General features: G+C 30.4%; 58 protein-coding genes and 1 other RNA gene (2 of these 59 only partly in view). 56 read left to right on the top strand and 3 right to left on the bottom strand.

Features of this window, described 5'->3' with window-relative positions; translation table 11 throughout:
- The 3 genes from CLHOM_RS03355 to CLHOM_RS03345 form a co-directional block, all read left to right on the top strand.
- Positions 1 to 412, top strand: partial view of a HEAT repeat domain-containing protein gene (locus tag CLHOM_RS03355; RefSeq protein WP_052220273.1) — the 3' portion only. Its footprint begins 257 nt before the window's first position; 412 of the gene's 669 nt are visible here — the last part of the coding sequence; its start codon lies beyond the left edge, outside the window; its stop codon occupies positions 410 to 412.
- Positions 413 to 434: 22 nt separating this feature from the next.
- Positions 435 to 1,079, top strand: a complete 645-nt coding sequence (locus CLHOM_RS03350; protein WP_052220272.1) for a YigZ family protein — start codon at positions 435 to 437, stop codon at positions 1,077 to 1,079.
- A 106-nt stretch (positions 1,080 to 1,185) separates the two neighbouring features.
- Positions 1,186 to 1,926, top strand: a complete 741-nt coding sequence (locus CLHOM_RS03345) for a YebC/PmpR family DNA-binding transcriptional regulator (RefSeq protein WP_052220271.1) — start codon at positions 1,186 to 1,188, stop codon at positions 1,924 to 1,926.
- A gap of 101 nt (positions 1,927 to 2,027) precedes the next feature.
- On the opposite strand, the gene CLHOM_RS03340 is transcribed toward CLHOM_RS03345, so the two are convergent.
- The gene (locus CLHOM_RS03340) at positions 2,028 to 2,300 is read right to left on the bottom strand and encodes a DUF4190 domain-containing protein (RefSeq protein ID WP_052220270.1); all 273 of its coding nucleotides are present in this window, start codon (positions 2,298 to 2,300) and stop codon (positions 2,028 to 2,030) included.
- 139 nt (positions 2,301 to 2,439) lie between these two features.
- Here CLHOM_RS03340 and CLHOM_RS03335 point away from each other — a divergent pair, with 139 nt between their 5' ends.
- The 21 genes from CLHOM_RS03335 (at position 2,440) to CLHOM_RS03240 (ending at position 21,811) form a co-directional block, all read left to right on the top strand.
- Entirely contained in the window at positions 2,440 to 3,291 is an 852-nt protein-coding gene (locus CLHOM_RS03335; protein ID WP_052220269.1) for a ferritin-like domain-containing protein, read from the top strand.
- A 63-nt stretch (positions 3,292 to 3,354) separates the two neighbouring features.
- Positions 3,355 to 3,981, top strand: coding sequence for a hypothetical protein (locus tag CLHOM_RS03330; RefSeq protein ID WP_052220268.1), 627 nt, complete (start codon positions 3,355 to 3,357; stop codon positions 3,979 to 3,981).
- 255 nt (positions 3,982 to 4,236) lie between these two features.
- On the top strand, positions 4,237 to 4,836 hold the full coding sequence (gene ruvA / locus CLHOM_RS03325; RefSeq protein ID WP_052220267.1) for a Holliday junction branch migration protein RuvA: 600 nt from the start codon (positions 4,237 to 4,239) through the stop codon (positions 4,834 to 4,836).
- 12 nt (positions 4,837 to 4,848) lie between these two features.
- Complete coding sequence (gene ruvB / locus CLHOM_RS03320; protein ID WP_052220266.1) at positions 4,849 to 5,862, top strand: Holliday junction branch migration DNA helicase RuvB; 1,014 nt, start codon at positions 4,849 to 4,851, stop codon at positions 5,860 to 5,862.
- 15 nt (positions 5,863 to 5,877) lie between these two features.
- A complete protein-coding gene (gene queA / locus CLHOM_RS03315) occupies positions 5,878 to 6,903 on the top strand; it encodes a tRNA preQ1(34) S-adenosylmethionine ribosyltransferase-isomerase QueA (RefSeq protein ID WP_052220265.1) in 1,026 nt (341 codons plus the stop codon).
- Between the two features lie 63 nt (positions 6,904 to 6,966).
- The gene (tgt, locus tag CLHOM_RS03310) at positions 6,967 to 8,097 is read left to right on the top strand and encodes a tRNA guanosine(34) transglycosylase Tgt (RefSeq protein WP_052220264.1); all 1,131 of its coding nucleotides are present in this window, start codon (positions 6,967 to 6,969) and stop codon (positions 8,095 to 8,097) included.
- 18 nt (positions 8,098 to 8,115) lie between these two features.
- Positions 8,116 to 8,415: a preprotein translocase subunit YajC gene (yajC, locus tag CLHOM_RS03305; RefSeq protein WP_052220263.1), complete on the top strand. Its 300-nt coding sequence runs from the start codon at positions 8,116 to 8,118 to the stop codon at positions 8,413 to 8,415.
- Positions 8,416 to 8,474: 59 nt separating this feature from the next.
- Positions 8,475 to 8,843, top strand: a complete 369-nt coding sequence (locus tag CLHOM_RS03300; protein ID WP_052220262.1) for a TIGR04086 family membrane protein — start codon at positions 8,475 to 8,477, stop codon at positions 8,841 to 8,843.
- A 74-nt stretch (positions 8,844 to 8,917) separates the two neighbouring features.
- Positions 8,918 to 9,055 carry a six-cysteine ranthipeptide SCIFF gene (scfA, locus tag CLHOM_RS03295; RefSeq protein ID WP_052220261.1) on the top strand — a complete coding sequence of 46 codons (138 nt, stop codon included), beginning with the start codon at positions 8,918 to 8,920 and terminating at the stop codon, positions 9,053 to 9,055.
- Positions 9,056 to 9,118: 63 nt separating this feature from the next.
- The gene (gene scfB / locus CLHOM_RS03290) at positions 9,119 to 10,495 is read left to right on the top strand and encodes a thioether cross-link-forming SCIFF peptide maturase (RefSeq protein WP_052220260.1); all 1,377 of its coding nucleotides are present in this window, start codon (positions 9,119 to 9,121) and stop codon (positions 10,493 to 10,495) included.
- A gap of 82 nt (positions 10,496 to 10,577) precedes the next feature.
- Entirely contained in the window at positions 10,578 to 11,840 is a 1,263-nt protein-coding gene (secD, locus tag CLHOM_RS03285; RefSeq protein WP_052220259.1) for a protein translocase subunit SecD, read from the top strand.
- 4 nt (positions 11,841 to 11,844) lie between these two features.
- Positions 11,845 to 12,714 (top strand): protein translocase subunit SecF, encoded by an 870-nt coding sequence (gene secF, locus CLHOM_RS03280; RefSeq protein WP_052220258.1) that lies wholly within the window; start codon positions 11,845 to 11,847, stop codon positions 12,712 to 12,714.
- A 202-nt stretch (positions 12,715 to 12,916) separates the two neighbouring features.
- Entirely contained in the window at positions 12,917 to 13,771 is an 855-nt protein-coding gene (locus CLHOM_RS03275; protein WP_052220257.1) for a DHH family phosphoesterase, read from the top strand.
- 31 nt (positions 13,772 to 13,802) lie between these two features.
- Positions 13,803 to 14,321 (top strand): adenine phosphoribosyltransferase, encoded by a 519-nt coding sequence (locus tag CLHOM_RS03270; protein ID WP_052220256.1) that lies wholly within the window; start codon positions 13,803 to 13,805, stop codon positions 14,319 to 14,321.
- Between the two features lie 110 nt (positions 14,322 to 14,431).
- Positions 14,432 to 16,612 (top strand): RelA/SpoT family protein, encoded by a 2,181-nt coding sequence (locus CLHOM_RS03265; RefSeq protein WP_052220255.1) that lies wholly within the window; start codon positions 14,432 to 14,434, stop codon positions 16,610 to 16,612.
- A 52-nt stretch (positions 16,613 to 16,664) separates the two neighbouring features.
- Positions 16,665 to 17,114, top strand: coding sequence for a D-aminoacyl-tRNA deacylase (gene dtd, locus CLHOM_RS03260; RefSeq protein WP_052220254.1), 450 nt, complete (start codon positions 16,665 to 16,667; stop codon positions 17,112 to 17,114).
- An 18-nt stretch (positions 17,115 to 17,132) separates the two neighbouring features.
- Positions 17,133 to 17,738 carry an MBL fold metallo-hydrolase gene (locus tag CLHOM_RS03255; RefSeq protein WP_052220253.1) on the top strand — a complete coding sequence of 202 codons (606 nt, stop codon included), beginning with the start codon at positions 17,133 to 17,135 and terminating at the stop codon, positions 17,736 to 17,738.
- 75 nt (positions 17,739 to 17,813) lie between these two features.
- Positions 17,814 to 19,235 carry a coproporphyrinogen III oxidase gene (locus CLHOM_RS03250; protein WP_052220252.1) on the top strand — a complete coding sequence of 474 codons (1,422 nt, stop codon included), beginning with the start codon at positions 17,814 to 17,816 and terminating at the stop codon, positions 19,233 to 19,235.
- A gap of 19 nt (positions 19,236 to 19,254) precedes the next feature.
- Positions 19,255 to 21,033: an aspartate--tRNA ligase gene (gene aspS / locus CLHOM_RS03245; protein WP_052220251.1), complete on the top strand. Its 1,779-nt coding sequence runs from the start codon at positions 19,255 to 19,257 to the stop codon at positions 21,031 to 21,033.
- Positions 21,034 to 21,094: 61 nt separating this feature from the next.
- Positions 21,095 to 21,280, top strand: a non-coding RNA gene (gene ssrS, locus CLHOM_RS17795) — 6S RNA.
- Positions 21,281 to 21,541: 261 nt separating this feature from the next.
- Complete coding sequence (locus tag CLHOM_RS03240; protein WP_052220250.1) at positions 21,542 to 21,811, top strand: metal-sensitive transcriptional regulator; 270 nt, start codon at positions 21,542 to 21,544, stop codon at positions 21,809 to 21,811.
- Between the two features lie 19 nt (positions 21,812 to 21,830).
- Here CLHOM_RS03240 and CLHOM_RS03235 read toward each other — a convergent pair whose 3' ends face one another.
- Entirely contained in the window at positions 21,831 to 22,271 is a 441-nt protein-coding gene (locus CLHOM_RS03235) for a threonine/serine exporter family protein (protein ID WP_052220249.1), read from the bottom strand.
- A 13-nt stretch (positions 22,272 to 22,284) separates the two neighbouring features.
- Positions 22,285 to 23,043: a threonine/serine exporter family protein gene (locus CLHOM_RS03230; RefSeq protein WP_052220248.1), complete on the bottom strand. Its 759-nt coding sequence runs from the start codon at positions 23,041 to 23,043 to the stop codon at positions 22,285 to 22,287.
- 205 nt (positions 23,044 to 23,248) lie between these two features.
- Between CLHOM_RS03230 and glyA the strand changes: the two genes are divergently transcribed.
- From glyA to CLHOM_RS18115, 32 genes are all read left to right on the top strand, one after another.
- Complete coding sequence (gene glyA, locus CLHOM_RS03225) at positions 23,249 to 24,484, top strand: serine hydroxymethyltransferase (protein WP_052220247.1); 1,236 nt, start codon at positions 23,249 to 23,251, stop codon at positions 24,482 to 24,484.
- Between the two features lie 240 nt (positions 24,485 to 24,724).
- A complete protein-coding gene (gene nifJ / locus CLHOM_RS03220; RefSeq protein WP_052220246.1) occupies positions 24,725 to 28,237 on the top strand; it encodes a pyruvate:ferredoxin (flavodoxin) oxidoreductase in 3,513 nt (1,170 codons plus the stop codon).
- A 192-nt stretch (positions 28,238 to 28,429) separates the two neighbouring features.
- Positions 28,430 to 28,765 (top strand): DUF1292 domain-containing protein, encoded by a 336-nt coding sequence (locus CLHOM_RS03215; RefSeq protein ID WP_052220245.1) that lies wholly within the window; start codon positions 28,430 to 28,432, stop codon positions 28,763 to 28,765.
- Between the two features lie 68 nt (positions 28,766 to 28,833).
- Positions 28,834 to 29,475 carry an HAD-IB family hydrolase gene (locus CLHOM_RS03210; protein WP_052220244.1) on the top strand — a complete coding sequence of 214 codons (642 nt, stop codon included), beginning with the start codon at positions 28,834 to 28,836 and terminating at the stop codon, positions 29,473 to 29,475.
- Between the two features lie 11 nt (positions 29,476 to 29,486).
- Complete coding sequence (locus CLHOM_RS03205; protein ID WP_052220243.1) at positions 29,487 to 30,317, top strand: aminotransferase class IV; 831 nt, start codon at positions 29,487 to 29,489, stop codon at positions 30,315 to 30,317.
- Between the two features lie 90 nt (positions 30,318 to 30,407).
- On the top strand, positions 30,408 to 32,342 hold the full coding sequence (locus tag CLHOM_RS03200) for a flagellar assembly protein A (protein ID WP_052220242.1): 1,935 nt from the start codon (positions 30,408 to 30,410) through the stop codon (positions 32,340 to 32,342).
- Between the two features lie 24 nt (positions 32,343 to 32,366).
- Positions 32,367 to 32,819 (top strand): chemotaxis protein CheW, encoded by a 453-nt coding sequence (locus CLHOM_RS03195; protein WP_052220241.1) that lies wholly within the window; start codon positions 32,367 to 32,369, stop codon positions 32,817 to 32,819.
- A 10-nt stretch (positions 32,820 to 32,829) separates the two neighbouring features.
- Positions 32,830 to 33,318: a chemotaxis protein CheD gene (locus tag CLHOM_RS03190; RefSeq protein ID WP_052220240.1), complete on the top strand. Its 489-nt coding sequence runs from the start codon at positions 32,830 to 32,832 to the stop codon at positions 33,316 to 33,318.
- A 15-nt stretch (positions 33,319 to 33,333) separates the two neighbouring features.
- Complete coding sequence (locus CLHOM_RS03185) at positions 33,334 to 34,401, top strand: protein-glutamate methylesterase/protein-glutamine glutaminase (RefSeq protein WP_052220239.1); 1,068 nt, start codon at positions 33,334 to 33,336, stop codon at positions 34,399 to 34,401.
- A gap of 3 nt (positions 34,402 to 34,404) precedes the next feature.
- A complete protein-coding gene (locus tag CLHOM_RS03180; RefSeq protein ID WP_052220238.1) occupies positions 34,405 to 35,172 on the top strand; it encodes a CheR family methyltransferase in 768 nt (255 codons plus the stop codon).
- Between the two features lie 12 nt (positions 35,173 to 35,184).
- Positions 35,185 to 37,275 carry a chemotaxis protein CheA gene (locus tag CLHOM_RS03175; protein WP_052220237.1) on the top strand — a complete coding sequence of 697 codons (2,091 nt, stop codon included), beginning with the start codon at positions 35,185 to 35,187 and terminating at the stop codon, positions 37,273 to 37,275.
- Positions 37,276 to 37,288: 13 nt separating this feature from the next.
- Positions 37,289 to 37,891, top strand: coding sequence for a chemotaxis protein CheC (locus CLHOM_RS03170; protein WP_052220236.1), 603 nt, complete (start codon positions 37,289 to 37,291; stop codon positions 37,889 to 37,891).
- A gap of 16 nt (positions 37,892 to 37,907) precedes the next feature.
- On the top strand, positions 37,908 to 38,267 hold the full coding sequence (locus CLHOM_RS03165; protein ID WP_052220235.1) for a response regulator: 360 nt from the start codon (positions 37,908 to 37,910) through the stop codon (positions 38,265 to 38,267).
- A gap of 19 nt (positions 38,268 to 38,286) precedes the next feature.
- Positions 38,287 to 38,688, top strand: coding sequence for a chemotaxis protein CheW (locus tag CLHOM_RS03160; protein ID WP_052220234.1), 402 nt, complete (start codon positions 38,287 to 38,289; stop codon positions 38,686 to 38,688).
- Positions 38,689 to 38,709: 21 nt separating this feature from the next.
- On the top strand, positions 38,710 to 39,705 hold the full coding sequence (gene fliM / locus CLHOM_RS03155) for a flagellar motor switch protein FliM (protein ID WP_052220233.1): 996 nt from the start codon (positions 38,710 to 38,712) through the stop codon (positions 39,703 to 39,705).
- Positions 39,698 to 40,921: a flagellar motor switch phosphatase FliY gene (gene fliY / locus CLHOM_RS03150; RefSeq protein WP_242846729.1), complete on the top strand. Its 1,224-nt coding sequence runs from the start codon at positions 39,698 to 39,700 to the stop codon at positions 40,919 to 40,921. Before fliM ends, fliY begins: the two co-directional genes overlap by 8 nt.
- Positions 40,922 to 41,167: 246 nt before the next feature.
- Positions 41,168 to 41,443, top strand: coding sequence for a flagellar biosynthesis anti-sigma factor FlgM (locus CLHOM_RS03145; RefSeq protein ID WP_052220231.1), 276 nt, complete (start codon positions 41,168 to 41,170; stop codon positions 41,441 to 41,443).
- Positions 41,444 to 41,477: 34 nt separating this feature from the next.
- Positions 41,478 to 41,915 (top strand): flagellar protein FlgN, encoded by a 438-nt coding sequence (locus CLHOM_RS03140; RefSeq protein ID WP_052220230.1) that lies wholly within the window; start codon positions 41,478 to 41,480, stop codon positions 41,913 to 41,915.
- A 106-nt stretch (positions 41,916 to 42,021) separates the two neighbouring features.
- A complete protein-coding gene (gene flgK / locus CLHOM_RS03135) occupies positions 42,022 to 43,944 on the top strand; it encodes a flagellar hook-associated protein FlgK (protein WP_052220229.1) in 1,923 nt (640 codons plus the stop codon).
- Between the two features lie 81 nt (positions 43,945 to 44,025).
- Positions 44,026 to 44,379 (top strand): four helix bundle protein, encoded by a 354-nt coding sequence (locus CLHOM_RS03130; protein ID WP_052220228.1) that lies wholly within the window; start codon positions 44,026 to 44,028, stop codon positions 44,377 to 44,379.
- 169 nt (positions 44,380 to 44,548) lie between these two features.
- The gene (gene flgL / locus CLHOM_RS18650) at positions 44,549 to 46,189 is read left to right on the top strand and encodes a flagellar hook-associated protein FlgL (protein ID WP_242846728.1); all 1,641 of its coding nucleotides are present in this window, start codon (positions 44,549 to 44,551) and stop codon (positions 46,187 to 46,189) included.
- A 127-nt stretch (positions 46,190 to 46,316) separates the two neighbouring features.
- Positions 46,317 to 46,748 carry a flagellar assembly protein FliW gene (fliW, locus tag CLHOM_RS03120; protein WP_052220227.1) on the top strand — a complete coding sequence of 144 codons (432 nt, stop codon included), beginning with the start codon at positions 46,317 to 46,319 and terminating at the stop codon, positions 46,746 to 46,748.
- Positions 46,748 to 46,963: a carbon storage regulator CsrA gene (gene csrA / locus CLHOM_RS03115; RefSeq protein WP_052220226.1), complete on the top strand. Its 216-nt coding sequence runs from the start codon at positions 46,748 to 46,750 to the stop codon at positions 46,961 to 46,963. Before fliW ends, csrA begins: the two co-directional genes overlap by 1 nt.
- 75 nt (positions 46,964 to 47,038) lie before the next feature.
- Positions 47,039 to 47,437, top strand: a complete 399-nt coding sequence (locus CLHOM_RS03110) for a flagellar protein FlaG (RefSeq protein WP_052220225.1) — start codon at positions 47,039 to 47,041, stop codon at positions 47,435 to 47,437.
- A 90-nt stretch (positions 47,438 to 47,527) separates the two neighbouring features.
- Complete coding sequence (locus CLHOM_RS03105) at positions 47,528 to 47,812, top strand: hypothetical protein (protein WP_052220224.1); 285 nt, start codon at positions 47,528 to 47,530, stop codon at positions 47,810 to 47,812.
- Between the two features lie 134 nt (positions 47,813 to 47,946).
- On the top strand, positions 47,947 to 48,363 hold the full coding sequence (fliS, locus tag CLHOM_RS03100; RefSeq protein WP_052220223.1) for a flagellar export chaperone FliS: 417 nt from the start codon (positions 47,947 to 47,949) through the stop codon (positions 48,361 to 48,363).
- Between the two features lie 11 nt (positions 48,364 to 48,374).
- On the top strand, positions 48,375 to 50,942 hold the full coding sequence (gene fliD / locus CLHOM_RS03095) for a flagellar filament capping protein FliD (protein ID WP_052220222.1): 2,568 nt from the start codon (positions 48,375 to 48,377) through the stop codon (positions 50,940 to 50,942).
- A gap of 17 nt (positions 50,943 to 50,959) precedes the next feature.
- Entirely contained in the window at positions 50,960 to 51,298 is a 339-nt protein-coding gene (locus CLHOM_RS03090) for a flagellar protein FliT (protein WP_052220221.1), read from the top strand.
- Positions 51,299 to 51,483: 185 nt separating this feature from the next.
- Complete coding sequence (locus tag CLHOM_RS03085) at positions 51,484 to 53,205, top strand: flagellin N-terminal helical domain-containing protein (protein ID WP_052220220.1); 1,722 nt, start codon at positions 51,484 to 51,486, stop codon at positions 53,203 to 53,205.
- A gap of 132 nt (positions 53,206 to 53,337) precedes the next feature.
- A complete protein-coding gene (locus tag CLHOM_RS03080; protein WP_052220219.1) occupies positions 53,338 to 55,446 on the top strand; it encodes a tetratricopeptide repeat-containing glycosyltransferase family 2 protein in 2,109 nt (702 codons plus the stop codon).
- A gap of 587 nt (positions 55,447 to 56,033) precedes the next feature.
- Entirely contained in the window at positions 56,034 to 57,596 is a 1,563-nt protein-coding gene (locus tag CLHOM_RS03075) for a glycosyltransferase family protein (RefSeq protein WP_052220218.1), read from the top strand.
- 44 nt (positions 57,597 to 57,640) lie between these two features.
- Positions 57,641 to 57,671, top strand: the beginning of a protein-coding gene (locus tag CLHOM_RS18115; protein ID WP_161803193.1) for a hypothetical protein. The gene runs 173 nt beyond the window's last position; the window shows 31 of its 204 coding nt (coding positions 1-31); the start codon lies at positions 57,641 to 57,643; its stop codon lies off the right edge, out of view.

Genomic DNA, 57,671 nt, shown 5'->3' with positions numbered 1-57,671 from the left:
TTCATTTAATGAAGAAAACAAAAATAAATTATTGGATTTTATAATAAATAGTTATCTTAAAATGAACTCAAAGCATAAAGAAATAGCAGTATGGATATTGGGAGAACTTAAAGATGCTAAGGGTTTGGGAATTCTAGTAAAAGCTTCTGTAAATAATATTGTTAACGTTAGGAGAATGGCTATTTCTGCTATGGGTAAACTTGAAAATCAAAGCTGTGAAATGCCATTAATTAGAGCACTAGAGGATAGTAACCCTCAGGTTATTACTTATGCAATTAAGGCTTTGCAAAAATTAAATAGTGTAAAAGCAAAAGAGAAAATAATGTCATTAAAAAACAGTACAGATAAAAGTTATATAATGAAAGCAGCTGATGAATATCTTTGCAGTTTAGAAGATAAAGATAAACTTTAAATATTGGAAGGATTGAAGAGTATTGAGTTATTTTACTATAAGAAATGAAGGGCAAAATGAATTTGAAGAGAAAAAGTCAATTTTCATAGGCTATGCTAAAAGAGTTGAGAATGAAGAAGAAGCAAAAGCATATGTTGACTTAATAAAAAGCAAACATAAGGATGCTACTCATAATGTTTATGCTTATATTGTTGGAGAGAATGCGCTAATACAAAGATACAGCGATGATGGAGAGCCTCAAGGTACAGCAGGGATTCCAGTATTAGAAGTGATTAAAAAAAATGGTATAACTAATGTAGCGGTGGTTGTAACAAGATACTTTGGTGGGACTTTATTAGGGGCTGGCGGACTTGTAAGAGCTTACTCCAAAGGCGCATCAATTGCAATAGAAAATGCAGTTATTGTTGAAAAAGTTTTAGGGCATAATTTAGATATTAGCATTGATTATGATTTATTAGGCAAGGTTCAATATACCTGTGCTCAAAATCATTGGCATATTGAAAATATAGAATATACCGATGTGGTAGCTCTTCGTATATTAACTGAAGAACATAAAGCTGAAATAATAATGAATAAAATTACAGAATTGACCTCTGGTAAAAGCACTTATAAGCTTGGAGAAAAGGGTTTTTATTTTAAGCAAGGGGAAAGATTGTATTCAGAATAAATATTTGAAATAAATTAATTCTATATGATATAATATAAAACGATTTAAACTGAAAATAAATTCAATAACATTAAACATACATATTATTAGGTAGGGGGAAATATAGATGTCAGGACATTCAAAGTGGCACAATATTCAAGCTAAAAAAGGAAAAAATGATGCGAAAAAAGGTAAGATATTTACTAAAATCGGTAGAGAACTTATTTTAGCTGCAAGAGATGGTGGTTCAAATCCAGATACAAATTCAAAATTAAAAGATGTAATCGCTAAAGCAAAAGCAGCAAATATGCCTGGTGATACTATTGAAAGAGCAATTAAAAAAGGTTCTGGTGAACTTGAAGGAATAACTTACGAAGAAATAATATATGAAGGATATGCTCCAGGTGGAGTTGCAGTTATGGTAAAATTCTTAACTGACAATAGAAACAGAAGCGCAGCAAGTGCAAGGCATATATTTGATAAATATGGCGGAAACCTTGGAGCCAGCGGATGTGTTTCTTATATGTTCCAAAGGAAAGGTCAAATAGTAATTGAAAGAACAGATGATATAGATGAAGATGAATTAATGATGCAGGCTTTAGAAGCAGGGGCTGAAGATTTTAATGCTGAAGAAGAAGCTTTTGAAATTTTAACAGATCCATTAGACTTTTCAACTATTCGTGAAGAACTTGAAAAGCTAGGGTACTCTTTCTTAGAAGCAGATGTTACTATGATTCCAGATGTTATGGCATCAGTAGATATGGAAACAGCACCACAAACACAAAAGCTATTAGATATGATTGAGGATGACGATGATGTTCAAGACGTTTATCACAATGCAGAATTCCCTGACGAATGGGAAGGTTAAGAATTAAATAGTCAATATAAAGAAAGCTGCTACTAAATGATTTAATCATTCAGTAGCAGCTTCTATTTTTAAAAAACTATAAAATATCTATTTTTCATAGGTTAAGTTAATGAGCCTAAAATTGCACCGCATGCAGCAAGGGTTACAATAAAAATACCTATAGTAATAATACCTAAAATCATACCAGCTTTAGCCATGCCTAAGCCAGAAAGCTCATTATTTGAGTTATTAATTTTATTTTTGCTCATAACCCCAAAGACTATTGCAAGTATTCCGCATACAATACCAACGAAGTTTAGCCCAGGTATAAAAGTAAGTACTATTCCAACGATACCTAGGATCATTGAAGTAATAGATAAACCATCATTTTTCATTAATATGCCTCCTTGAGAATAATAAAGTTGTGTTCCTTTAATGTATATTTATAATTATTAATTTTATGACAAGAAGTGTTACACCTTAAACTTCAAAATCATAGTATGTATAGTACTAAAGTTTAGGAGGTAAAACTTAATGGCATATGTTAGAAATAGCATGGAACAATTTAATATGAATAATATGAATAACATGGGAAGCATGGTTAACATGCAAAATGATCTTATGGAATCACTTGCACTTGTAGAAAAGGCTGTTCAAGGAGAAAGAGAAGATGAATTATTTTATGATTATTTAATTAGCCAGGCTCCAACACAAGAGGAAAAGGATATTATTATATCCATAAGAGATGATGAAAGAAAACATAACAGAATGTTCAGGAAAATATTTAAGGATTTTACTCAAAGAGATGTAAAGGAAGATATGAATGAACAATTTGAAAAACCTGTTTCCTATATTGATGGTGTAAAAAAGGCACTAATGGGTGAGTTAAGAGCTGTAGAAACCTATAGAAAAATTAGACAAGGGATTCCATACACTTACTATAGAGATATGTTATTTGAAATTATAACTGATGAAATCAAGCATTCTATAAAATACAACTATATTCTTAATTTAAATTTAATGAGAAAAAGAGATAAAATTAGTGGAAAAGAAGTAAAAGAAAAGGTATCTAGAAGTGTAGAGAAGATTGGAAGTACCATTGGTGAAAAAAGCAACTATGCATTTGAAAAAGCTAAGGATAAATTTATTGAAGAAAGAATTTTAGAAGATATATTGATCCCAGGTATTGTACAAGGTGTAAAGAATGTTTATTTTGCTGATAAAAAAGAAGCTGATATGAGAAAAGAAGATAATTTTAAACAAGATATTGGAGTAAGATACGTGTCGGGGCTTGTGGAAAATCTATTAAGAAAAGTAAATGAAAAAGTAGATGTTGAAGAATTTTTCAATCATTATGTAATTCCAGAAATATTTAAGGACAAATAAATATTCCTAAATAATGAATAAAATATCTAAAAATTGCCATAATATCAGAAAAGGAGTGATATTATGGTAGTAAAGAAATTCTTATTAATATTAATATTAACTTTGTGTTTTACTGCAGGGTTTTTTATAGGAAAAAGTTATACAGAAGATAGTTCAATAAAAAATAAAAATAGCGATCAAGACCTAACGGTGGATGTTGGTGGTTTTGGAATAGGTAATAAAAATGCTATGGATAAAATTGGAAAAGAGGGATTCGAAGTTATATTTCAAATAAAATCTGGAGACAAGTATCTAGTAGAAAGAATTAAAACTGTAGAAGAAGAAAACTTATTAGGAAAAAAGGGTTCAGAAATTCAAGAAATATATAAGCAAGATGGATATTATTTAAAAGATATTAGTGACAGTTCAATAATATTAGAAAGAAGCCCTATAAAGTATTTAGCTAATATGTACGTGCTAGTTGCTATTAATAATGAAATTGTAATTGCTAAAAGCAATGATAAAGGAAGTATCTTTGATGACAAAGGTAATATTATTAGCAAAGAGGGAACTGGTACAAAAGTGACTAACTTAAAGCCGCAGGATATAAAGAAAATCATTACTGGTGATACTTCTATGCAATTTGAAAGTATTGAAAAATTAAATGATGGTATTAGAGATTTTGATATAAAATATGAAATGCTTGAGTAAGATGCATTTCATATTTTAATTTTATTATGGAATATTGCAGAACATAAGAATTTTACGACGTAAGATTCTTAGTAACCAGTAACCAATTCCCAGTAACCAGTTTTATTAATCCTACTGGCAACTGGTTACTGGTTACTTAAGAAAAATGCATCGCATTTTTCTTATATTATTTATTAAGAACTGTTTTCTTGATAAATTAAAGTTTAAATGATAAAGTATTATATGAAATAAATACAATACTTGGAGGACTTTATTTTGTTTGAGTATATAAAAGGTATTTATATTGGATTAAGCAAAGACTATATAATAGTAGAAAACAATAATATAGGTTACAAAATATTTACCTCTGGGAGTACAATGGCAAAGATGCCCAATGTTAATGAAGAGGTCAAATTGTATCTTGAGCAAGTAGTTAGGGAAGATTTTAATGGACTATATGGATTTTTGACTGAAGAGGAAAGAGAAATGTTTAATTTGTTAATGACAATAAACGGAGTAGGAAGAAAAGCGGCCTTATCCTTATTGTCCATTAGCAATGTAAATAAACTAAAATTATCAATAGTAACCAGCGACTATAATATGCTTATGAAAGCACCAGGAATAGGTAAAAAAATAGCACAGAGAATAATATTAGAGCTAGCAGATAAGGTTGGCAAGACAAGAGAAGATAATAAAGATATGAATTTAAATAATGAAGAGTCTAATGATAGTGGTAACAATTATGTTGAAGCTATGTCTGCCTTACTTGCATTAGGTTTTTCAGAAAAAGAAGCAGAAGGAGCTTTGAAATCTGTTGATCTTAAAGCTAATTTGGAAATAATTATAAAGAACTGTTTGAAGCATTTAATGAATTAGGGGGGATTTTCTATGGAAGACCGACTAATTTCTCCTTCTTACAGAAGTGAAGATGTAGAAATAGAATATTCACTAAGACCTAAATGCTTAAGTGAGTACATTGGTCAAAAGAAGGTTAAAGAAAAATTGGATATATTCATAAAGGCTGCCCAAAAGAGAAAAGAAGCCTTAGACCATGTTTTGCTGTATGGGCCTCCTGGCCTTGGGAAAACTACATTAGCAAATATAATAGCAAGAGAAATGGGCGGAAGTTTAAAGGTCACCTCAGGACCCGCTATAGAAAGAGCCGGGGATTTAGCAGCGATACTAACAACTTTAAATGACTATGATGTATTGTTTATCGATGAAATTCACAGACTAAATAGAACTGTTGAGGAAATATTATATCCTGCTATGGAGGATAATGCATTAGATATTGTTATTGGGAAAGGTGCTGCAGCTAAGTCAATTAGATTAGATTTACCGCGATTTACTCTAATTGGTGCAACAACCAGAGTGGGTTTATTAACTTCTCCACTACGAGATAGGTTTGGAGTACTTAGCTCAATGGAATTTTACAATGAGGAAGAATTAAAAGAGATAATAATAAGATCCTCAAAAATTTTAGGAGTTCCTATAGAAATGGAAGCTGCCATGGAGGTGGCTAGAAGATCAAGAGGAACTCCAAGAATAGCAAATAGAATATTAAAAAGAGTAAGAGATTACTGTGAAGTTAAGGGAAATGGGATAATAAACCTTCAAATTTCTAAAGCTGCCCTAGAACTTCTAGAAATTGATGATGAAGGCTTTGATAGAATAGATAATAAAATATTAGAAGCAATAATTGACAATTTTGATGGTGGTCCTGTAGGACTTGAGACTCTTTCCTATTTTATTGGTGAAGAATTAGATACAATTCAAGATGTTTATGAACCTTATTTACTTCAAAAGGGATTCATTATAAGGATGCCTAGAGGAAGAAAGGCTACTGAGAAAGCTTATAAACATCTAAGAAGAAACTACATAGAACAGACAAAGTTATCTTAAGAGGGGTTGGACATAGTGAAAGTAACGGATTTTGATTTTTATTTACCAGAAGAGTTGATTGCACAACATCCTTTAGAAAAAAGAGATGAGTCAAGGCTAATGGTAATAAGCAAAGATACAGGGAAGATAGAACACAAGAGATTCAAAAATATAATTGAATACTTAAATGACGGAGACTGTTTAGTATTAAATAATACAAGGGTGCTTCCTGCAAGATTAATTGGAGAAAAGGAAAATACTGGTGGAAAGATGGAGTTTCTACTATTAAAAAGGATTGATAAAGATACTTGGGAAACCCTAGTTAAGCCTGGGAAAAGAGCTAAGGTTGGTTCAAAGTTTATCTTCGGGAATGGAGAGCTTAAGGCTAAGGTAAAAGATATTGGAGAAGAAGGAAGCAGAATAGTTCAGTTCCAATATGAAGGGATTTTTGAAGAGGTGCTCGATAAGCTAGGACAGATGCCATTACCACCGTATATTAGAGAAAGACTTGAAGATAAGGAGAGGTATCAGACAGTTTATTCAAAAGAAAATGGTTCTGCAGCAGCTCCAACAGCAGGACTTCACTTTACTGAAGAATTATTAAAGAAAATTAAGGATAAAGGAGTAAAAATCGCTTTTGTTACGTTGCATGTAGGACTTGGAACCTTCAGACCAGTGAAGGTTGAAAATATTGAAGAGCATCCAATGCATTCTGAATATTATACAATATTAAAAGAAGATGTGGAGTTAATAAATAAAACCAAAAGAAACGGCGGAAGAATAATAGCCGTTGGAACAACCTCCTGTAGAACTTTAGAAACTATAAGCACTATTGATGGATCGGTTAGAGAACAATCTGGATGGACTAATATATTTATATATCCTGGATATAAATTTAAAGTAGTGGATGCATTAATTACAAACTTTCATTTACCTCAATCAACTTTATTGATGTTAGTTAGTGCATTTTCAAGTAGAGAGCTAATTTTAAAAGCATACTCAGAAGCAGTAGAAGAAAAATATAGATTTTTTAGCTTCGGAGATGCAATGATAATTAAATAATCTTAATAAGGATTAAAAAAATAATAAAATCTCTGAATTATAAACATGAAAAGGGGAAATAATGTGTTTAAGTTAATAAAAAAGAATGGAAATGCTAGAAGAGGAGAATTTACAACCACACATGGAGTTATTCAGACTCCGGTATTTATGAATGTTGGAACATTAGCTGCTATAAAAGGTGCTGTTTCTTCTATGGATTTATATGAGATTGGTTGTCAAGTAGAATTATCAAATACATATCATTTGCATTTAAGACCAGGAGATGAAATAATAAAAAAACTTGGTGGGTTACATAAATTTATGAACTGGGATAGACCTATACTTACGGATTCAGGTGGATTTCAAGTTTTTTCACTTTCTCAGATGAGAAAAATACAGGAGGAAGGGGTTTATTTTAATTCTCATATTGATGGTAAGAGAATATTTATGGGTCCAGAGGAAAGCATGCAAATTCAAAGTAACCTAGCCTCAACCATAGCCATGGCTTTTGATGAATGTGTTGAAAATCCTTCTCCAAGAAATTATGTAGAAAAATCCGTTGATAGAACTACAAGATGGCTTGAGAGATGTGCAAAGGAAATGGAAAAATTAAATTCTCAATCTGATACAATTAATAAAAGACAGATGCTGTTTGGAATAAATCAAGGTGGGGTATTTGACGACATTAGAATAAAGCATGCAAAGGAAATATCTAAGTTTGATTTAGATGGTTATGCTATTGGTGGTCTTGCAGTTGGAGAAACTCATGAGGAAATGTATAGAATAATTGAAGCGGTAGAACCATACTTGCCTTCAAATAAACCTAGATATCTTATGGGAGTTGGAATACCTAGCAATATACTTGAGGCAGTATCAAGAGGAGTGGATTTTTTTGACTGTGTGCTTCCTGCGCGAAATGGAAGGCATGGTCATGTATTCACTAAATACGGTAAAATAAATCTATTTAATGCTAAGTATGAGCTAGATACAAAGCCCATTGATGAAGACTGTACTTGTCCAGCTTGCCAGCATTATACCAGAGCATACATTAGGCACTTATTTAAGGCTAAGGAAATGTTAGCAATGAGATTATGTGTTTTGCACAATTTACATTTCTATAATAAGCTGATGGAGGAAATTAGAGAGGCCATTGAGGGAGATTACTTTGAAGACTATAAGATGGGACAACTAGAAAATTGGGGAGGAAGAGCTTAGGTTACTGGGAGTGATTAGATGATTCAAGATGGTAATACAGTTGCTGTTGCAATTTCCTTTTTATTTATGCTGCTTTTATTTTATATAGCTATTCTAGTTCCAGAAAAGAAAATGAAAAATAAATTTAATTCTATGCTTTTAAGTTTAAAGGTTAAAGATAATATAATAACTAATGCTGGAATAGTAGGCACAGTATGTGAAATTAAAGAAAAATATATAATAATAGCTACTGGTCCTGATAGAGTGAAAATAGAAATTGATAAAAAAAATATAGCTTCAGTATTAAATAAAGAAATTGAAGATAAAAAAGTAGAATAGTCATTGTAATAAAACGCCTTATAAAAACATATTTATTAATATGTAGGAGGTGTTTTATTTTGGAGAAAAAGAATAATGCATTATATATTGTACAAGGAGTCATAAGAAGCTTTTTTTTAACTCTAGGCTTACTTGTAATATACTCTATAATAACATATTTCACAAAGCCAAATCCTCAAATTGACTCTATATACTTTGTAGTAATTACAGCTCTTAGCGTAATGTATGGAGCTATCTATTCTGTAAAGCATATAAAGTCTAGGGGATGGCTTGTGGGCTTACTATTAGCTATACTATATATTGTAATTATATACTTAATTTCAGTTGTTAATGGTAGAGGGTTTTATATTTCAACCTATGGAATGTTAAGAATAGCCTTGGCCTTATTTGTAGGAACCCTTTCCGGTATGTTAGGAATTAATATGTAAAACTACTTTATTAATTCTAATATTTATGATATAATCTTACAGGATAATTCTATAGTGGGAATGGAGGAACTAAAATGAAACATATTAAAACAATAAACAAGAGCAACATAAAGAACAGTTTAAATAAACCTGGCTGCAAGGAATGTGCAAATTCATGTCAATCAGCATGCAAAACTTCTTGTACAGTAGCAAACTTAGCTTGTGAAAATTAATATTACCAAGTAAGCAGTAACGAGAAGTTACTGCTTTGTATTTATTTAAGGAGGAAAGGAACCTTGTCATTAATTCATAGATTTATACAAGATAACGAACATTATATATTAGATGTAAATACTGGTGCAGTGCACATGGTTGATGAGATAGTTTACGATTTATTAAATGAAAAAGGATTAAAAGGAAAATCAGAACTTATAGAACTTTATAAAGATAAATATTCAAAAGAAGACATTTCGGAAGTGTATGAGGAAATTCAACAATTAGTAGAGGAAGGCTTATTATATTCGAAGGATAATTACGAAGAAATAGCTATTAATGGACAAGATTCTAAAGATTTTATAAAAGCGTTATGTCTAAATATAACTCATGATTGTAATTTAAGATGTAAGTATTGCTTTGCTGATGAGGGAAAATATCACGGAGCCAGAAAAATTATGTCTCTAGAAGTTGCTAAGAAAGCAATAGATTTTGTAATTGAACACAGTGGCCCAAGAAAAAATATAGAAGTTGATTTATTTGGAGGAGAGCCTTTAATTGCTATAAAAGAAGTTAAAGAGATTATTAAATATGCAAGAGAACAGGAAAAAATCCATAATAAAGTAATAAGATTTACCATGACAACTAATGCTACATTACTGAATGAAGAAATTATGGAATATATGGATAAAGAGATGGGTAATATAATTTTAAGTATAGATGGAAGGAAAGATGTAAATGACAGAACTAGAACTAAAGTTGACGGTGGCGGCACATATGAGGGAATACTTCCAAAAATAAAAAAGATGGTTGAAAAAAGAGATAAATCAAAATCATATTATGTTAGAGGCACCTTTACGAGAGCTAATACTGATTTTTATGAAGATATAAAGCATTTAGCAGATCTAGGTTTTAAAGAAATATCTGTAGAGCCAGTAGTATTGCCAGATGAGCATAACCTATCTCTGAGAAGAGAAGACTTACCTACTATTTTTGAAAACTACGATAAATTATATAAGGATATGTTAGAAAGACATTCAAAGGGAAATGAATTTAAATTCTATCATTTTAATATAGATTTGCAAGGAGGACCATGCGTTTATAAGAGAATATCTGGATGTGGAGCTGGACATGAATATATTGCAGTAACACCTGATGGAGATATTTATCCTTGCCATCAATTTGTAGGAAATGAGGATTTTAAAATTGGTACAGTTTTTGATAAAGATGAAGAATTAGATAAATCCATAGGAAGAAAATTTAAGAGTGCACATATTTATAATAAACCTTTATGCAGAGAATGCTGGGCAAGATTTTATTGCAGCGGAGGTTGCCAAGCTAACAATTATAATTTTAACGGAGACATACATGTGCCATATGAAATAGGATGTGAAATGCAGAAGAAAAGAATTGAATGTGCTATTGCTTTAAAGGCAAAACTAATGTCAGAAAAACAATAATTTACCTGTTATTGACTATTATTTTTAAAAGTAATATAATTAATTTGATTATGCATAAAGCGACCAACAAAGGGGGATAAACATGAGAAACTCAAAGTCTAAAAAATCCCAAAAGACTAATAGTACAATATTGTTTTTAGTAGCTGTATTAGCAGTAGGACTACTAGCTTACGCAGGTTTTTTTGGATTTAAAAATGTTTTTGGATACAGAGTAAAACCATTTACTGAAACTATTAATAAAGGATTGGATCTGCAAGGCGGTATTTCTGTTTTAGAAGAAATAAAAGGTAATGTGGATAATGACACTTTAGAAAGAACAATTGAAATGTTGTCTATGAGAGTTAATCCAGAAGGTGTAAAAGAAACAACTGTTCAAAGAGAAGGGAAGAATAGAATAAGAATAGAAATTCCAGGTGAATTTAATTCTAAAAAGGTTTTAGACACTATTGGTAAAACTGGGAAACTTGAATTTAAAGGACCGGATGGAAATGTAATTTTAACAGGAACAGATATAAAGGATGCTTCTGCATATTTAGATGATATGGGAAGTCCTACAATAGGTCTAGAATTAAAAGAAGCAGGTGCTAAAAAATTCGCTGATGCAACTAGTAAATTTTTAAATCAAAGAATTGCTATTTACATGGATGATGAAATGCTTACTAATCCAACGGTATCAGCTGTTATTACAAATGGAAAAGCTACAATTACAGGTAGTGAAACATTAGAAGAAGCAAGTCGCCAAGCAAATATTATAAAATCTGGAGCTCTACCAGTTACTTTAGAAGCAGTAGAATTTAAAACTGTTGGTGCAACATTAGGTTCAAATGCACTGCCATTAAGTATGAAAGCTGGAGCAGTTGGAATTAGCTTAGTTCTATTATTTATGTTAATTTATTATAGAGGACCAGGATTAATGGCTGATATTGCATTAATATTCTATGTGGTATTGGTACTTGGAACTTTTTCAGCAGTTAAAGCAACTTTAACCTTATCAGGTATTGCGGGATTTTTACTAACAGTAGGTATGGCAGTTGATGCAAATGTTTTGATTTTTGAAAGAATAAAAGAAGAATTAAAACTTGGAAAATCCATAAGGAATGCAATAGACGCAGGATTTGGTAAAGCTTTATCTTCGATACTTGATTCTAATATTACAACTATTATTGCTGCTATAATTTTATATAATCTAGGCTCAGGTTCTGTAAAAGGTTTTGCACTTACCCTTATGATAGGTATAGTCTTAAGTATATTTACTGCTTTAACCATCACAAGATTTTTACTTAAGCTAAGCGTTGAAATGGGACTTGTAAATAGTACTTCCCATTTTGGCATAAAAAGGGGGTAAAGTTATGCTAAAGGTTATAGAAAAAACTAAAATTTGGTTTTCCATATCTATAATTATTATATTGATAGGATTATCGTTTTTAGCTACAAAGGGATTAAATTTTGGTATAGATTTTAATGGTGGAACAATAGTAACAGTAGAAATGGGAAAAGATTTTAATCAAAAGCAAAAGGAAGAAGCGGATAAAATAATACATAAATATGATGCAAATGCAACTTCTTATATTGCAAACTCAACTCAGCTAGATATAAAAAGTAATACCCTAAATAGTGACAGCATTAATAAAATCTTTAATGAATTAAAAACTAAATATAAGTTAGAAGATAAATCTTTAATTTCTCAAACCAATGTAGGACCATCAATAGGAAATGAATTGAAGACAAAAGCTGTAAAGGCACTTTTATTTGCAACTATTGCAATGTTAATATACATTGGAATAAGATTTGAAATTAAATTTGGAATAGCTGCAATTCTAGCTTTAATTCATGATATTTTAATAACTTTAAGCGTATATGCTATTTTTAATATTCCTGTAAACTCACCATTTATTGCAGCAATACTTACAATAGTAGGATATTCAATTAATGATACAATAGTAATATTTGATAGAATAAGAGAAAATGCTAAAAAAATGAGAGGTAAAGATGTGGCTGAAATTGCTAATATAAGTGTAAATCAGACTATGTCTAGATCAATAAACACTGTACTTACTACACTATTTACAATAATAGCTGTATATGTGTTTGTGCCAGCAGTAAGGGATTTTACCTTTCCATTAATAATTGGTATTTTATCAGGAGCCTTTTCTTCAATATTCATTGCAAGCCCTATCTGGGTAATTCTTAAAAAAACAAACAAAAAGGTAGCAGCTTAATATAGAAAAAAATCAGAGCCAATGCTCTGATTTTTTTTAAAGTATTTATAACAAAGCATAATTTAACAAAAACACCCTATATTTTTAACATATAGTACTATTTGGTTTAATATATTGTCAAAGGATGAAAAAAAGTATTTGTAATAATTAAGAATTTAAATTATAATATTATTTGCTTCCTATAAAATTTGGGGGATTATATATGATAAATAATTATTCTTATAACATTTTTTCAAATTCAATATATTTATATGATTCTTTTTTATTAGATGGGGTAGGGGAGGCTTTGTATAGGATTACAAAGTCTGTAAATAATAGAGAAAAGATTGTTATCTATGGCTCATATGATGTTGATGGAATAACTAGCGTTTCTTTATTAATGCTTATATTAAAGTATTTAAATGCAGATGTAGAGTACTATATTCCTGATATAATAGAAAATGAAGAAATTTTTAATTCTAGTGTAATTGAAAATCATATTAGATTTTTGGGAGCAGGATTAATTATTACTGTTGGCTGTGGAATCAACTCGTTTCGTGAAGTAGAAATTTGCAGAGACTTAGGTATAGATGTAATAATAACTGACTACCATACACCAAGTGATAAGCTTCCTTCTGCTATAATAATCAATCCTAATCAAAAACAGTGCAAATATCCTTTTAAAGAGTTAAATGCAGTAGGAATTACATATAAGTTAGCATATGCAATTGCAGAGCATTATCATGTGCAATGCATAGAAAAATACCTAGATCTTGTTGCAATCGGAATTGCATCAAGTACTATGCCTTTAGTAGATGAAAATCTAGCAATGCTAGAAAAAGGGATGTATTGCTTATCAATAAGTAATAACTATGGTATTAATGCTATAACTAAGATTAATAAAATTAATCATATGGATTACAATAGTTTAAAAACATTAGCTAGTATTTTAATGCCTAAAATAAATGCTGTTGGTAGAATGGATGATGCTAGAATAGTTGTTGAATTATTAACAACTTCTGATATTGAAAGAGCAGAACAAATAGCTAAATATTTGAAGAAGAATAATGGGAAATAAAACACATATTTTTACTTAGGGGGAATTAAGCTTGGAATTAAAAGAAAGTATAAGAATAATTAAAGACTTTCCAAAGGAAGGCATAAGCTTTAAAGACGTTACAACTTTACTAAAGGATCCAGAGGCTTTTAAAGAGGCAGTGGACGGACTAGTAGACTATTTAAAAGATAAAAATATAGACATTGTTGTTGGGCCAGAAGCTAGAGGATTTATTTTTGGAACACCGGTAGCGTATGCATTAGGAGCAGGATTTGTTCCTGTTAGAAAAAAAGGAAAACTTCCAGGAGAGACTTTGACAGTCGAATATGAATTAGAATATGGTACTGATGTTTTAGAAATACATAAGGATGCTATAAAAGAAGGCCAAAGAGTTGCTGTTATAGATGATTTATTAGCTACTGGAGGTACAATGGAATCTGTAGTTAGGCTTATTGAAAAGTTAGGTGGAGAAGTAGTGAGCATTGATTTCTTAATCGAGTTATCAGAACTAAAAGGAAGAAAAAGGTTATGCAACTATGATGTAATGTCTTTAATAGAATATAACATATAATAACACATATATAAAGGTTTATATTGAAAATTAATATACCATATTATATAATATTTATAAAAATGCTGGCTGGTTCTATGACCAGCTTTTGATTTTAAGGGAGTATTTATATGCTTGATGAATTGTTAGAAAAAATTGATAAAAATTGTACTAATGTAAATAAAGATCTAATAATAAAAGCTTATAATTATGCTTTAAGTGCTCATAAAGAACAAAAAAGAGTATCTGGAGAGCCTTATATTATACATCCAGTAGAGGTCGCTTGTATTTTAGCTGAAATGGGGCTTGATGAAAATACAATTGCAGCTAGCTTGTTACATGATGTGATTGAAGACACAGATAGCACTTATAAAGAAATAGGGCAGGAATTTAATTTTCAAGTTGCAAATTTAGTTGAAGGTGTCACTAAACTTGGAAAGATAAAATATAAAACTAAAGAAGAGCAACAAGCAGAAAATGTTAGAAAAATGCTATTTGCTATGACAAAAGATATAAGAGTGATATTAATTAAGCTTGCAGATAGATTACACAATATGAGAACTTTGAAATACATGAGCGTAGAAAAGCAAAAGGAGAAGTCAAAAGAAACATTAGACATATATGCGCCACTAGCTCATAGATTAGGTATCTCAAAAATTAAATGCGATCTTGAGGATTTAGCTCTAAGATATCTTCACCCTAATGAATACTATGATTTAGTTAGAAAAGTTGCTGAAAAGAGAAACGAAAGACAAGAATACATCAATAATATAATAAAAGAATTAAAGCAAAAGCTAAATGAAACAGGAATTGAAGCTGAAATAGAAGGAAGGCCTAAGCATTTTTACAGTATTTATAGAAAAATGGTTGTTAAAAATAAAACAATAGATCAGATATTCGACTTAACTGCTGTAAGAATACTAGTGAATGATGTAAAAGATTGTTATGCTGCACTTGGAATGGTGCATACTATGTATAAGCCAATTCCAGGGAGATTTAAGGATTATATTGCTATGCCAAAGCCTAATATGTATCAATCTTTGCATTCAACAGTAATTGGTCCACAGGGAAAGCCTTTTGAAATTCAAATAAGAACTTATGAAATGCATGCTACTTCAGAGTACGGTATAGCAGCTCATTGGAAGTACAAGGAAGGTGAGCCTAAAAACGCAGAGAAGGATTTTGAAGCAAAATTAGCTTGGCTTAGAGAAGTATTAGAATGGCAAAGAGAAACTTCTAATCCTGAAGAGTTTATGGAAGATTTTAAAATTGATATGTTTTCGGATGAGGTATTTGTTTTTACACCAAAAGGTGTTGTAATTAATCTTCCTTATGATTCTACGCCAATAGACTTTGCATATAGAATACATACAGATATTGGTCATAAATGTGTTGGAGCAAAAGTTAATGGTAAGATAGTGCCACTTGATTATAAATTAAAGACTGGAGAAATAGTAGAAATTTTAACTTCAGCAGTACCAAAGGGACCTAATATTGCTTGGCTGAACATTACAAAGAGTAATCAAGCAAAATCAAAAATTAAAGCTTGGTTTAAAAAAGAAAAGAGACATGAAAATATTGAAAAAGGTAAGGAAATTGTTGAAAAGGAAAGCAAACGTCAAGGGGTTAATTTTGGAAAGATAGCAAAGGGAGAATATCTAGAGAGTTTATTGAAAAAATATAATTATAACAGCTTAGATGACCTATATGTATCAGTAGGAATCGGTGCATTAAATCCTGCGGCTATTGTAAACAAACTTATTGGTTTATACAAGAGTGAGCAGGAGGAAGAAACTAGCTTAGAAGAATTAAAAGAACAGTTAGAAAAAGCAACAGTTAAGAGAAAAAGTTCTAATTCCCCAGGGGTAAAGGTTAAGGGTATTGATAATGTATTGGTTAGATTTGCTAAATGCTGTAATCCTGTTCCAGGAGATAGTATAATTGGATATATTACGAAAGGAAGAGGAGTTTCAGTTCATAGACAGGACTGTGAGAATGTTAGAGCATTAATAGCTAATGATGGAAGTAGAATTATCGAATCCTCTTGGGAAGATGAGCAAGGAAGAAAAGCAGAGTATATTACTGAAATTGAGGTAAGAGCAGAAGATAGAGATGGACTTTTAGCAGAGCTAATGGAAGCCATAATAGATACTAAAATAGCATTATATGCGGTAAATGCTAAAACCTCAAAAGCTAGTGTAGCAATAATTACAATAAAGCTTAGAATTTCAGATGTAGAAAAGCTAAAAGAAGTTATGAGAAAAATGAGAAAGCTAAAAGGAGTAATAGCAGTATATAGGACTAAAAATTAAAATGTCCTATATACTTCATTTTGATTTTTTGATTTTTTAAGAGGTGCTATTTATGAGAGCAGTTATTCAAAGAGTAAAAACTTCTAGCGTTGTAGTAGATAAGGAAACAGTTGGCTCTATAAACAAGGGGTTTAATGTATTATTAGGAATTTCTAAAGAAGACAGTATGGAAGATGCTATATATCTAAGAGATAAAATCGTAAACTTAAGAGTTTTTGAAGATGAGCAAGGTAAATTAAATAAATCACTTAAAGAAGTAAACGGTGAGTTATTAGTAGTTTCTCAATTTACCTTATATGGAGACTGTAGAAAAGGAAGAAGGCCTAATTTTATGGAGGCCTTAGGGGGAGAGGAAGCAAAAGAACTTTATTTAAAGTTTGTGGAATTGTGTAAAGAAGAAATATCTATTGTTCAAACTGGGGTTTTTGGGGCTCACATGATTGTTGAAATAGAAAATGATGGTCCTGTAACTTTGATTATTGATAGTAAGAAAAATTTTTAAATATGGAGGTATGGGTTTATGAAAATTAAAAAAATGCCTGTGGGAATGTACGCTGCCAATTGTTATATTTTGATTGAAGAAGAATCTAAAGTAGGATGTATAGTGGATCCAGGCGGAGATGCAGATTTTATTATGGGAGAAGTGAAAAAAAGTAATATAGATATAAAGTTTATATTATTGACCCATGGTCATATTGATCATGTAGGGGCAGTTAGTACAATAAAGGATAAATTAAATATACCTGTCTATATTAGTAAAGAAGATAAAGAACTTATGAAGAAAAATCAAATGGTTTTTGGTGAAATGTGGAATGAAACCACAGATGATAAGGAAATAAAGGATGGGTATATATTAGAACTGGGAAATCTCAAAATAAAATGTATAGCTACTCCAGGACATACTCCAGGTGGAATGTGCTTTTTAGTTGAGAATGTAGTATTTACTGGTGACACTTTATTTTATGGTTCTATTGGAAGGACTGATTTTCCGGGAGGAAATCACCGCCAACTAATCAGTAGCATAAAAAATAAACTCATGGTTTTAAAAGATGATATTGTTGTGCTTCCAGGTCATGAAAGGGACAGCATAATTAAATTTGAAAGAGAACATAACCCTTTTTTATAAATCAATCGCTTCCGTTTAGTCGTGACTTCTAAAATAATATAAGCGACTAAGAAGAAAGGGTGTGAATTTTAGTCAATGATAATTATTAAGTTAAATGATTTAAAATACAGGTATGATGTTTATCATATTTTTAAGCTATTTTATGATAATATTGATTTTAAAGAAGAAAGCTATGATTTTATTGTAGACATCTCTCCCAAAGAAATAAAGTTTATAAATGAGGAGAATGAAATTTCCATTTATAAATTTCAAGGTAGATTAAAATTCAAGGAAGAGCTTAGAAATATAATATTTATATATCTAAGTAGTTTAACTCATAAAAAATTACCATGGGGAACTTTAATTGGAATTAGACCAACAAAAAAAGTTCATCAAATGATGGATAAGGGATTAGCTGAAAATGAGATAATTGAGACATTAAATAAAAATTATTTTGTAGCAGGGAATAAAGCTAAGCTGTGCATTCAGGTAGCAAATATGGAAAGAAAGCATGTAAATAAAGATTTGAAAATAATAAGCGTGTATGTTGGAATGCCATTCTGTCCAACTAGATGCCTTTACTGTTCCTTTGCATCAAATCCTATTAATTCCTGTAAAAAGTTAGTAGAACCTTATTTAAAGGCATTAGAATATGAAATTGACAGGATTAGTGAGTTTATAAATAAAAAGAATTTAGAGATTGAGTGTGTTTACTTTGGCGGAGGGACACCAACCTCCATTGAAGATAAGGAATTTGAAAATATTCTTTTTAAGATTTATGAAAGTTTTGTAAAGGGAAGAAATGTTAAAGAATTTAATGTGGAGTGTGGGAGACCTGATAGCATAAACGAAAATAAGCTATCTGCTATGAAAAAATACGAAGTCAATAGAATTAGCATAAATCCTCAAAGTATGAATGATGTTACTCTGAAAGCTATTGGAAGAAGCCACGAAGAAAAGGATATTATTGAAAAATTTAATTTAGCTAGAAGTTTAGGCTTTGACAATATTAATATGGATTTGATTATTGGGCTCCCAAATGAAGGATTGGAAGAAGTTCGTAAAACCTGTGAGGAGATTTTTAAGCTTAACCCAGATAATATTACTGTTCACGGAATGGCTATTAAAAGAGGTTCAATACTGCATGAACAGATTTTATTGGGAAAGATAAAATTAATCGAGCAACTTGAACTGGATTCAATGTATGATGAGACAGTAAAGTTAGCTGAAAAGTTAAGAATGAAACCATACTACATGTATAGACAGAAGAATATGATTGGCAATACAGAGAATGTAGGATATTCCAAACTCTCGAAGGAGGGTTTGTACAATATTCAAATGATTGAAGAAAAACAGACAATTATAGCTCTAGGAGCAGATGCAGTGACAAAAGTTGTATTTCTTGAAACAGATAAAATTGAAAGAGTAGGCAACTTAAAAGATATAAAAGAATATATAAACAGACTAGAGGAAAAGATTGAAGAAAAGCTTAATGTGTTAGAAACATTATATGATTAAAATTAAAGGAGGAATAAAAGTGGGAGAAGCGTTAAATGGTCTTAAAAGGACTATAATGTGCGGTGAGATTAGAGAAAGCCATCTTGGGCAAAAACATGTTGTTATGGGATGGGTTCAAAGAAAGAGAAATCTTGGAGGGCTTGTTTTTTTAGATCTTAGAGATAGAGAGGGAATACTTCAAGTAGTATTTGGTGAAGGTATAAATAAAGCAGCTTTTGAGAAAGCGGATTTAGTAAAGTCAGAGTATTGTGTTGCTGTTGAAGGAGAAGTTGTAAAAAGAGAAGCACCAAATGAGAATATTCCTACAGGTATGATTGAATTGAAAGGTGAAAGCATAAAAATTCTTTCAGAATCAGAAACACCACCAATATACATAAAAGAAAATTTAGATACTGATGAGATGATAAGGTTAAAATACAGATATCTTGATCTTAGAAGACCAGATATGCAAAAGATTTTTAAAATAAGACATAAAACAGCTAAAATTGTAAGGGATTTCTTGGATGAAAATGGATTCTTAGAAATGGAAACACCTATGCTTACTAAGAGTACACCAGAAGGTGCAAGAGACTATGTAGTTCCTAGTAGAAATTATCCAGGGATGTTTTATGCTTTGCCTCAATCACCTCAATTGTTTAAACAGTTATTAATGGTATCTGGTTATGATAAATATTTTCAAATTGTTAAATGTTTTAGAGATGAGGATTTAAGAGCTAATAGGCAGCCAGAATTTACTCAAATAGATATGGAACTTTCCTTTGTAGATATGGAAGATATAATAAGTTTAAATGAAAAACTAATTCAAAAGATATTTAAAGAAGTAAAAAATGTGGGTGTAAAACTTCCTATAAGAAGGATGCCTTATAGTGAAGCTATGAATAAATATGGAAGTGATAAGCCGGATTTAAGATTTGGCATGGAGATTGTTGATATTAGTGACATAGTAAAAGAATGTGATTTTAAAGTATTCAAAGATGCTTTAGAGAATGGTGGAAGCGTAAGAGCTATAAGTGTTCCAAACTCTGCAGATATGGGAAGAAAACAAATAGATAAGCTCACAGACTTTGTAAAAACTTTTAAAGCTAAAGGTTTAGCATGGATAGCTTATAAAGAAGGTGAAATTAAGTCACCTATATCAAAGTTTTTAAAAGAAGAAGAAATAGGTGCAATTATTAATAAAATAGATGCTAAATTTGGAGACTTAATCTTAATAGTTGCAGATAAAAATAGTGTAGTTCTTCAATCTTTAGGAGCTTTAAGACTAGATATGGCTAAAAAACTAGAACTTTTAAAAGATAATAAAGAATTTAACTTTGTTTGGATAACTGAATTCCCATTAGTGTCTTACAATGAAGAAGAAGAAAGATATCAAGCAGAACATCATCCATTTACTGCTCCAATGGATGAAGATATTCCATTCCTTGAAACTGATCCTGGAAGAGTTAGAGCGAAAGCCTATGATATAGTGCTAAATGGAGAAGAACTTGGAGGCGGAAGTATAAGAATCCATGATACTAGTCTTCAAGAAAAAATGTTCCAAGTTCTAGGTTTTACAAAGGAAAGTGCTTGGGAAAGATTTGGATTCTTATTAGATGCGTTTAAATTTGGACCTCCTCCTCATGGTGGATTAGCTTATGGATTTGATAGAATGGTAATGTTTTTAGCTGAAACTGAGAATATTAAAGATGTTATTGCTTTCCCTAAAAATCAAAATGCTTACTGTCCATTAACTGAGGCACCAAATGTTATTGATCAAAAGCAATTAATGGAATTGAACATAAATTTCCAGGAAAAATAATATAAAATTATTTTAAAATCATTATATTTTATTGCAAATGTAGTATAATATATATAAGTAAATATTCCTGCCATATTAGTATAACGAGTACATATTGACCCAACAATTTTTTAAAAGGGAATCTGACTCTTTTTATAAAATGAAGCTTTTTAGGGAAACCTATTAAAGAACGTGAAGTAAAAAGGAGATACCCACCTGTTTAATACAGGTTCAACTATTACTCGTGCTACGGTATGGTGGGATTTCTTTTTTGAAAAACTAATTAGGAATATAAGAAAAATGCGACGCATTTTTCTTTAGTAACCAGTAACCAGTGACCAGTTGCCAGTAGGATTAATAAAACTGGTTACTGGGAATTGGTTACTGGTCACTAAGAATTTTACGTCGTAAAATTCTTATATTACTCATCAAAATAAACAGTTCCTCATTATTGAACATAGAAAAAATAAATGCTATAATAATAAAAATACCGGGGCTGGGTATGATTTTTTTAGATAGGAGTAATGCTATGAGTCAAAGGGATTCAAAGAAAGATATACAAGTAAGACTTAGAAGAATTGAAGGACAGGTAAAAGGGATTGAAAAGATGATGGATAATGATGCCTGCTGCAAAGAAGTGCTTGTGCAAATTGCTGCTGTAAGAGCAGCTATTAATAAAGTGGGGACTTTAATATTAAAAAATTTTGCCCAAGAATGCATGATAAAAGAAGATGCTACTATAGAAGAAGAGGCAAAAATTGATGAACTTTTGTCTACATTAACTATGTTTATGAAATAGGCAATAAAAATATAATTGCCTATTTCTTTTGAGAAGCATTTTTTAATGCAATAATTACTTTGGTAGTGGAAGCTACTAGAACTGTAGCAATTGCAATAGCACCGGCACTACCAATAGTTTCAAGACCTAAGGTTAATGAATTGTTTATATTACCTTGTGTTATTTCATACATAGTGTAGTACATACCTGCACCTGGTACTAAAGGAATTATAGAACAGATCATAATAATAGTAACAGGAGTTTTTAAAATTCTAGCCATTATTTCAGAGTAAATGCTTATAGCTAATGACGCAATAAATAATGAAAGTATTTTAGATGCATTGTAATTTAAACATAGGATATTGATAAACCATCCTAAAGTTCCTCCCAGTGATGCATAAATTATGTTCTTACCCCGTATATTAAAAATATATGAAAAGCCAATACTTGAAAGAAAGGCATATATAGAGTTCATTACCATAGCTGTATACCTCCTAAAATGAAGACCAAAGTTTAATTATTATTCCTGAGCCTACTGCAATGGCAATTGCTATAAAAATTGCTTCAATTGCCCTAGAAATTCCGGATACTAAATCACCGGCAATAGTATCTCTTATAGCATTAGTAATAATTAAACCGGGAACTAAAAGCATAATTGAACCAATGATTATTTTATCTTCATTTTGGCCTATACCTAGCTTAACAAAGACTAATGCGAAAAATGTTGCTAAGGCACCTCCAAGAGAGTTAATAAAAAATTCATTGATTTTTATATTATTTAATGCTAAGGATATAACTTTTATTATTAAACCAATAAATAATGAAACAAAAAAATCCCTATAGGTACCTCCAAATTGTAAAGTGAAGAAACCTGCACATAAGGATGAGGAGATAATAAGAATCTTATCATTGTATCCTTCATCAGCATCTATTTCTGCCAATTTTTTTTCTACAAAATCAATTGTCAGAGAGGAATGAGTAAGCTCTCTTGATAGATTATTTACTTGGGATATTTTGTTTAAATTTACTGTTCGATGTGTAATTCTTTTTACTAAAGTAATTGTTTTATCTTTTTCATCGGTAATAGAAATCATTAAACCAGTTGGAGTAACGAAACTATCGGCTTTTTTTGATTTAAAAGCATAGCAAATTCGGAGCATTGTTTCTTCTACTCGATATGTTTCGCCACCACTTTGAAGAATTATGCGTCCTGCTTCAGCAGCAATATGAAGTATTTTTTCGCTTCTATCCATTGAAAAATCCTTTCTAAATTTAACAAAAAAATTTAACTAAGGATATTATATCATAGTTTTATTAGAAAAATATCTAAACTTAGAAATTGATAAATTACAGTAAAATACGAACTTTATTAAAAAAAAGTATATAAATGTACAGATTTTATTGATATTTTGCAAATAAAACTTTATAATTTAATAAACACACAAAGGAGGGGTTAACTTGAATTTTGATAATCTTAGAAAAAATGATCAGGAATTATTCGAGTTCATGGAATTGGAAAACAATCGTCAAAACAGCAATATTGAATTGATAGCTTCAGAAAATTTCACAAGTATGGCTGTTATGGAAGCAATGGGGTCTCAGCTTACTAATAAGTATGCAGAAGGTTATCCGGGAAAAAGATATTATGGTGGATGCGAACAGGTTGATAAAGTTGAAAACTTAGCAATAGAGAGGCTAAAGAAAATCTTTGGAGCTGAACATGCAAATGTTCAACCTCATGCTGGATCTCAAGCTAATATGGCTGTTTATTTAGCAGTTTTAAAAGCTGGAGACACAATTATGGGAATGGATTTGAGCCATGGTGGACATTTGACTCATGGTAGTCCAGTAAACTTTTCAGGTATACTTTTTAACTTTGTTTCTTATGGGGTTGATAAGGAAACAGAAACAATTAATTATGATGAAGTTAGAAAAATAGCTTTAGAATGTAAACCAAAGATGATTGTTGCAGGTGCAAGTGCTTATCCAAGAGTAATTGATTTTGATAAATTAAGAGCTATTTGTGATGAAGTAGGGGCATATTTAATGGTTGATATAGCGCATATTGCAGGATTAGTAGCAGCTGGAGTACACCCATCACCTGTGCCAGTGGCAGATTTTGTAACTACTACAACTCATAAAACTCTAAGAGGTCCTAGAGGAGGAGCTATTCTATGCAAAGAAAAATACGCTAAGGCTATAGATAAAGCTATTTTCCCAGGAATTCAAGGTGGACCATTATTACATGTTATAGCAGGTAAGGCAGTTTGCTTTGGAGAAGCATTAAAAGATGACTATAAGAATTATATAAATCAGGTGGTAAAAAACGCTAAGGTTCTTGAAGAAGAATTAAAAAAATATAATTTCAGATTAGTTTCTGGAGGAACAGATAATCATCTATTGTTAATAGACTTAACAAATAAAGACATAACAGGAAAAGAAGCTGAGAAACTTCTTGATGAAGTTGGAATTACTGTGAATAAAAACACAATTCCTTTTGAAACAAAAAGTCCTTTTGTAACAAGTGGAATAAGAATAGGTACTCCAGCAGTTACTACTAGAGGCTTCAAAGAAGAAGAAATGAAGAAAATAGCGTACCTAATTAATTATGTAATTGAAAATAGAGATAAGGATTTAACAGCAGCAAAAGAAATGGTAAAAGAAATTTGTGATAGATATCCATTATACGAATAATTGAATAGTTTAAATTATATGAATATTTGTACTATTTTAATTATTTCCATTATATGAATATTTTTAATCGTGGAACATTGAGTGAATATGTTTTCAACTAGTAAAAAGTATGATATAGTAATATAAAATAAATATTATGCATTAATATAAAACCTTTTATGTAGTAATTATTAACACTAAGTTAATTATTGTGGCTTATTACAAAAATAAGTGAAATTTAATAGAAAGAAGGTATTATAAATGGTAAAAATGAAGACAATGGATGGAAATAACGCTGCTGCTTATGTGTCATATGCTTTCACCGACGTTGCAGCGATATATCCAATTACACCTTCATCTACAATGGCAGAATTTACTGACCAATGGAGCGCTGAAGGAAAGAAAAACATGTTTGGACAAACTGTTAAGGTTATGGAAATGCAATCAGAAGCAGGAGCAGCAGGAGCAGTTCATGGTTCACTTCAAAGTGGTGCATTAACTACTACATATACTGCATCTCAAGGCTTATTGCTTATGATTCCTAATATGTATAAAATTGCCGGAGAATTATTACCATCTGTTTTCCATGTTAGTGCAAGAGCGCTAGCTGCACATGCTTTATCAATATTTGGAGATCACCAAGACGTAATGGCTGTTAGACAAACAGGTTTCGCTCTTTTAGCTTCAGGAAGCGTACAAGAATCAATGGATATTGGTGCAGTAGCACACTTAGCTTCAATAAAAGGAAGAGTTCCATTCGTTCATTTCTTTGATGGATTCAGAACTTCACATGAGGTTCAAAAGATAGAATTATTAGATTATGAAGATTTAAAAAAATTAGTAGATATGGATGCAATTAAAGCTTTCAGAGCAAGAGCATTAAATCCTGAACATCCAGTAACTAGAGGTACAGCACAAAATCCTGATATATATTTCCAAGCTAGAGAAGCAGCTAATAAATATTACAATGCACTTCCAGAAATAGTTGAAGAATACATGAAAAAAATAAGCGATTTAACTGGAAGAAACTATGATTTATTTAACTATTATGGGGCAGCAGATGCTGATAGAATAATAGTTGCAATGGGTTCAGTTGGAGAAACTATTGAACAAGCAGTTGACTTCTTAAATGCAAAAGGAGAAAAGGTTGGATTATTAAAAATTCATTTATTCAGACCATTCTCAATAAAGCATTTTATGAAACACATACCTAAAACAGTTAAGAAGATTGCTGTTTTAGACAGAACTAAAGAACCAGGTGCTGTTGGAGATCCACTTTACCTTGATGTTAGAAATGCATTCTTTGATGTAAATGAAAAACCAGTTATAGTTGGAGGAAGATACGGATTAGGTTCTAAGGATACTACGCCTGGACAGATAGTTGCAGTATATGAAAATCTTAAAGCTGATGAACCTAAGGATCACTTCACAATTGGTATCATAGATGACGTAACAAACACTTCTCTTGAAAGTGTTAAAGGAGTGGATGTTACAGCTGAAGGAACAACTGAATGCAAGTTCTGGGGCTTAGGCTCAGACGGTACAGTTGGAGCAAATAAGAGCGCTATTAAAATAATTGGAGATCATACAGACATGTATGCTCAAGCTTATTTTGCATATGATTCTAAAAAATCAGGTGGTATTACAATATCTCACTTAAGATTTGGTAAATCACAAATTAAATCACCTTACCTAATACAATCACCACACTTTGTAGCTTGTCACAATCAATCTTATGTATATAAGTATGATGTATTAGATGGTTTAAGAGATAATGGAACTTTCTTATTAAATTGTATCTGGGATAAAGATCAGTTAGAAGAAAATTTACCAGCTAACATGAAGAGATACATTGCAGAACACAATATTAATTTCTATACTTTAGATGCTGTTAAAATAGCAAAAGAAGTAGGACTTGGTGGAAGAATTAATATGGTAATGCAATCTGCATTCTTTAAACTTGCAAATATAATTCCACTTGAAGATGCAATAAAATACTTAAAAGATGCTGTTGTAAGTTCTTATGGCAAAAAAGGTGAAAAAATAGTAAATATGAATAATGCTGCAATTGATAAGGGTATCGAAGCTCTTGTTAAGATAGAAGTTCCTGATTCTTGGAAGAATGCAGTAGATGCAGAAAAAGCAGCAAAAGAAGTACCAGAATTCATTTCAAACATATTAGAGCCAATGAATAGACAAAAGGGAGATGAGCTTCCAGTTAGTGCTTTCTCAGGAAGAGAAGATGGAACATTCCCTAATGGTACAGCTGCATACGAAAAGAGAGGAATTGCAATCAATATTCCAGAATGGAAAATGGAAAATTGTATTCAATGTAATCAATGTTCATATGTATGTCCACATGCTGTAATAAGACCAGCTTTATTAAATGAAGAAGAATACAATAATAGACCAGAAGGCTTTAAGGCTATAGATATTAAAGGTGTTAAGACAGCTGATAAGTTATATTATGGAATTACTATAAGCGCTTACGATTGTACAGGCTGCGGAAACTGTGCTGATGTATGTCCAGCTCCTGCTAAAGCTTTAGTAATGGAACCTGCTGAAACTCAAATTAAAGAACAAGAGAATTTTGATTATGCAGAAAAATTATCAGCAAAAGAAAATCCAATGAATAAATATACAGTAAAAGGAAGCCAATTTGAAAAACCTCTTCTTGAGTTCCATGGTGCTTGTGCAGGTTGCGGAGAAGCAGCTTATGCTAAGCTTATAACTCAATTATTCGGAGATAGAATGATGATAGCTAATGCTACTGGATGTACTTCCATCTGGGGAGGTTCTGCACCTGCAACTCCTTACACTGTAAACAAAGAGGGTAAAGGTCCAGCTTGGGCTAACTCATTATTCGAAGATAATGCTGAGTATGGTTTAGGTATGGTTCTAGGAACATCTCAAACAAGAGAAAAACTTGCTGATTTAGCTTTAGAAGCTATTGAAAGTGATATTAGTGATGAACTTAAGTCTGCGTTAAAAGAATGGTATGATAATAAAGACTTAGGTGAAGAATCTAAAGCAGCTTCAGCAAAATTAATAAAAGCTATTGAAAATGAAAAAACTTCAAATGCTACAGTAGCTGAAATATATGACAACAAAGATTTCTTAGTAAAGAGATCACAATGGATATTTGGTGGAGACGGTTGGGCATATGATATTGGATATGGCGGACTTGATCACGTTCTAGCATCTGGTGAAGATGTAAATGTATTTGTATTTGACACAGAAGTTTATTCAAATACAGGTGGTCAATCTTCAAAATCTACTCCAACAGCTGCTATCGCAAAATTTGCAGCAGGTGGAAAACATACTAAGAAGAAAGACTTAGGTATGATGGCAATGAGTTATGGATATGTATATGTAGCTCAAATATCTATGGGTGCTGATAAGAATCAAACTTTAAAAGCAATTAAAGAAGCAGAAGCTTATCCAGGTCCATCATTAATCATTGCATACGCTCCATGTATAAACCATGGATTAAAAGTTGGAATGGCTTGTTCTCAGCTTGAAGGTAAGAGAGCTGTTGATGCAGGATATTGGGGTCTTTACAGATTCAATCCACAATTAAAAGAAGAAGGAAAGAATCCTTTTGTATTCGAATCTAAGGAACCAACATTATCATTCAGAGAATTCCTTCTAGGTGAAGTAAGATACTCTTCACTTCTAAAGGCTAGACCTGAAATAGCTGAAGAGTTATTTGCAAAAACTGAAAAGGATGCAAAAGAAAGATTGGAAGGCTACAAGAAATTAGCTGCTCAATAATTTCTTAAATAAAATATTAAAAGGTGTTACAAGACTATTACTAGGTCTTGTAGCACCTTTTTAAATTTTATTTTTATATTTTTATAAAATAACAAAAAAACTCTTTTAATAATTATAAATTAAGGTTAAAATAAGACTATTACTGTTAATAATTAGAGTAATAAATAAATTAGTTACCATAGGAGGTATAAAATGGATAAGGAAAAGTTACATGGCTGTGGCTGTGAAGATGAGGCTTGTGGCTGTAATAGTGTAGAGGATACTTGTGGTTGTGGATGTGATCATGAAGAAGCATTAATGATTGAATTAGAAGATGAGAATGGAAACATCGTTCCATGTGAAGTAATAGATGGATTCGAATATAAAGACAATGAATATGTTCTAGTTCAAAACCCAGAGGATGAATCAGTTTATCTTTTCAAAGTAGTTGGAGAAGGTGAAGATTCAGAGTTAGTTGTACCAGATGATGAAGAATTTGACGAAGTAACAGCTTATTACGATAGTCTAGTAGAAAACGAAGAAGAATAATTATTAAAAAAGCCGTTGCGATAGCATCGGCTTTTTTAATAAAATATTATATACCTAGGAGTGATTCCATGGAAAGGCTAGCAATATTTGATGTAGATTTTACTATTACAAAGCGTGAAACTCTTATTGAATTATTTTTGTTTATGTTGAAAAAAAATCCTAAATTTATAGTTTTTATTCCTAGAATTATAATGACAGGTTTATTATATGGTATTAAAATGTTTGATGAAAAAAAATCTAAAGAAACCTTTATAAAGTTTATATCAGGAATAGATGAAAAAGAAATGAAGCTTATCGTAAAAGATTTTTATGAAAACAGATTAAGTAAAATTTTATATAAGGATGCAATAGATACTATCAAAAAATTAAAAAGTGAAGGATATAAAATATATTTAATTTCTGCCTCACCAGAGATTTATCTTGAAGAGTTCTATAATATTAAAGAAGTGGATATGGTAATAGGTACTAAGATAAAAGTAGAGGGTGGAAAATACAAAAACAGCATAGAAGGAAAAAACAATAAAGGGGAAGAAAAAGTAAAAAGACTTATGGAAGTTTTGAAAAAGCAAAATATTGAAGTTGACTTTAAAAATTCATATATGTTTTCAGACTCTTTAGCAGATTTACCTTTATTTAATTTAGTTGGCAACCCATATTTAATTAATTATAAGAAAAAGCATAAGGATATAAAAATTTTAAACTGGAAATGAGAGATGATCATATGAGTGAATGTTATAGAAATTTATTTATAAAAAATAGTCAAATACTTAACACAGAAGAGTTCAAAGATGAATATTTAAATAAAGGGAAAGCGTTATATGAAGTCATTAGAATAATTGATGGGATTCCTTTGTTTTTGGAAGATCACTTGGATAGGTTATATAATTCAGAAAAAATTACAGGCTTAAAAATATGGTTAAGTAAAGAAGAAATAAAAGATTCAATTGTTAATTTAGCTAGAGTTAATAAAATAAGTGAAGGAAATGTAAAAATAATATTTAATTTCAAAGAAGGAAATAAGAATTTTTTGGCATATTTTATTAAACACTCCTACCCTAGTGAAGAAATGTATAATAAAGGGGTGACCGTAGGTTTATTTTTTGCTGAAAGAGAAAATCCTACAGCTAAGGTTATTAACTTAAGTCTTAGAGAAGCTACAGATAAAGTAATTAAGGAGAAGGGACTATTTGAAGTGATTTTAGTAGATAAAGATGATTTTATTACTGAAGGCAGTAGGTCAAATATTTTTATGGTAATAAAAGATAAGATATACACGTTTCCTAAAGAAAAAGTGTTGCCAGGTATTACAAGAAATTATGTTATAAAAGCATGTTGCAATTTAGGATATGAGGTTATTGAGAAAAAATTAAACTATAAAGAAATTGATTCACTTGATGGTCTGTTTATTTCTGGGACTTCGCCTAAGGTCCTCCCAATAAACAGAGTAGAAAATATAAATTTTAACCCTCAAAATGAAATTATACAAAATATTAGAGTTCAGTATGAAATAATACTTAAAGATTATATTAAAAAAAATAAAGTAAAAAGTTAAAATTACGATAAAATACTTAAATAATTTATGAATAAAATACTAATAATTTATCAAAATATGGTATACTTTTCTTAAGAGGAAAGTTAAGGAGTGAATTCTTTGAGTATTAAAGTATTTACATCGAAAACCTTAGACGAATGTATTGAATTAGCTTCAACTGAACTCATGATTCCGAAAGATCAATTAGTCTATACAATTATTGAAGAAAAAAAGGGCATATTTATAAGAAAAACATCAATTTCAGTTGAAATCAGTGAGATTGAGAAGGAAAATATTAATGGGAGTATTAAAGTTGAAAACTCCAAAATTATTGTTACAAATCCTGAAGCTGGAGGTAAATCGGCTGCAATAATTCCATCAAAAGGGATAAGCATTTTTATTGATGGAGAAGAGATTGTTAGAAGGACAGAAATCTTTGAAGATAGTGAAATACAAGTAGTTTTTGAAGAAAGTACTGCAGAAAGAAGAATGGATATAAGTATAAGTCCAGATCAAATGGAGGCATATGTAAGTATAAATTATATTCCTCAAAATATATATTCTTTAGATGATGTTAAAGAGAATAGAGAAATCGAGTTGAAACTCTCTTTAATAGAACAAAAATATCCTACACCTTATACCATAAATGAAATATATGATGCTCTATCTGAAAATGGTATAGTATTTGGATTAATTAAAGAAAATATTGAACAGATTCCAACCCTTAAGGAAGTTAATAATTTATTAATTGCAAAAGGGAAAGAAGTTATTGATGGTATTGATGATAAAATTAATATAAAATTTGAAATAGATAGTAGAAATAAAAAGTTAATAGAAAATGTAGATGGTAGAATAGATTATAAAAGCATAGGAAGAATTGAATCTGTTGAACCTGGATTTGTTTTAGCCACAAGAGAAGAAGGACAAGATGGTCAAGATGGAGTTGACGTTAAGGGTAACAAAAAGAAACACAAAATGGCAAAAAAACACCAAATGAAGGCTGGAGATGGATGTGTACTTAAAGATGAAAACATTGTAGTTGCTAGTATTAAAGGAAAGCCATCCTTCAAAGGTAATATATTCTATGTTTATGATGTCCATGTAATTGAGAATGATGTGGATATCAAAACAGGTAATATTGATTTTATTGGAGATGTAATTGTTCATGGAAATGTAAAAGAAGGTATGGAACTAAAAGTTGGTCACGATTTAATTATTAATAAGAATGTGGAAAGTGCCAAAATAAATTCAGTCGGCGATATTGAAATTATTGGGAATGTTATCAATTCAAACATCAATGCTGGAGGAGATGATGTTCTAAAGATAAATAAAATTCATGATTTAGAAATTCTGAACTCACAGTTAACTACATTAATTGATACAGTAAAACATATAAAAGAATTTAATTTGCTTGGCAAAGGAATACATGATGGAGAAATTGTTAAGGTACTAATTGAAAATAAATTTAAACAAATTGCTGTAATAGGTGAAAATTTTATAAAATCTAGTTCACATAGTAATAATAAATGGGAACAAGAATTATGTATTTATATAATTCGTAAATTAGTAGGTTTTGCTCCGTTAAATATTAAAAATGTATCTGAACTAGAATCTATTATTGAAACTGCTGGTAATCTAAAACAATATCTTAGCGGAGCTTTAGCAATGCCAGCTGAAATTAAGCTAAGTTACTGTCAGGATTCAACAATAAAATGCTCAGGAAGTATTTTTATTACAGGGAAAGGGGAATATATATCCTCAATTACTTCTAATGAAAATGTAATATTTGAAAATCCAGGAAGTTTAGCAAGAGGTGGTGTTATAAAAGCTAAAAACGAAATCAAGTGTAAAAAAGTAGGTAGTGAAGGAAGAGTATCTACAAAGCTTATTGTAGAAGCTGGTGGACATATATGGGCTGATGTTGCTTATCAAAATACCTGTTTTATGATAGGTGGAAGAGAATACATTTTAGAAACTGATAGTAAAGATATTCATGCTTATTTAAATAATGAGGGTGAATTAGTTGTTGATAAATTTGTACTTTAGCATTATAGAGGGGGATAGGTTAAAATGAATGAAAAAGAAGTAAAAGTATTAATTTTTTGTATAAACAATGAATACTATGCTACGGACATAATGGAAGTAGAGAGGATATTAGGTTATGAAACACCTACCCAGTTACCAGACTCTCCAGATTTTATAAAAGGTGTAATTAATTATGAAGGTAATATTCTTCCGATAATGAGTTTAGCTAAAAAATTTGGATTACCAAGTGGCGAAATAAAAGATGAAACTAAAATTATTATTGCAAAGCAAGAAAAAAATAAAATTGGAATTATAGTAGATGTTGTATCAGAAGTTTGTGATGTTAAGGTAGAAAACATAGAGGAAGCTCCTGAAATAGTTGCTGGGATATCAAAACGATATATTAAAGGGTTAATAAAGATTAATAAGAAAATAATAATATTCCTAAATCTTGCGACTATACTTACTTCTGAAGAAAAAGAATTAATTTTGAGATAAGGTGTAAATCATGATAATAAGTGAAAAAAGAGTAGGAATTGCAGATTTAAATATAGCATCTCCTCCAGAAAAGCTCATAACTGTAGGCTTAGGTTCTTGCATAGGAATAGCTATTTATGATTCCATAAGCAAAATTGGTGGACTTGCACATATTATGCTTCCGGATAGTACGCAATTTAGTAATATTAATAACCCTATGAAGTTTGCAGATCTTGCTATCCCCTTATTACTTGAAAAGATGAAAAAACAGGGTGCATCTAAGAAAAATTATAAAGCTAAAATAGCTGGTGGAGCATCCATGTTCAACTTTTCTGATAAAAGTATGATTATGGATATTGGCAATAGAAATAGTATGTCAGTTAAAAAGGTATTAAAAGATATGGGCATACCAATTATTAGTGAAGATACTGGCGGAAATAAAGGAAGGACTATGATTTTTGATACAACTAATGGAATTGTCCAAATTAAAACTGTAGGTTTGGGCATAAAAGAAATTTAATGGAGTGATATAATCTTGAAAAAAATTAGAGTTATTGTTGTAGATGATTCAGCCCTAATGAGAAAGGTTATTTCAGATATAGTCAGATCACAAGAGGACATGGAAGTAATAAGCACAGCAAAAAATGGAGAAGACTTACTTGAAAAAGTATCGAAAAATTTGCCTGATGTTATAACCTTAGATGTAGAAATGCCTAAAATGGATGGTATTACTACATTAAAGGAAATGAAATTAAGAAATATAAATGTGCCAATTATTATGTTAAGCAGTATATCTAAAAGAGGTACAGCTTTAACCATGGAATGCCTCGAAAAAGGAGCTTTTGACTTTATACCAAAACCATCTGGGGCCATATCTTTAGACATAGAAAAAGTATCAGAAGAGTTAATAAGTAAAATTAGACTTGCAGCCAATAAGGGTAGTAGTCTGGAAAAAACTTATAACTACACAAAAACTGAGGTTGTTACTCCTAAGCTTGAAAGTGTTCAAGTATCGTGTAGAAATAAACAAAAGATAAATGCTGTATTAATTGGAGCGTCCACTGGAGGTCCTAAGGCACTCTATAAGGTAATAACTGAATTACCAGCAGATTTAGATGTTCCTGTATTTGTTGTACAACATATGCCTGTTGGGTTTACAAAAGCCTTTGCTGAAAGATTAGATTCAAATAGTAAAATTAAGGTTGTTGAAGCGAGCCAAGGTGATAATATTGAAAAAAATGTTGTATATATTGCACCTGGTGGATATCACATGGAAATAGGTTTTGATAAAAGAATTCATTTGAATACTGATCCCACAATATGGGGTGTAAGACCAGCAGTAGATAAACTATTTTCTTCAGCAGTTAAGGTTTATGGTTCTAATTTGCTTAGCGTTGTTCTTACAGGTATGGGAAGAGATGGAGCGGAGGGTACCATAGAGGTCAAAAATAGTGGAGGAATAACAATTTCAGAAGATAAATCTACTTGTACTATTTATGGAATGCCAAGAGCAGCCTTTGAGACTGGAAAGGTTGATGAAGTTATTCCCTTACATGAAATATCAAAAGCAATAGTAAGAAATGTTAAAGCAGTAGGGAGGTAACAAATGGATTTAGAAGAATTTAAAAAATGGGTTTTTAGAGAGTTTAAAATAGATTTATCTGCATATAAATCAAATCAACTAAATAGAAGAATTCTAAGTTTAATGTCGAGAGTAGGAGTTAATTCCGAAGATGAATATGTGGCTTTACTAAAAAAAGATCCAAATCAACGTCAAAAATTTTTAGATTTTATAACTATAAATGTAACAGAATTTTTTAGAAATCCAGAAATTTTTGAAGAATTAAGAAAAAAGATTGAAGAAGAATTAATCCCTAAGCAGAATAATCTGAAAATATGGAGTGCTGCTTGTTCTATAGGTGCTGAACCTTATTCAATTGCAATTATATTAGATAATTTAAGAATAAAAGGAAGACATACTATCTTAGCTACAGATATTGACAGCAGCATCTTAGAAAGAGCAAAGCAAGGGGAATATTTATTGAGTGAAATTAAGAATGTTAAAAGTGAGTATATACAAAAGTATTTTACTCACGTTAACGATAAATATATTATTGATCCTAATATTAAAAAAATGGTAACATTTAAAAAACATGACTTAATTTTAGATAGTTATGAAAGCGGCTTTGATTTAATAGTATGTAGAAATGTTGTAATATATTTTAATCAAGACGTTAAAAATGAGATTTATAGAAAATTTAGCGATTCCTTAAAAAAGGGTGGACTTTTATTTGTAGGTGCAACTGAAAGTATATACAACTATAAAGATTATGGTTTTGAAAAAGCTTCAACTTTCATATACAGGAAGCTATAAGGAGGGAAAAGCATGGATACATCACAATATTTATCAATGTTCCTAGAAGAATCAATTGACAACCTTCAGACCTTAAATGAATCTTTGTTACAACTAGAGCAAGAGCCTGAAGATATAGACAAGCTTAATGAAATATTTAGAGTAGCACATACAATTAAGGGTATGGCAGCTACAATGGGATTTAATGAAATTGCAGAACTAACACATAAGATGGAAGATGTTCTTTCTCAATTTAGAGAGGGTAAGCTGAAGGTAACTCAAAAGGTAGTCACAGTTCTTTTTAGATGCTTAGATACCTTAGAGCAAATGGTAAACAATATATCAGAAGGGATAGAAGCTAGCGTACCTATAGACGACATTATAAGCAGTCTAGAATCTATAGTAGAAGGGCATAATGACGATGAGCTAAATTCATCAAGTGCTGTTAACCAAGAGAAAAATGAAAGTGAAGATTTAAAAGAAGATATACAGGAAAGCAATTTATCTATAGGCGTTAATGAATATGACATTAATATAATTAAACAAGCTAAGGATAAAGGCTATGAAGCACTTCAAATAAAAGTTGTCCTTGATGAAAATACTCTATTAAAATCAGCTAGAGCCTTTCTAATATTCAAAGGCTTAGAAGAGTTTGGAGAAATAATTAAGTGTATACCTTCAGCAGATGATCTTGAAAACGAAAATTTTGATTTTGAAATTGAAATGATATATTTGACACATAAGAGTATAGAAGAAATACGAGAAATCTTATTAAATGTATCTGAAGTTATTGAAGTAACAGTCGATAAATTAAATGTTAACTTAAATAAGAACATAGAAAATGCTGAAAATAATGATGAAAAAGAAAAAACAACTGAAAACAACAATATTAAGATAAAACCTGCTGAAAAAAATGTAATTAAAATGGAAGAGGTAAACCAACAAATTAAACCAAAAGAAGTTGAAAAAAATAGCGAAGAGAAAAAACAGAAGAAGGTTCATCAATCCGTAAGAGTTGACCTTGAAAGGCTAGACAAATTTATGAATATGGTATCAGAACTTGTAATACACAGAACTAGATTAGAACAAATTAGTTCCAATTACAAAGCTACTGATTTAAATGAAACCTTAGAACAAGTAGCAAGAACTACTTCGGATTTACAAGACTTAGTTATGAAGATAAGAATGTTACCTTTAGAAACTGTATTTAACAGATTCCCAAGAATGGTAAGAGATTTATCAGTAGAACTAGATAAAGATATTGAATTTATTGTAAGGGGAGCAGAGACAGAGTTAGACAGAACAGTTATTGATGAAATTGGAGAACCTTTAATTCACTTAATTAGAAATGCTGCTGATCATGGAATAGAATCCAGAGAAAAGAGAATGGTTAAAGGTAAGAACCCAACAGGTACTATTAAGCTTATCGCTTATCAAGAGGGTACTAAAGCTATTATCAAAGTAGAAGATGATGGCGGTGGAATAGATGTTGAAAAAGTTCGTGCAAAAGCTCATAAAATAGGTATTAATACAGATGGAATGAGTGAGGCTGATATAAAAAATCTTATTTTCGCTCAAGGCTTTAGCACTAATGAAGTTGTTACAGACATTTCAGGACGTGGAGTAGGAATGGATGTTGTAAAAACTAAAATAAGCTCACTTGGAGGAACTGTGGACGTCATTAGTGAAATAGGAAAAGGTTCAACCTTTATAATAAGATTACCTCTAACTCTTCAAATAATTCAAGCCTTATTAGTTAAAGTTGGAACTGAGACAATGGCAATATCTCTTGGATATATAGATAGAGTCATTGACTTTAATGAAAAGAAAGTTATGAAGACTGACAACAAAGAGGTTATTGTGTATAATGAAAATGTTATTCCTTTAATAAGGGTTTATGAAAAATTAGAAATTCCAAAAGCTAATTCTGGAAAAAGCTATATTGTAATAGTAAAAGTTGGAGAAAAAACGGTTGGTCTTTTAGTAGATGGATTATTAGGACAGCAAGAAACTGTTATTAAGTCTTTAGGAAAAACCCTAAAGAACTCAAAAGAATATATAGGTGCTACAATTTATGGAGATGGACTAGTAACTCTTATACTTGATGTGTCTGCTCTAATATAAGGAGGAATTTAGAATGAGTTATCTCGATATGACTCCTATGCAACTAGATGCACTAAGAGAAGTAGGCAATATTGGAGCAGGGAATGCCGCTACTGCCTTATCACAACTACTAGGTAAGACAGTAGATATGACAGTACCAGCTGTAAATATTGTACCTTTTGATGATGTTTTCTCTGGAGATGGTACTGAGAAGGTTGTAATAGGAATAATTGTAAGAGTTCTTGGTGATACACCTGGTAATATATTGTTTGTTTTAGAAAGAGATACTGCTTTTCAAATAATAAAATCACTTACTGGTGAAGAGTCAGAACAGTTGACTGAAATGGGTACTTCAGTACTTTGTGAAATGGGAAATATTATAGCTACATCATACATGAATGCTATAGCCAAATTTACAAATTTAGCTATAACGCCTTCTGTACCCGCAGTTAGCTATGACATGATGGGGGCTATTTTATCTACAACATTTATTGAATCAGGACAATTTGATGAACAAGTGCTTGATTTAGAAACTAGATTTTTGCAAAACAGAGATGAAGAAATCAGTGGACACTTTTATTATATCCCAATGCCGGGATCACTAGAAAAAATATTAAATACATTAGGAGTAAATTAATGGAGGTTATAAACAGATGGCTAGAGTATTAATTGTTGATGATGCTGCTTTTATGAGAATGATGATCAAAGATATATTAGAAAAAAATGGGTATCAAGTAGTTGGGGAGGCTAGCAACGGTCTTAAGGCAGTAGAAATTTATAAAGCTGAAAAACCAGATGTTGTAACAATGGATATTACTATGCCTGATATGGATGGTATTGAAGCTGTAAAGGCAATTAAAGCTTTTGATTCAGCAGCAAGAATTATAATGTGCAGCGCTATGGGACAACAAACGATGGTTATGGATGCAATAAGATCAGGAGCAAGGGATTTTATAGTAAAACCATTTCAAGCTGAAAGAGTTTTAGAAGCTATTAGAAAAGCAGTGGGCTAAATTTAAGGAGGAGTGAAAAGTGCAAGTAGTTATATTTAATCTAGGAGATGAACAATTTGCAGTTGAAACTGCTAGCGTTCAAGGTATTAATGATATTATGGAAATAACAAAAGTACCTAAAGCTCCACAATATATTAAAGGTCTTATAAACCTAAGAGGAAATGTAATATCACTACTAGATATAAATTTATTATTAAATATTAAAAAGAATACAGAAGTTGAACAAAGTAATATAATTATTCTAAAAATGGAAGATGAACAAGTTGGTATTACAGTAGATCAAGTAGATGAGGTTTTAGAAGTTGAAGAAAATATAATTGAAAAAGTAGATGAACAAAGGAAAACCTATATTAAAGGTGTAATTAATTTTCAAGATAGAGTGGTAACTTTAATTGATATAGATAAGTTGTTTGCAAATTAGATATAGAAATGAGGTACAAACATGGCAGACGTATTGTCACAAGGAGAAATAGATGCCCTTTTATCTGCCTTGGACTCTGGTGAATTAAATCCTGAAGAACTTGAAAAAGAAGAAGAGAAACAGAAGGTTAAACCTTATGACTTTAGAAGACCTCAAAAGTTTTCAAAGGATCATATTAGAACCTTAGAACTTGTTCATGATAATTTTGCCAGGATAATTTCTAATTATTTAAGTGCTCAGGTTAGAACAAATGTAAAAATAAAGATAGAAACTGTTCAACAGATTACCTACGAGGAGTTTATTCACTCAGTACCTAACCCTACTATATTAACAATATTTAAAATGCCCCCATTAAGTGGTTCTATACTTTTTGAAACAAATCCTCAATTTGTGTATCAAATAATAGATGTATTGCTGGGAGGTTCAGGATTAGGGCCATATAAGTCAAGAGAGTTTACTGATATTGATAAAAACATAATTAGGCAAGTGAATATGGGGGTAATTGCTAACCTGAAACTTGCATGGGAAGATGTATTAGAAGTTGAACCGGAAATAGAAGGACTTGAAACTAATCCGGCTTTAAATCAAACCTTAGCTCCAACTGAACCAGTTGCTTTAATAACTTTTTCTGTTGAAATGGGAGGTAACAGCACATTTATTAATATATGTATACCATATTTGAGCATTGAAAAAGTATTAGATAAACTGGTGGTGCAATACTGGTTTAGAGAAAATGACGCAGACATATTAGAGGAATCTAAACAAAAACTTAGAAAGAGAATAGGCGTTGTTGATTTATCTGTAACAGCTGTACTTGGAAGCACTAACATTTCCGTTGGAGAATTCTTAAGGCTTTCTATAGGTGATATTGTAACCTTAGATAATGCTACTACAACCCCTGTCAAAGTTTTAGTTGGAGATCAGCCTTATTTATGCGCGAAACCAGGAATTGTTGGTAAAAATAAGGGCGTTCAGATACTAGATATTATTGATAAGGATGTGGAAAACTATGAGTAGTGATAATGGATTCCTTTCACAAGATGAAATAGATGCTCTTTTAAATGGAGGTGGGAGCAGTGAACCTCCTAAAGAACCATCTGAACCATCTTCTGGAGGAAGTACAGATAATAAAATATCAGAAAGTAAGGAAAAACCTAAAGTAGAACATGCATCCATTTCTGATATTGAAATAGATTTACTTGGAGAAATTGGGAATATTTCCATGGGGTCTGCTTCAACTGCTCTTTCAACTATATTAGGGCAGCCAGTTAATATTACTACCCCAACAGTTGAAGTTACAACCTTAAATGAAATGAGAGATAGCTTTGACATTCCTAATATCGCTTTAGAAGTAAAATACATAAGTGGTATAATTGGTGGGAATCTATTAGTTATGAAGATGACTGATGCTGCAGTAATAGCAGATCTTATGATGGGCAAGGATGGAAAAGGCGTTGAAGAGAAAAAAGAACTTTCCGAGCTGGAAATAAGTGCAGTGTCAGAGGCTATGAATCAAATGATTGGTTCAGCAGCTACCTCAATGGCTACAATGTTTGCAAGAGAGGTAAATATATCTCCTCCTACTTCTAAAATATGGGAAGATATAACATCTCCATTAGCTGAAGGTATAAGTGAATATGAGGATATAATAAAGGTCTCCTTCAGAATGACCATTGGAGATCTAGTTGATAGTACTATAATGCAGGTTCTGCCAATAGCTACTGCCAAGAAAATAGTATCTATAATGATGGGACAGGAGGAGCCAGAGGTAAAGCAACCTGGACCTAAGCAGCAAGCGGCAGCTCCAACCCAAATACAGGCTCAAGCTCCTGTAAATGCTCCTCAGCCACAGGTTCAACCTAAGCCTGCTGAAATGTATTATGAACCTGCCTATACTGCACCTATACAACCGGTGAATGTACAACAAGCAAGCTTCCAGCCTCTTCAACAGATGGCTGTACATGAGGGACCAAAAAACATAGATTTAATTTTAGATGTGCCTCTTGAAATTTCTGTAGTATTAGGAAAAGCAAAGTTATCTATTAAAGATGTATTAGCATTAGGAACAGGATCTCTAATTGAATTAGATAAATTAGCTGAAGAGCCAGTTGAAATTCATGTAAATGGTAAAAAGGTTGCTTATGGAGAAGTGGTAGTTGTAGACGAAAACTTTGGAGTAAGAATAGTAAATATAGTAAGCAGTGAGGATAGAGTTAAATCTCTAAAAGGATAGAAAGTTTTGGTGTGTTTGAGAAATATATTTTATGTATCAGTAAAATAGATTTTTTCAAATACACTTTTTATTTTTTAGAATAAAATTTCTTTATATTTTTTAAGCGAAATTTAATTAGGTTATATATATAATTAAATATGAAGTTTTTCTTGCAAATGACTTTCTTTTTTATTTAAATGTGTAAACTTTGTATTCATTACTTCGATAATATAAGCAGATGAAATAGATATTTGGGGAGTGTAAAATATGAAAATTTCAGGTACATCAGTAAATAATGTTATAAATATTTATGAAAAAAATAAAAGAGAAATTATCAAAAATAAAGAAATAACTAAAAATGACTATATAGAAATATCTTCTTTAGGGAAATCTTTAAGTTCCTATGGAGAGGACGTTAATAAAATTTCATCTGCAGAAAAAATTGAAAAAATTAGAATGGAAATATCAAGAGGCACTTATTCTATAGATGCAAATTTAATTGCTAAATCAATGATAAACGTAATGAAAGCTAGAAGTGTATAAAGTTTTCTTAATATAAGAGGTGAAAATAGACTTTATGAATAAGGATGAAATAATTTATTCATTAAATAAAATAATTGGTGAAGAAATAACAGCATTAGATGAACTGTTGAAGCTTATGGAAGAACAGCATTTATATGTTGTTAAGAATGATGTTTTTAATATGGAATCAATTGTCGAAAAAATAAAATTATGCAATAAGACTGTTGCATCCTTGGAATTGAAGAGGCGAGCAATTACAAAAGATTTTACTCAAGAAAAAACTCTACCTCAGTTTTTAGAAGAATTAGATAATGAGGAATTGAGTAGTAACTTTAAAAAAATTAAAGCTATTTTGGAAGAATTAAGACTACAGAAGGATACTAACGAAATGCTATTAAAACAAGGCATAGGCTTTGTGAATAATATGCTTATTCTATTAAATCCTGATAGACAGGCTAAAACTTATAATGGATATGGGAAAATAGGAAGATAGTAACCAGTAACCAAGGCCCAGTAACAAGTTTTTTAGCCCAAGATTTTGTCAGTTCACTACCTACTGGCAACTGGTTACTGGTTACTAAAAATAAAGGGGTGTTTAAATGTCTGGATTATTTGCAACATTTAATGTAGGGAAAAGGGGATTGTTTGCACAGCAAAAGGCAATTGATGTAACTTCCCATAATATAGCAAATGCTAATACAGAAGGCTATTCAAGGCAAAGGGCAATAATGGAAACCACTAGACCTTTTGGAATGCCTGCATTAAATAGTATATCTGGCCCAGGACAAGTTGGAACTGGAGTTGAAGTTTCAGCTATACAGAGAATAAGAGATAATTTTATGGATTTTCAAGTAAGAAGGGAAAATAGTACTCTTGGACAATATGAAGCAAGAGATAAATATTTAAGTGAAATAGAAAATATTTTTAATGAACCTTCTGATACAGGTATTTCAACTTTAATAGGAAAATTTTTTGATTCTTGGGAGCAATTATCAAAACAAGCTGAAACCTCAAATGCAAGAACTATTGTAGCTCAGCAATCAGCGGCATTAGCAGATGGACTAAATCATGCTTATAATCAATTAACAGAACTTAAGAGAAATGCACAAGAATCTATTAAACAATCAGTTTATGATTCAAATGCACTTCTTGATAGAATAGATAAATTGAATCAGCAGATAATTAGCGTAAAGGTTTCTGGAATGGAACCTAATGATTTAATGGATAAAAGAGATTTACTCTTAGATGAATTAAGTCAAAAATTTAATATTAATGTAGAAGATGATAATTTTTACTCAATAAATCTTAAGCCTGAGTATACTTCAACACCTGATGGAAGCAGAGAAATAGAAAATCCATTATTAGTTAGGAAAAATCCAAATGAGGCTGTTAGAAGGCTTTCATATGTTAAAACCTTAGTACCAGATGATGGACAAAAACAAGGAGAAGCAGGAGTTTATACAATCACTTATCTTAGAAATGGCGATAAGGATCAAGAAGCTACTTTTAAAGTTAAAATAGATTCAGAGGAAGAATATAAAAGACTAGAACAATGCAGAGTTATTTGGTCTCAAAATGATAAGAATAATGATAGCAAAGATGGTTTAGCTATAGATGTTAACGGAGCTGTAATAGAAAGCGATGACACAATTGAGTTTGAAAAGTTAGGGTTATTTGAACTTAAGAACGATACCAATAGAGGTGAGCTTAAGGGATATATGTCAGTACAGAAGGATGTAGATGATTATATTGAACAGCTAAATAAGTTGGCTAAAGCTGTAGCATTCTCTGTAAATGCTGTTCATAGCGGAAAAACAGCAAGTGGTGAGGATTATATGCCTTTCTTTGTAAATTCAGAAGCAGCTAAATACACTATTAATGGTAATAAAAATTATTTATATGATATAAATAACCCTGGAGATACGACTAATTTAACTAATGTATTAAATGCAGAAGTTGATATAAATGCAGGAAACATAAGTATAAATAAACAAATATTAGATGATGTTATGCAAATTAAAACAAGAACTAATGATGATCAGTTTAATGTTGCTTCATTAAATGATGTAGATGGAGAAAAAGATGGTAAAAGAGCATTAGCTATAGCTCAACTAAGAGATGCTTTAATTAAAATTCAAAGTATAGATGTGAAATACACAGATAGAGAATCCTTCATTAAAAATATGACTGGAGCTGGCGGCGGTACAGGAGCCTTGACTTTTGACTCGGATTTAGGACTAAATACTATTTCAAGTAATATTAATGGTATGAAGGTTGATAGTTATTTTAAAGATACAATTGATAAGCTTGGAGTCCAAGAACAGGAAGCACAAAGAATAGTAAAAAATCAAGGTGTACTTCTACAAGGCTTCCAAGAGAGAAGAGATTCCATATCCGGTGTGTCTCTTGACGAAGAAATGGCAAATCTTGTTCAATACCAGCATGCCTACCAAGCTAACGCAAAAATTGTTGCCACTGTTGATGAACTGCTGGATGTAGTGGTGAATGGGCTTAAGAGGTAATTGACAATTGATAATTGACAATTGACAATGAATGAAATTTTGCTTATGCAAAATTAAATTATAATGGGGAGAAGATATGATTTGAAAGATAATATTGTATATGAAAAAGCTTTCAAATTTGCTATTCAAATAGTGGGTTTATATAAATATTTGTGTAAAGAGAAAAATGAGTATATTCTTTCAAAACAAGTATTAAGGGCGGGAACAAGTATAGGAGCTAACATAAAAGAAGGTACTGAGGGACAAAGTACAAGAGATTTTTTATCTAAGATGAGCATAGCTTTAAAAGAGGCTTCTGAGACTGAATATTGGTTAGAACTTTTGATATCAACTAATTATATTGAGAAAGAGTTATTTAAAGATATATTAGATGATTGCAAAGAGTTAAACAGGATCCTAACGGCTATTATAAGGACAACGAAGAATAAATTGTAGAAAAGGTGTTAATCGATACTTTAAAAGAATTAGTAAACCTCGGCCTATCGGCTTGCGTCTTAGGACGCTGATTAAAAAATAATTTTTAATTTTTATGCTACTGCATAAAAATATCAACAATTGTCCATTGTGCATTGTCAATTGTCAATTGATTTTAGGAGGTACTAAAGTGAGAATTACTAATAAAATGCTTTCAAACACTTTCTTAAGCGATATGAGGACAAACTTAGAAAATATGAAAAAAATGCAGCAACAAATGACTTCGGGAAAGGAAATTAGAAAGCCTTCAGATGATCCTTTTAAAGCTGCACGTTCTATGCAATTACATACTGATATAAACACAAATAAGCAATATAATGAAAATATAAGTGATACAATAAATTGGTTAGATACAACAGATACAGCCTTAGGTCAAGTAGGTGACGTACTTCAAAGAGTTAGAGAACTATTAATTGGTTCTGGAAATGCGGCATATAGCGAAAATGAAAGAACAGCCATTAAAGATGAAATAAATGAAAAGATTGGTGAGATTGCTCAAATTTTAAATACTAACTTTGATGGAGCATATATATTTGGAGGATCTAGAGGTACTACTAAGCCTGTTGATGCAATCGGAGGAGTAGATTATAAAAATGCATCAAGAATACAAGGACCTATAGGAAAAAACTCAAAAATTGAATTTGTATATAATAGTACTACTTATACTGTACTAATAAGTGATTCAAATTCTGGCAGTATTACTAGCATTGCCAATGAAATTAATAATAAAATTGCAACAGATGCTACTCTTGCTGACATAAAAGATAAAATAAAAGTTATGCCAAATCTATCTGAAGGTTCATTAATGATGATTACAAACGAAGAAGGGATTACTTCTAAGCTAACAACAGATATTTATAGCCAAACTATAGCTGCTGATGGCACTGGATTAAACATAGGAGATACTACTAAAAATAAGTCTATACAAATAGGTAATATTAAAATAGCAATTAGCAAAGATGAAAATGATTTAGATACAGTAGTTAGTAAAATAGAAAAAGAAATACAAGGTAGTGAAGAACTAAAGGGCAGAATTAAAGTAGAGAAGGATGGAACTAACTTTAAATTTACTGCTATAGACAATACATTAAGCATAAAGATAGATAATGACACCAGTGATAATACAAATTCTATTATAGAAGAAAGCTTTACTACTACTTCAACAGTGGAAGAGGATGTAACACTTAATAAGGTTTCCATGTCTAATATTCAAAATACTCAACTAGTATATTATAAAAAATCTGGGGGATTTCTAGATAATATTAGTGATCCTAATAGTGCTGACAGCTTACAATATAATCAAATAGGAACTAAATTAAAGGTTCAAATTTCTCAAGGGGTTATAATGGATTACAATGTAACAGCTACAGAAATATTAGAATTTAAAAACAACAGTGGCAAGGAACTGGATTTAAAAGAAATATTTAACTCAATAACTAATCATTTAGATGGAAAAGATTCCAGTGGAACAACAATAGATAATGATGCTGTTAAAAATTTACTTAAGGATGATCTTCAAAATATAACTGATACGATTTCAAACCTATTGAAAATTCGTTCTGAAGTAGGAGCAAAACAAAATAGAATGGATAGCGCAAAGGAAAAAAATGAAGACTCTAACTTCAATATGACTGAAATTTTATCTAAAAACGAGGATATTGATATAACAGAAAAAACCATGGAGTTCGCTGTAATGCAAACAGTTTATATTGCATCCCTTCAAACCAGTGCAAAGGTTATTCAGCCATCATTGTTAGATTATCTTGGATAGTAAAAATAAGCTTCTGAAAAAATAATCGCTAATCTTTAATCACTAATCGCTATAAGACAAAACAATTATTTTAAATAAGTTAGCTACTAGAGAATAGCGATTAGAGATTTAAAAAGGAGGTGTTAGGGTGAAACTTCAAACTAAGTATCATGGCATTAGGGAATATGAAGAAAATGAGGTAATCACTTTCCAAAAAGGAATTCCAGGTTTTGAAACTCTTAAAGAGTTTATATTTTTCCCTGTGGAAGAAAATGAAGTATTTAACATTTTGCATGCTATAGAGGATGAAAGTGTTGGTCTTGTTGTCATATCACCATTTAATGTATTAAAGGACTATGAAATTGAAATAGATGAGGATTTGACTAATAGACTTAAGTTAAAAAAACCTGAGGATGTGCTAGTTTTAAATACGGTTACTGTAAGTTCTCAAATAGATAAAATAACGACTAATTTAAGGGCACCTATTATAATTAATATAAAAGAAAAATTAGGGGAACAAATAATATTAAACAATGATAAATACTCAGTAAAACAGCCATTGTTTAAGGAGGATGTTTAATGCTAGTTATTAAAAGGAAGCAGGGAGAGTCCTTGCTTATCGGAGATAATATAGAAATAAATATAGTAAGTTTAGAGAATGGATCTGTTAAATTAGCTATTAGTGCCCCTAAAAGTGTAACTATTTTAAGAAAAGAATTATATAAAGAAATTGAAGAAGAAAATCAAAAGGCAGTTAGTTTTGATTTATCAGCATTAAAAAATCTTAAGAAATAATTATAATAAATAAACTAAAGATATATTTTCAAAGGAATGAAAATATGAATATATTACGAAAAAGGAGTGTGAAAAATGGCTATAAGTATTTTAAGTCAAGGAAGACAGAATGCTTTAGACACAATAAATAATATTAATTTATCTTTTGGAGAAATAAATACAAATGAAAATGTGGAATTGCCTGTATTAAATAATGAATCTGCTAGTAAAGACCTAGACCATGGAGAAGAGAGATATAAAGAAGTTAATGAAAAGAATGTTAAGAGTGCTGTAGATAAGTTAAATAAGTTTTTACAAGGGGAAAGTACTTATGTACAGTATGAAAGACATGATAAATTTAGAAATGATTTTGTTATTAAAATAATTGATAAAAATACAAAAGAAGTAATAAGAGAACTGCCTCCTAAAAAAATATTAGATATGGTAGCTGAAATGTGCAAACTTGCAGGAGTAATTTTTGACGAAAAAGCGTAATAATGCAGGTGCTAGGTCCTAGGGCCTAGGTTCTAGGAAATTAGTATCTGGCACCTAGCACCTAGTACCTAAAAAAAGGGTGGTGTTTATATGGAATATAGATTAAATAAAATAGACACCGAAGTTAGACAAATTATAAATGATGCTACAAAAGAAGGCAAAGTGCACAACTATAAAGAATTGACTAAAGTTAATAAAGATGGCAGAAATAGTAGTCAAGATCAGGGTGGAAGCTTTAAAGAACAGTTAGAAAAATCTCAAAAAGAAAGAATAATGGTAAATGCCGTAAAGTTTCAAGAGATAAATGTTGATGCTTTGAAAGATGATTATATTGGTGAATTGAATCAAGGCAGATTTTTAGATACGAAACGTTAGTTGGTCAATAGCATGCAGACATAAATCAACCTGCATGCTAAAATTTTATTGAAAGTATTTATGGAAATATAAAGTAATAATTACTAATTACGATAAAAAGATTAATGAGACATATTTAGTGGGAGGTCTTAAAAATGAACACTAGTAATGCATATAGTGCATATAAGAATAATAGTATTAACTATGCTTCAAAGGAACAATTATTATTAATGCTTTTGGATGGAGCAGTAAAATATGCTAAAATCGCTAAACAAGCAATGATTGATAAGGATATTCAAAAAGCACATGATAATATAAGAAAGACACAAGATATATTTTATGAATTGATGATTACATTAGATGTAAACCAAGCTGGCGAATGGGGACAGCAGCTAATGAGTATATATGAATTTACTGTAAGAAGACTAGGAGATGCAAATATAAGAAAAGATGTACACATTATAGATGAGGTTTTACCTTTAATTGAAGATCTAAGAGATACATGGGAACAAGCTTATAAAATTTCTAAGGGAACCGAAGTAAAAAGATTAAGTTTCAATTCTAAGAGTTAGAAGGTGATAAAATGAGTAATATGCTTAGAATTACAGGTATGGCAACAGGTATGGATACAGATAACACAGTAAAACAATTGTTGAGTCCTTATAATGCTAGACTAGATAAGGTAAAGCAAGATAAACAGATTTTACAATGGAAACAAGAAATATATAGGGATTTGCTTGGTGCAATGAATGTATTTCAAAGTAGTTATTTTGATGTGCTGAAACCAGACACTTATATGCTTTCTAGTAATAGTTACAATACTTTTGATACAACTTATCCAACTTCTACTGACTCAGCAATAGTAACGGCAGTAGGTGGATCAGGTGCTTTAAATGGAAACTATATAGTTAAGGATATAACTCTTGCAAAAACAGCTTCAACAACTAATGATGGAGTGATTCAAACTATTAAACAAGCAACCAGCAATGTTGCTATAAAGCCAGTTATAGATGATTCTAATAAAACATTAAATGTAAATGGTACAGACATAACTATAGATAAAGCAACTTATGATAGTATGTCTGCATTAGCTACTAATATTAATAGTAAATTAAAGTCAGCAGGTATAACAAATGTATCTGCACAAGTTGCTACAGATGGAACTGGAATAAAATTTGCTCCAATTAAGGTTTTACATGAAGATGATCCTGATACTACTGCAATTAATGAAGACGAAACTCAAACTATAACAATTTTTGTAGATGGTCATGACTATGAGGTTCAACTGAAACCAGGAAATTATACTATGCAGCAAATGGCAGATAGTATAAATACGCAAATAGGAAATATTAAAGATGCTACTACAGGTGAAAGATTAATTGTAGATAAAGTTCAAGCAAAAGCAATATATGATGGAACTAACTCTAAGTTGATTTTTGAAAAATTGAATGCAACAAGTAGCGTTACAATTACAAATGGTACTGTTAATGATTATGTTATTGATGATACTCATAAAGATCCCGGGTTAACTTGGAATAGCATTGCTCTTACTGTAACAGGTAAGAATGGTGATGGAACCACTAACATAGCCGATAATAATTCTGATGCAAAAGATACTATGAAATTTAAAATTAAGATTGATGACAGCAATAAAACTTTAACTTTTAATTTTGCAGGAACTACAAAAACAATAACATTAGATTCAGGGGATTATGATTTAGGAAACGATACAACTGGTTTAATAAAAGCAATAAATGATAAAATAGGTGCAGACACAGATAAAATAAAAGCACAACTTTCCTGGGATGGTAATAAGATAGAGTTTGTGAATACGAGTCCAAGCTCACAAGTAACAGTAAATGGAACTGCTATGACTACACTAGGATTTCCTTCATCAACTACACAAATATATCCATCTTCCTACGATAAAATGGCAGGATTGCTGAGCAGCAATAGTAGTGGTATTTTATCGTTTACTGTTAACGGTAAAAAAATAACATATAATTTTTCAGGGGCAGATAAAAATAAAAGTATAAATGATATTCTTAATGATATATCAGCAAAAGCTGATGTGAAAACAAGCTACAGTGAAATTTCAAGAAAGTTCACTATAGAATCAAGCAATACAGGAGCAAATCAGGAACTTAAAATAGAATGGAATGATTCAGATACCTCAAGTAAAAATTTTTTAAACAGTATCTTTGGAGTTACAGGTACTGGAAGTTATCTTAAAAATGGTTCTGATGCAATTGTTACGATAAAGGATCCTAAAGGAAATAGTTCAACAATTTATCAATCTAAAAATAATTTCACAGTAGATGGTGTAACTTATAATTTACTTCAAGATACCCATAGTAGTGATCCTAATAAAGAGATGACTATAACATTAACACAGAATTCTACCAAGGCTTTTGATAAGATAAAAGATTTTGTAAGTAAGTATAATGATATTATTGATAAAATTAACACAAAGCTTACAGAAAAGTATGATAGAAACTATAAACCTCTCACAGATGATCAGAAGGAAGATATGAAGGAAGATGAAATTAAACAGTGGGAAGAGAAGGCAAAACAAGGATTATTAAAAAACGATAGTGACCTTCAGAATATGATGTATAGTTTAAGAAGTGCTGTGAATAAATCTGTAGAAGGTGTGGGTATTACATTATCAGATATAGGAATATCAGTTTCTTCTGATTATATGTCAGGAGGAAAATTAGTCATAGATGAAACTAAACTTAAAAGCGAATTATCAAACAAAGGAGATCAGATTGCTAGATTATTCACCAAGTCATCCACTAGTCAGCCCATATATAGTGCATCCTTAACTCAAGATCAAAGATTAACAAGAAATTCTGAAGAAGGTGTATTGCAGTCCATCAATGATATACTAAAAGACTATACAAGAACTATGGATGGTAAAGGATCTCTTGTTCAAAAGGCTGGTATTAAGGGTGATAGATCAGAGCTGGACAACTTATTATCAGACCAAGTAAAAGAGAAGGATAAAATCATAAAGGAAATGATTGCAAGTATTTCTGAAAAAGAAGACAGATACTATAAACAATTTGCTAGTCTTGAGGCCTATATGAATCAAATGAATGCACAATCAGCATGGTTGGCTCAGCAACTTGGAACTAGCAGTAACTAAATTGAGGTGTTTTGGTAATGGATTTAAGAGAAGCTTTAACCAAATACAAAAATTATACTTTACAGATTATAGAAAGTTCTGAAATGGAAGATTATGATCCTATTAGCGAATTATTAAATAAACGCCAAATTGTTATAGAGACAATTGGAGAGATGGACTATACTATTGAAGAGTTTTCGGTGATTGCAAATGAACTGCAAATTATGTTTTTTGAAAAAAGACTTAATGATGTAGTGATTGAGAAAAAAAATAAACTAAGAATCAAATTGGATAAGCTTTTAGAAAATAAAAATGCAAATAAAACTTACAATAAAAAATTCTATGTAGATGCGTTGTTTTTCAATAAAAAAATATAAAAAATAGTTTAAAAATAAGTATAAAGTATAAGGAAACAAATACGATAAATGAGTATCCTTAAAAAAGAAAAACTATGATGATCATCAAAGTTAATAAGGTAGAAGGCTAATAAGCTTACTATAAATAAGTAATAAGTATAGTACACAAGGAAGTGTGCTAAATAAAATTCAAGGAGGATTTTTTTATGATTATTAATCACAACATGAATGCTATGAATGCTCACAGAATGATGACTGGAAATACTGCATCAGCAGGAAGATCAATGGAAAAACTATCTTCAGGTTTAAGAATTAATAAAGCAGGTGACGATGCAGCTGGACTAGCTATCTCTGAAAAAATGAGAGCACAAATTAGAGGTCTTGATCAAGCTACAAGAAACTCTCAAGATGGTATCTCTATGGTACAAACAGCAGAAGGTGCGTTAAATGAAACACACTCTATTCTTCAAAGAATGAGAGAATTAGCAACTCAATCTGCTAACGATACTAACGTATCAGTTGATAGAGATGAAATTCAAAAAGAAATTAATCAGTTAACTTCTGAAATAAACAGAATAGGTAATACAACAGAATTCAATACTCAGAAAATACTTGATGGTGGTGCTTCTGCAAGTGGTGTAGCTCTTTCAAGCACAGAAGCAAGTGGTACTGCAGCAACAGGAGCTACTATTAAAGGATTGAATGCTACTGATTTAACTTCAGACTTTTCAGCTGCAACTGCTGGAGAAACTTTTACAATAACTATTGATGCAAAAGCATACAGTATTGATGGTGCTACAATGAAAGTGCTTTGGGGAGATGGTACAGGTAAAACTTCTGATGATCTTAAAACAACTTTATTAAATAACATGAAAGATGGTGCAACTGCTTTAGCAGAAGTAGCTAATATTAACGTAAGCGATGAGGGTATAATTTCATTTACTAATAAAACTGCAGGAACTGGTGAAACATTGCAAATTGATTTTGTATCAGCAGCAGATAATTTCCAAGATCTGTTAGGATTTGGAACAGCAGCTGCAACTATAACTATGACTGCTGATGGAACAGCAGTAGAAAATGCTGTAATTACAGGTAGCAAAACTGTTCAAAATACAGATAGTGTTACTGCATCAGATTGGGCAGGAAAAACATTTACTGTTAATCACAATGGAACTACAGCCAATATTACTTTAGGAGCTGATTTCTCGGGTGATTCTCTTGGTGAGTTGATTACTGAATTTAATGATGCATTTACGGCAACTTTTGGAGCAGATAAACCAACAATGGCTATTACAAGTGGTAAAATTACAATAACTTCTGATGTGTCAACAACTCAGATAGAAGATAGCGTTCAGCCATTTGTAAGCATTTCTGGAGATAATTTGGATGATTTATTAGGAGATTTTGTACCAGGATCATCTTCAACCGGAGGAACCTTCACTGCTAAGTTCCAAATAGGTTCAAATCAGGGACAAAGTTTCCAAATAGACATTAATGACATGAGATCACAGGCCCTAAAAATTTCAGGAACATCAGCTGGAGTAGATCAAGGTGTTGTAAGTGGAGCTAAGTTTGTATCAACAAAAGAAGTAACTGACGGTACAACAAATACAGGAACAGAATATGCTCTTGATGTATCAAGTCACGATAATGCTTCTGCAGCAATCAAAGTTATAAATAATGCTATCGAGACAGTATCTGCTCAAAGATCTTCCCTTGGTGCATATCAAAATAGATTAGAACATACAATAGCTAACCTTGGAACATCTTCAGAAAACTTAACATCAGCAGAATCAAGAATTAGAGATGTGGATATGGCTAAAGAAATGATGTCATTTAGCAAGAATAACATTCTTAGCCAAGCTGCACAAGCAATGCTTGCACAAGCTAATCAACAACCACAAGGAGTTCTTCAATTACTAAGATAATGAATAATCAGATATTTTAAAGAGAATGGGAAACCATTCTCTTTTTCATTAAAGAAACATCACTACTATACGATAATTGAAATATATTAAATGAACCGAGTAAAAGAGTAATTTTGAAAGGATGAATAAAGTATGAAACTTAGTGTATGTATGATAGTAAAGAATGAGGAAAAGAATCTAGATAGATGTCTCAATAGTCTTCAATATATAGTAAATAATTTACAAGCGGAAATTATAATAGTAGATACTGGTTCAGATGATAGAACAGTAGAAATTGCTAAAAAATATACAGATAAAGTTTATTTTCATAATTGGAATAATAATTTTTCAGAAATGAGAAATATATCAATAAGTTATGCAAAAGGTGAATGGATATTAATAATTGATGCAGATGAGGAAGTGGCTGATGGCAAAGACATTATAAAATTTCTTAATTCTAATGAAAGTAATTTTTATAAAACTGGTATATTAATAGTTAAAAATGTTTTTCGTAAAAATAATTTTGATACTTTTTCGCAATTAAAATCTCCAAGATTATTCAAGAGAGATAAAGAATTAAGGTATAAAGGAAGTATACATAATCAACCAGTTTATAAAGAGCCTATAATACAGATTAATTCAGAATTAATGCATTATGGATATATGAATGATGATAAAGAACTAATGGAGAAAAAATTTATACGTACTAGTAATATGCTGAAAAAAGAGTTGGAAAAAAATCCAAATCATATCTATTATAGATTTCAGTTATCTGTTTCATATGCTATGCATGATGATTTTAAGGATGCACTAGATGAAGCATTAATTGCATACAACTCTCTTTCAAAATTAACTAAGGAAGAGAAAAAAAATTATATGTATATATATAATCAATTAATAAAATGTTATTTAGTAAATAATAGATTTAGGGAAGCAGAAGATGTTTCTGCAGAATCTATATCTATAGATGAAAAAAATATAGATGGTTATTTATATTTAGGAAAATTACAATATGATAAAAATGATTTTAACAATTCACAAATAAATTTCGAAAAATACTTGTTATTAATTGACAAATATAAAAAATCCTTTTCTATAAAAGAAACAACTTCGGTTATATATACGTTAGATAAAGAATTCATTGCTCATGAAAGCCTTTTTAAAATTTATCTTGCTAAATCTCAATACGATCAAGCTTTTGAAATAATAAATAGAACAGAAAATACAAATGTTATTAAAGAAAATTTGAGAGATATTGTGAAAGTATTTTTGAATCTAGGGAAAATAAACGAGATAATAAAGTTTTATGATGACAAAAAAATAGAAAAGGATGAAGAATTATATAACAATTTTATCTTTTCAATAGAAGATAATATTAAACACTATTATACAAAAGATAACATGATTATATATACAAAATTTGCGAAGGATTCAACTAACTATGGTTTACTAAATAAAGTTAGAATTGCTTATTATGATAATTATAACACTTTGAATGACAGAATTAATGAATTGATTGGTAGACTTGATTTTAATAATTGTATAGATTTTTTTGGAGATTTATTTTATATAATGTTTAATTTAGGCAAAGCGGTAGAACAAATATTTTTAAATATAAGTGAAAAAAATTTAAATACATACCTTCAGTTTATAAAAGATCATCACGAGGATTCTAGAAAAGTTGTATTAGAATATTTAATGAGGCTTAGCTCAAATGAAGATTTTGCAATCATAAAAACAAGAAAGGTATTGCTAAGAACTGTATTGTCAATGGAAAATATAGATGATATGGAGTATTTAAAGATGTTTAAGGAGTATTTAACTTCTGGAATAAGTTATGTAGAGTTACTATATAATAAAAATATTTTAATAAATGAATTAATATATGATATGAAAAATGATGAAGAAATATTATTTTTATATATGTATAAGGCAGAAAGATTATATAAAGATAATGAATTACAATACATAAAATATTTGAGAAAAGCTTTAGAGAAAGTGCCTATGATGAAGAAAGGTATTGAACTTTTATTAGATGATGTAGTAGAGAAACATAATTCAGATAATGTTGAAATGGAAAAGCTTAAGATGCAGTTGAAAGAAAATGTAAAATCTTTAATCGAGCAAGAAAAAGTTACAGAGGCTAAATCTTTGATTAGTGAGTATGAGAAAATTGTACCAGACGATATTGAAATGGTTTTATTAAAATCACAGATAGCATTAATAAATTCTAATAGAGATAATGAGAGATATAAAATGTAAGCATAAGAAAATTAGAAGACTCTATTAAAATAAGTTAAATGTTGAAATTTCAATTAATATTTTATAAGAATTTATAAAATGAAAAAACTTAGAGCAGAAGGATATATTCTGTAAATCGAGGAGAATCAAATGTTAATAATAAGTTATAAAGCAAAGAAATTTAATAATGTGAAGAAATAATTAAATAGAGGGTATGAGTTGAATTGTATACTAGCACAATTTTTATGAGCTCCTATTATTGTAGGGGAAGAAAATTTAAAAGATATTCTTGGTTTAAAAGTTTATTCTGTATATTAGATAGTATATAAGACATTAATAGTTTTTGCAAATATTAACAAAAAAAGAAAGATAAGTAAAATTGTTAAAACGGAGGATTTTAAAAATATAAATTCTTTTGAAAAAACATGTATTTCTTAAAATATAGGATTAGGAATTACTGATAGTTTTATAACTCAAAATAAATTGTTTTATATTGATTTTGAGATTTGTGGAACAACTTATATTGGGAGAGAAGACATTGTAGTACTGTGTTCTAAAGAGTTACTTTTTAGTAAAAATAGATAAAGATTGCAGAAAGAAGGGATACATTGGATCAAGATATTAATAAAATAAAATCCGACATAAAAGAAAATATTAAAATATTAGTAGACAATGGAAATTTAACTGAAGCTAAGACATTAACTAATGAATATAAAAAAATAAATCCTAGAGATATAGAAATTTACTCAATAGATGCAGTAATTTCAATTATGGAAGGAAATCTAGAGACAGCAGAAAATATATTATTTAATGGACTAAAAATAGACCATAATAACTTTGATTTGTTATATAATTTAGGGTTTCTTTATGAAAGGCTAGGAAATGATTTTCAAGCAATTATTAATTATAAAAAAGCTTTGTTCTATGTTGAAAATGAAGATACTAAAAATGAATTGATTAAAATAATAGATAACATAGAATATAAAGAATACAGTGAAGATATTAAAAACAAAATTAGGACATATAAATCTCAAGTGGAAGAGTATGCAAGAAGGCAAATGCTTAATCCTAATGTAGTTTTAAATCCTGATGATTTTATAAAAAAAAGAAAAGTTGAGATAAAACAAAATATTAAGATATTATACGGAAGCATTGAAATTGCAAATCATATACACTCTTATTCACAAAAATTGCAGAGTATGGGCTATCAAGCTTTTTCTCTAAATTATTATCCAAATTATTTAGATTATAAAGTTGACTTTACTTTTGATGTAAAAAACCCGAAAAATAATGGTATTGCTAAAGAGAAAATTATACAAATAGCTGCTATGATGATTGCTGAATTTGATGTATTTCATTTTTTCTTTAATACTTCTTTAACATTAAATTATTCAGATTTAATTATATTAAAGATGTTAAACAAAAAAGTTGTAATGCATAATGTTGGTTCTGATGTAAGAATGTATTCGAAAGCAATAGGAGTAAATCCTTATTGGGGATTACTTTCAGACTCTTATTTTAAAAGATTAGATGAGGACATAACGGTAAAAAAAATAAGGTATATTTCTAAGCATATTTCTAATTGTATAGTAGCAGATTATGAGTTAAATGAGTATGTTAAAGAATATTATCCTAATATACATTTTGTGAAAATTCCAATTGACTTAGAACAGTATAAGGATACTAGTAACAATAATGGTAAAAATTCTAGACTTTTAATTGTACATGCTCCTACTAATCCAGAAGTTAAAGGAACAAAATATATATTAGACGCTATTGAAGAATTAAAAAAAATATATGAATTTGATTTTAAACTAATTAAAGGTGTTTCACATGAAGAAGCTAAGGAAATTTATAGAAGATCAGATATTGTTATTGATCAAGTTATACATGGCTATGGAGGATTAGCAGTAGAATGTATGGCTATGAATAAAGTTGTAATTTCAAATATTTGTGATTTTATGAAAAAGGGATATCCAGATGATTTACCCGTAGTTATAGCAAATACAAATAATATAAAAGAAGTAGTAGAAAAATTAATCAAAGACAAAGAGTTAAGAGAGAAAATTGGTAGTAGGGGTAGAGAATATGTAAAAAAATATCATGATGTCAATATTATTGTAAAACAGTTCTTGAAAATATATGATAATATCGAAAATAAAAAAATGTGAATTTAATTAGAGATGTACCTTTCAAGAGTCTGTCTACAGAGGATTTGAAAGATGTTGTTAAAGATAAGAAAAATG

This window comes from Clostridium homopropionicum DSM 5847, assembly GCF_001263795.1.
In the GTDB taxonomy this organism is placed as follows: Bacteria; Bacillota; Clostridia; order Clostridiales; family Clostridiaceae; genus Clostridium_H; species Clostridium_H homopropionicum.
The sequence above is the reverse complement of the archived record's forward strand: the minus strand, read 5'-3'. Positions and strand labels throughout refer to the sequence as shown.

What these genes read in the sequence shown, in the direction of transcription:
- yajC (WP_052220263.1), top strand. Translation starts at nt 8,116, where the DNA reads ATGATTCAAGATGGTAATACAGTTGCTGTTGCAATTTCCTTTTTATTT.
- CLHOM_RS03090 (WP_052220221.1), top strand. Translation starts at nt 50,960, where the DNA reads ATGGATTTAAGAGAAGCTTTAACCAAATACAAAAATTATACTTTACAG.
- CLHOM_RS03340 (WP_052220270.1), bottom strand. Translation starts at nt 2,300, where the DNA reads ATGAAAAATGATGGTTTATCTATTACTTCAATGATCCTAGGTATCGTT.
- fliD (WP_052220222.1), top strand. Translation starts at nt 48,375, where the DNA reads ATGAGTAATATGCTTAGAATTACAGGTATGGCAACAGGTATGGATACA.
- CLHOM_RS03210 (WP_052220244.1), top strand. Translation starts at nt 28,834, where the DNA reads ATGGAAAGGCTAGCAATATTTGATGTAGATTTTACTATTACAAAGCGT.
- CLHOM_RS03080 (WP_052220219.1), top strand. Translation starts at nt 53,338, where the DNA reads ATGAAACTTAGTGTATGTATGATAGTAAAGAATGAGGAAAAGAATCTA.
- CLHOM_RS03175 (WP_052220237.1), top strand. Translation starts at nt 35,185, where the DNA reads ATGGATACATCACAATATTTATCAATGTTCCTAGAAGAATCAATTGAC.
- CLHOM_RS03330 (WP_052220268.1), top strand. Translation starts at nt 3,355, where the DNA reads ATGGTAGTAAAGAAATTCTTATTAATATTAATATTAACTTTGTGTTTT.
- CLHOM_RS03110 (WP_052220225.1), top strand. Translation starts at nt 47,039, where the DNA reads ATGGCTATAAGTATTTTAAGTCAAGGAAGACAGAATGCTTTAGACACA.
- CLHOM_RS03190 (WP_052220240.1), top strand. Translation starts at nt 32,830, where the DNA reads ATGATAATAAGTGAAAAAAGAGTAGGAATTGCAGATTTAAATATAGCA.
- CLHOM_RS03165 (WP_052220235.1), top strand. Translation starts at nt 37,908, where the DNA reads ATGGCTAGAGTATTAATTGTTGATGATGCTGCTTTTATGAGAATGATG.
- flgK (WP_052220229.1), top strand. Translation starts at nt 42,022, where the DNA reads ATGTCTGGATTATTTGCAACATTTAATGTAGGGAAAAGGGGATTGTTT.
- CLHOM_RS03240 (WP_052220250.1), top strand. Translation starts at nt 21,542, where the DNA reads ATGAGTCAAAGGGATTCAAAGAAAGATATACAAGTAAGACTTAGAAGA.
- fliS (WP_052220223.1), top strand. Translation starts at nt 47,947, where the DNA reads ATGAACACTAGTAATGCATATAGTGCATATAAGAATAATAGTATTAAC.
- CLHOM_RS03105 (WP_052220224.1), top strand. Translation starts at nt 47,528, where the DNA reads ATGGAATATAGATTAAATAAAATAGACACCGAAGTTAGACAAATTATA.
- CLHOM_RS03230 (WP_052220248.1), bottom strand. Translation starts at nt 23,043, where the DNA reads ATGGATAGAAGCGAAAAAATACTTCATATTGCTGCTGAAGCAGGACGC.
- CLHOM_RS03145 (WP_052220231.1), top strand. Translation starts at nt 41,168, where the DNA reads ATGAAAATTTCAGGTACATCAGTAAATAATGTTATAAATATTTATGAA.
- CLHOM_RS03345 (WP_052220271.1), top strand. Translation starts at nt 1,186, where the DNA reads ATGTCAGGACATTCAAAGTGGCACAATATTCAAGCTAAAAAAGGAAAA.
- CLHOM_RS03180 (WP_052220238.1), top strand. Translation starts at nt 34,405, where the DNA reads ATGGATTTAGAAGAATTTAAAAAATGGGTTTTTAGAGAGTTTAAAATA.
- scfA (WP_052220261.1), top strand. Translation starts at nt 8,918, where the DNA reads ATGAAACATATTAAAACAATAAACAAGAGCAACATAAAGAACAGTTTA.
- fliM (WP_052220233.1), top strand. Translation starts at nt 38,710, where the DNA reads ATGGCAGACGTATTGTCACAAGGAGAAATAGATGCCCTTTTATCTGCC.
- nifJ (WP_052220246.1), top strand. Translation starts at nt 24,725, where the DNA reads ATGGTAAAAATGAAGACAATGGATGGAAATAACGCTGCTGCTTATGTG.
- dtd (WP_052220254.1), top strand. Translation starts at nt 16,665, where the DNA reads ATGAGAGCAGTTATTCAAAGAGTAAAAACTTCTAGCGTTGTAGTAGAT.
- CLHOM_RS03265 (WP_052220255.1), top strand. Translation starts at nt 14,432, where the DNA reads ATGCTTGATGAATTGTTAGAAAAAATTGATAAAAATTGTACTAATGTA.
- CLHOM_RS03085 (WP_052220220.1), top strand. Translation starts at nt 51,484, where the DNA reads ATGATTATTAATCACAACATGAATGCTATGAATGCTCACAGAATGATG.
- secD (WP_052220259.1), top strand. Translation starts at nt 10,578, where the DNA reads ATGAGAAACTCAAAGTCTAAAAAATCCCAAAAGACTAATAGTACAATA.
- CLHOM_RS03205 (WP_052220243.1), top strand. Translation starts at nt 29,487, where the DNA reads ATGAGTGAATGTTATAGAAATTTATTTATAAAAAATAGTCAAATACTT.
- CLHOM_RS03215 (WP_052220245.1), top strand. Translation starts at nt 28,430, where the DNA reads ATGGATAAGGAAAAGTTACATGGCTGTGGCTGTGAAGATGAGGCTTGT.
- CLHOM_RS03235 (WP_052220249.1), bottom strand. Translation starts at nt 22,271, where the DNA reads ATGGTAATGAACTCTATATATGCCTTTCTTTCAAGTATTGGCTTTTCA.
- CLHOM_RS03140 (WP_052220230.1), top strand. Translation starts at nt 41,478, where the DNA reads ATGAATAAGGATGAAATAATTTATTCATTAAATAAAATAATTGGTGAA.
- fliY (WP_242846729.1), top strand. Translation starts at nt 39,698, where the DNA reads ATGAGTAGTGATAATGGATTCCTTTCACAAGATGAAATAGATGCTCTT.
- CLHOM_RS03250 (WP_052220252.1), top strand. Translation starts at nt 17,814, where the DNA reads ATGATAATTATTAAGTTAAATGATTTAAAATACAGGTATGATGTTTAT.
- CLHOM_RS03195 (WP_052220241.1), top strand. Translation starts at nt 32,367, where the DNA reads ATGAATGAAAAAGAAGTAAAAGTATTAATTTTTTGTATAAACAATGAA.
- csrA (WP_052220226.1), top strand. Translation starts at nt 46,748, where the DNA reads ATGCTAGTTATTAAAAGGAAGCAGGGAGAGTCCTTGCTTATCGGAGAT.
- CLHOM_RS03255 (WP_052220253.1), top strand. Translation starts at nt 17,133, where the DNA reads ATGAAAATTAAAAAAATGCCTGTGGGAATGTACGCTGCCAATTGTTAT.
- CLHOM_RS03335 (WP_052220269.1), top strand. Translation starts at nt 2,440, where the DNA reads ATGGCATATGTTAGAAATAGCATGGAACAATTTAATATGAATAATATG.
- ruvB (WP_052220266.1), top strand. Translation starts at nt 4,849, where the DNA reads ATGGAAGACCGACTAATTTCTCCTTCTTACAGAAGTGAAGATGTAGAA.
- secF (WP_052220258.1), top strand. Translation starts at nt 11,845, where the DNA reads ATGCTAAAGGTTATAGAAAAAACTAAAATTTGGTTTTCCATATCTATA.
- CLHOM_RS03275 (WP_052220257.1), top strand. Translation starts at nt 12,917, where the DNA reads ATGATAAATAATTATTCTTATAACATTTTTTCAAATTCAATATATTTA.
- CLHOM_RS03170 (WP_052220236.1), top strand. Translation starts at nt 37,289, where the DNA reads ATGAGTTATCTCGATATGACTCCTATGCAACTAGATGCACTAAGAGAA.